This is a genomic window from Xanthomonas sp. WHRI 10207 (assembly GCF_040202975.1).
Taxonomy (GTDB): Bacteria; Pseudomonadota; Gammaproteobacteria; order Xanthomonadales; family Xanthomonadaceae; genus Xanthomonas.
The window spans coordinates 1-55853 of sequence record NZ_JBEGDX010000005.1 but is presented as its reverse complement, the minus strand read 5'-3'; the positions used below and the strand labels follow the sequence as shown (position 1 = coordinate 55853).

Here is a 55853-nt window from a genome sequence, read left to right as displayed (position 1 = left end):
GGCAACGACGGCCGCCGTTGGCAGCTCTCCGATCAGGGCGCCAGCGCCGTGCTGCTCAAGATGGATGAGTTCCAGGGCCGCCTGGGCACCCGCGGCGCCCTGGTCCGCAAGGGCAAGGGCAATGAATCGGCGGTCTTGCCGGCACTGCCGGCTCCACAGGTGCAAGTGGCCAAGCTCGCTGCCGCGCAACCCGGCGACGCCAAGCTGGCGCGTCTGCCTGCGCTGTATGCCGCGCTGAAAACCGCCCTGCCTGCCAACGAGCAATGCCAGGCACTGGAGCCTGGCGGCGCGCAGGAGCCGCTGAACATCGCGCGCCTGAGCAACGACAAGCTGCTGGTGTCGGCTGCCTGCACGCTGGGTGCCTACAACCTCGGCATGGGGTATTGGGTGGTCAACGCGCGCGCGCCGTTTGCACCTGTGCTGGTGACCCTGCAGGGCACCGATCTGAGCGGGTCGACCATCCGCTCGTCGCAGAAGGGACGTGGGCTGGGCGATTGCTCGGTCGATGCCAGCTGGGGCTGGACTGGACAGCGCTTTGTGCAGACCGCCAAGTCCAATTCCGGTCTGTGCCGCGGAATCGCCGGCGGTGCCTGGCAGCTCCCCACGCTGGTGACCGCAGTCAAGAAGTAACAGCGTTGTTGTCTGACAGCTGCGGGCGCCATTGGGCGCCCGCAGTTATTTGCACTCATACCAAGCCAGCGCCGGCAGGCAAGTCGCCACGCGTTCGACTCAGGCCGTGACCACGACCGGTTCGCAATGCTCGACGATCAACTGCACCGCAGTGCCGCCGCGGTAATCGTCGCTGACCAGCCGATACGCCAGCCGCACCTTGCGTGCCGGTTCGCTGCCGCGCCAACCGTTGAAATGGATGGCATTGAGCGGCTCGGCACGACCGGCGCACCGCAAGGTCAGCTTGAGATGGCGTTCCTTGAGCAGACGCCATTGCAATATCTCGAACTCGCCGTCGAATAGCGGCTCCGGAAAGCCCTGCCCCCACGGTCCGGCCACACGCAGCGCCTCGGCATGCACGTGATCGAGTTCGTGCGCGGCCAGCTCGCCATCGCTGTGCAACTCGGCATGCAGCAGCGACGCATCCACCATCGCGTGCACCTGCGCCTGAAACGCCTGCTCGAAGGTGGCCAGCGCGGCATGATCCATGCTCAGACCCGCTGCCATCGCATGGCCGCCGAACTTCTGCAGCAAACCCGGATGACGCGCATCCACCGCCGCCAGCACGTCGCGGATATGCAGGCCGGGAATGGACCGCGCCGAACCGCGCAACTGGCTGCTGCCCGGCTCGGCAGGGGCCAACGCGATCACCGGACGGTGCAACCGGTCTTTCAATTTGGAGGCGACCAAGCCGATCACGCCGGGGTGCCATTCCGCATCGAACAGGCAGGCGGCGATCGGCAAGGCGCCATCGGCATCCAGCACCACCTTGGTCACCGCCTGCTCGGCATCGTCGGTCATCAACTGCTGCAACGCGCGGCGCTCGGCATTGATCTCTTCGAGCGTGGCGGCGATCTCGCGCGCCCGGTTCCAGTCTTCGCTGAGCAACAACTCGATGCCCAACGCCATGTCTTCGAGCCGACCGGCCGCGTTCAAGCGCGGCCCAAGCGCGAAGCCGATATCGCTGGCGCTCAGACGCGCGACATCGCGGCCGCTGGCATCGATCAGCGCGCGCAATCCGATGCAGCCTTTGCCTTCGCGCAGCCGACGCAACCCGGCCGACACCAGCGCGCGGTTATTGGTGTCCAGCGGCACCAGATCGGCCACCGTGCCGACGGCAACCAGATCCAGCAACACCGACAGATCCGGCTCGGCACGGTCGGCAAACGAGCCGCGCGCGCGCAGCGCACTGCGCAGCGCCAGCAATACGTAAAAAATCACGCCCACGCCGGCCAGCGATTTACTGGGAAAGCTGTCGACCGCCAGGTTCGGGTCGACGATCGCATCGGCCGGCGGAAGCACTTCGCCTGGTAGATGGTGGTCGGTGACCAGCACCGTCCAGCCGCGCGTCTTGGCGGCGGCCACGCCGGCATGGCAGGCGATGCCGTGATCGACGGTAACCAGCACCTCCGGTTGCAGCGCGGCCAGCTCGTCCACCAAGGCAGGCGACAGGCCATAGCCGTGCACCATGCGATTGGGCACGGCGTGGTGCACATCCAGCGCGCCGAGCATGCGCAAACCGCGCACGCCAACCGCGCAGGCGGTGGCGCCATCGCAATCGAAATCGCCCACCACCAGGATGCGCCGTTGCTGGGCGATCGCATCGGCCAGCAAGTTGGCGGCCACGTCGCTGTTATGCAGCAACTCCGGCGAGAGCAACTGGCCCAGCCGCGGCTGCGCGCCCTGCGCATCGCGAACACCGCGCGATGCGTAGATGCGGCGCAGTAGCGGCAACATGGCGTCGGGCCAGCTTCCGGCCTGCCCTGGCGGGCGCCGGACGATCCGGGGAGTGGAGGTCATTGCGCCAGTTGCTGCCGTGGCGTGCGCCAGAACCGCCAGCGTTGCGTGCGTGCCAACGTCAGCGTTTCGCCGTCCTGGAAATCCAGCACCAGCCGATCCAGTTCGCTACGTGCCATCGCCGCCAGCAGCGGTGCCACTGCGTCGTCGCCGAACTGGTGCAGCGAGCGCAGATGGCGCAGGTCCACCAGCGCATCCACGCGTTGATCGCCCTGCGCATCGGCACTGGCCGCCAGTGCCAGAGCGCGCAACAACGACTCGCGGCTGCGCACCTGCCGATGCGGCGATGTCACCGCATGCGGCAGTGCGCCGCCGCCCCAGAACCACAGCGAATTGATCGCCGGCTTGCCACTGGCCACGCGGCCTTCGTTCCACGGATGCTGATGCAGCAACACCTGCGCTTCGGTCAGCAAGGCACGCCAGCGCCGGCCAGAATCGCCGGCCGGCAGATGCTCGAACAGGTCGTCGCCGATCGCCACATCCGGCGGCGCGAAGTCCGGCAGCTTGGCATCCGGCGACAGACGCAGATACCAGCGCGATGGCGTCGGCGCATCGAGCACAAATCCGGCATCGCCGAACATCGGTTTGAGGATCGGCAGCAGCACCGCCAGGTCCTCGGCGGTGGCACCGAGCGCCTCGCCGTAGCCCATCAGACGTGCGCCCTGCATGTCCGGCACCACATAAGCCGGGTCGGCACGCACCCAGGTGGCGCCTGCGGCATCGCCGGCATCCAGTTGCCGGGTCAATGCCGCCACCGGCCACTGCGCTGGCGTCAACGTGAAATGCCGCTGCAACTGCGCCACTTCGCCGGCATCGGCGGTGTGCAGATCGGCGCGCGCCAGGGCACTGGCCACCACCGCGTTGTCCAGCGTTCCGGGCAGACGGCGTTTTTCGGGCAGCAGCAGCGTTGCGGTCGTCATCGCTCAGGCGTCAGTGCGTCAATCCAGATACGCGACGGTGACCACTTCGTACTCGCGTTGGCCGGCCGGCGCATCGATGGTGACCGAATCGCCTTCCAGCTTGCCGATCAGGGCGCGCGCCAACGGCGAAGAAATCGCGATCATGCCCATCTTGATGTCCGCCTCCAGATCGCCAACGATCTGGTAGCGCTTCTCTTCGTCGGTCTCGGTATCGGCCAGGGTCACGGTGGCGCCGAACACGATCTTGCTGCCGGCCGACAACTTGGTGATGTCGATGATCTCGGCATGCGAGAGCTCGCCTTCCAGCTGCTTGATGCGGCCTTCGATGAAGCTCTGCTGCTCACGCGCGGCATGGTATTCGGCGTTTTCCTTCAGGTCGCCGTGCGCGCGCGCTTCGGCGATCGCACTGATCACCGCCGGACGCTTGACCGACTTCAACTGATCGAGTTCTTCGCGCAGGCGCAGCGCGCCCTTCGCGGTCATGGGTGCTCTCATGCTTCCAGCTCCTTGTGCAGTTCCTGCAGCGACCAGACAGGGCCGGTGCCGCGGAATTCCAGCGAATGCACCAGCGCCTTGGCGCCAGCGACAGTGGTCGAATAGGTCACGCGATGCTGCAGCGCTTCACGACGGATCGAGAACGAATCCGAGATGGCGGCGCGACCTTCGGTGGTGTTGACGATATAGACGATCTCGCCGTTCTTGATCGAGTCGACGATATGCGGGCGGCCTTCGGCCACCTTGTTGACGATCTCGCAACTCAGCCCGTTCTGTTGCAGCCAGGCACCGGTGCCGCGCGTGGCCACCAGGCTGAAGCCGCGTTCCACCAACGCCTGCGCCACCGGCAGCACGCGCTTTTTGTCCGGGTCGCGCACCGAGACGAAGGCCTTGCCCACCGGCGGCGCCTTGATGCCGCCGGCCTCCTGCGCGCGCGCAAACGCGGCGCTGAAGCTGCGGCCCACGCCCATCACCTCACCGGTGGAGCGCATCTCCGGCCCGAGGATCGGGTCCACACCCTGGAACTTGGCGAACGGGAAGATCGCCTCCTTCACCGAGTAATAGTCCGGCACGATTTCCTTGGTGGCGCCCTGCTCGGCCAGCGTCTTGCCGGCCATGCAGCGTGCGGCGATCTTGGCCAGCGGGATGCCGATGGCCTTGGACACGAACGGCACGGTGCGTGAAGCACGCGGGTTCACTTCCAGCAGGAACACCACATCGTCGCCAGCCTCATCCACCTGCACCGCAAACTGGGTGTTCATCAGGCCAACCACGTTCAAACCTTCGGCCAGCATCACCACCTGGCGACGCAGCTCGGCCTGGGTCTTGGGCGAGAGCGAATACGGCGGCAGCGAGCACGACGAGTCACCCGAGTGCACGCCGGCTTCTTCGATGTGCTCCATCAGCCCGCCGATCAGCACGTTGCCGTCCTTGTCGGCAATGATGTCCACGTCCACTTCCACCGCATTGTCGAGGAAGCGGTCCAGCAGCACCGGCGAATCGTTGGACACCTTCACCGCATCGCGCACATAGCGCGCCAGATCGGATTCGCCATACACGATCTCCATGGCGCGGCCGCCCAGCACGTAGCTCGGGCGCACCACCAGCGGGTAGCCGATCTCGCGCGCCAACACCAGCGCTTCTTCCGGGTTGCGGGCAATGCGGTTCGGCGGCTGCTTCAGGCCCAGCTTGTCGACCAGCTGCTGGAAACGCTCGCGGTCTTCGGCCAGATCGATCGAGTCCGGCGAGGTGCCGATCACCGGCACGCCATTGGCTTCCAGCGCACGCGCCAGCTTCAGCGGGGTCTGGCCGCCGTATTGCACGATCACGCCCTTGGGCTGTTCCAGCTCGACGATTTCCAGCACGTCTTCCAGCGTCAGCGGCTCGAAGTACAGACGGTCGGAGGTGTCGTAATCGGTGGAGACGGTTTCCGGGTTGCAGTTGACCATGATGGTCTCGTACCCGTCGTCGCGCAGCGCCAGCGCCGCATGCACGCAGCAGTAATCGAACTCGATACCCTGGCCGATGCGGTTAGGGCCACCGCCCAGGATCATGATCTTGTCGCGATTGGTCGGCAGCGCTTCGCACTCGTCCTCGTAGGTCGAATACAGGTACGCGGTGCTGGTGGCGAATTCGGCCGCGCACGAGTCGACGCGCTTGTAGACCGGGCGAACCTTCAGCGCGCGACGCAGCGTGCGCACCGATTCTTCATTGCTGCCGATCAGCTCGGCCAGGCGCGCATCGGAGAAACCTGCGCGCTTGAGCTTGCGCAGACGCGGCGCGTCCAGCGCGGCCATGCCATCGTCGGCCAGCTGCTGCTCGTGGCTGACGAGTTCTTCGATCTGATCCAGGAACCAGGGGTCGATGAACGACAGCGCATACACCTCGTCCACGCTCATGCCGGCGCGGAACGCATCGGCCACATAGAACAGACGCTCCGGGCCGGGGGCCTTGAGCTCGCGCTTGAGCGCAGCGATATCGTCTTCGCTGCCCAGATCCAGGCCGGTCGGGTCCAGCCCGATCTTGCCGGTTTCCAGGCCACGCAGCGCTTTTTGCAGCGATTCCTGGAAGGTGCGGCCCATCGCCATCACCTCGCCCACCGACTTCATCTGCGTGGTCAGGCGCGCATCGGCCTGCGGGAATTTTTCGAACGCAAAGCGCGGAATCTTGGTGACCACATAATCGATCGACGGCTCGAACGAGGCCGGGGTCAACCCACCGGTGATCTCGTTGCGCAATTCGTCCAGCGTGTAGCCCACCGCCAGCTTGGCGGCGACCTTGGCGATCGGGAAACCGGTGGCCTTGGACGCCAGCGCCGACGAACGCGACACGCGCGGATTCATCTCGATCACCACCACCCGGCCATTGGTCGGGCTGATGCCGAACTGCACATTGGAGCCGCCGGTATCCACGCCGATCTTGCGCAGCACTGCAATGGACGCATCGCGCAGGCGCTGATATTCCTTGTCGGTGAGCGTCTGTGCCGGCGCCACGGTGATCGAGTCGCCGGTGTGCACGCCCATCGGGTCGAGGTTTTCGATTGCGCAGACGATGATGCAGTTGTCCGCGGTATCGCGCACAACTTCCATCTCGAATTCCTTCCAGCCCAGCACCGATTCTTCCACCAGCACTTCGGTGGTCGGCGACAGTTCCAGGCCGCGGCCGACGATGTCGATCAGTTCTTCGCGGTTGTAGGCGATGCCGCCACCGCTACCGCCCAGGGTGAAGCTGGGGCGGATGATGGTCGGGTAGCCGACGCGGGTCTGGATATCCAGCGCTTCTTCCAGCGTATGCGCCACTTCGGCCTTGGGGCAATCCAGGCCGATTTCGCCCATCGCCACGCGGAACAGCTCGCGGTCTTCGGCCATGCGGATCGCTTCGCGCTTGGCGCCAATCAACTCGACGTTGTACTTCTCCAGCACACCGTGGTCGGCCAGGTCCAGCGCGCAGTTCAGCGCGGTCTGCCCGCCCATGGTCGGCAGCAGCGCATCGGGCTTTTCCTTGGCGATGATCTTTTCGACCGTCTGCCAGTTGATCGGCTCGATATACACCGCATCGGCCATATCCGGGTCGGTCATGATCGTGGCCGGGTTGCTGTTGACCAGCACCACGCGGTAGCCCTCGTCGCGCAGCGCCTTGCACGCCTGCGCGCCGGAGTAATCAAACTCGCAGGCCTGGCCGATGACGATCGGGCCGGCGCCGATGATCAGAATGGTTTTTAGGTCGGTGCGCTTTGGCATGGGGGTCCTCAGTAAAGTCGGTCCTGCCACGCCGCAGGGGCGCGCCAGGTAATCTGGTCGGGCGATCGGGCATCGATCGCACCATGGTCGACCGCGGCGCGAACCTCTCGCTGCATCGCGGCCCAGCTCGGAGCGGCCGCGCCAATGCGCGCGCCGATCGTGTTGTTGTGGGCATCCATCGCCCGACTGGCGTTGCCCTGCCCGCCGCGCTCCATCACCGCCGTCACCAAATCCACGCAGCGCGGGGACAAGGTGTAGGCGACGATGGCGCTTGCAAGGCTGTGCCGATACGCATCGGCCGGGCCGTTGCGTCCACCTGCCAGCCCAGCGCCGAGCCACTGCGAATACACCGCAACCAGCACGAACGCCGGATAGGCCGCCAGCGCCAGCGCCGCCAACACGTACACACGCCAGCGGCGCGGTCGCGACGGCAGAGCCAGCGACGCCATCATCAGGCCCTGGCCGCCATCAACGCGGTAAACCGGTCGAACAACGGCCCCACATCGCGCGGGCCCGGCGAAGCTTCCGGGTGGCCCTGGAACGAGAACGCCGGTGCGTCGGTCAGGGCGATGCCCTGGTTGGTGCCATCGAACAGCGAGCGATGGGTGACCCGCACATTGGCCGGCAGCGTGGTTTCGTCCACCGCAAAGCCATGATTCTGCGAGGTGATCATCACCCGCCCGCCATCCAGATCCTGCACCGGGTGATTGGCGCCGTGGTGGCCGGTGGTCATCTTCACCGTCTTCGCGCCGGCGGCCAGCGCCAGCAGCTGATGGCCCAGGCAGATGCCGAAGGTGGGCATCTTCTGCGCGATCAGTTCCTTGATCGCGGCAATCGCGTAATCGCAGGGCTCCGGGTCGCCTGGGCCGTTGGACAGGAACACGCCATCGGGCTGCATCGCCAGCACTTCCGCCACCGGGGTCTGCGCCGGCACCACGGTAACGTCGCACCCGCGCTCGGCCAGCATGCGCAGGATGTTGATCTTCACACCGTAGTCGTAGGCCACGACCTTGAACGTGCGTCCTTCGACAGAGTCCGCACCTGCATGTGCGGACTTGCCACTATTCAAGGCACCGAGGCCGAGAAAGGTGTCGGAGTTAAGATCGAGCGAGCCTTCCTGCCAGGTGTAACGCGTCTCGGTGGAGACCACCTTGGCCAGATCCATGCCTTTCAGGCCGGGGAACTTGCGCGCGGCTTCCAGTGCCTTTTCGACGTCGATCTCGCCGGCCATCAGCGCGCCGTTCTGGGCGCCCTTCTCGCGCAACAGGCGGGTCAGCTTGCGGGTGTCGATGCCGGAGATGGCGACCACACCGCGGGCCTGCAGCCACTCCGGCAAGGCCACCTGGCTGCGCCAGTTGCTGGGGCGGCGCGGCACATCGCGCACAATCAGGCCGGCGGCCCAGATCTTGCGGGCCTCGTCGTCCTGGTCGGTAAAGCCGGTATTGCCGATGTGCGGATAGGTCAGCGTGACCATCTGGCGGGCGTAGGAGGGATCGGTCAGGACTTCCTGATAGCCGGTCATGGCGGTGTTGAACACCACTTCACCGACGGAAAGCCCGGTGGCGCCTACGGATTCGCCCTCGAACACGGTGCCGTCTTCGAGGACAAGGATTGCGGGTTGGGTCACGTGGGGTCTCGCTCTGGCTGCCTGGGACTCCGATGCGCTTCCGGCCAAATTCCGGTTGCAGCAAAGCGCGGACGCGGTGCTGGGGACCGGTCCGACGCTGGTTCGGGCAAGCGAGAATTGTAAAGGCAAGTGCCCCGGCTTGCCAGCCTGCAGCGCAGTCAATGCGCCGGGCGCATCGCAACGGCGGCATGAATACGCCACATAACCGCGCAGTTGTTCATACGCGGTTGCGCGATGTCTTACAGCACCAGGTCGCGTACCCGATAGCTGCCGGCCGGCCGGCCGATCAGGCGTTTGGCCGCGTGCAGGGCGCCGCGCGCGAAGATGTCGCGATTGGTGGCGCGGTGCACCAGCTCGACGCGCTCGCCCAGCCCGGTGAACTGCACCGTGTGCTCGCCGACGATGTCGCCGGCACGCAGGCTGGCAAACCGCGGCTGCGCCCCGCTGCCGGTGGCCGCTTCGCCCAGCGTCAATGCGGTACCGGATGGCGCGTCCTGCTTGTGGACGTGATGCGCTTCGATGATGTCGCAATCCCACCCTGGCAAGGTGCCGGCGGCGCGCTCGACCAATTCGGTGAGTACCGCGACACCCAGGCTGAAGTTGGAGGCCCATACCAACGGAATCTGTTGCGCGGCATCGCGCAGCGCGGCGCGTTGCACTTCGTCCAGTCCGGTGGTGCCGGACACCAGCGGCTTACCGCGTTGCGCGCACAGCGCCAGGATCGGCGCAAAGCCTTGCGGCAGGCTGAAGTCGATGGCCACATCGAAGGCTGGTGCACCGCCGAGTTCGCTGGCGGCAAAGAACGGCACGCCGTCCACCACGCGCTGCGATGGCGAGCGCCCTACCACCGCGCCGACGACATGCAACGCGTCGTCTTCAGCCGCCAGGCGCAGCAATGCCTTGCCCATCCGCCCGGAGGCACCGTGGATCAACACTTTTACAGGGGACGTTGTCATGCCCGCAGGCTAGCGATGCGGTGGGGGTTGCACAAGGTGCGGGGATTGGTGATTTGGGATTGGGGAGTCGTCAGAGCGGTGTGCGCGGTCTGAGCGATTGTTGGGGATGTCGTGGCTTGGTGGATGTGGAGCTGCTTGTGACTTGTGGCTTGTTGCGTGTTGACGTTTGCAGTGGCGCCGCGGCTGGCTGCGCGCATCTGTGGAGACTGTGCGTGCGCGGCAATGGCTTATGCTTCAGCGCCGCCGCAGCGCGTGACGTTAGTTTTGCGCGGGTTTTTGCGCGGGTGGCCAGCGGCCAATCAATGACCGCAGAGCGCGACGCCTGCTTAGATTGGTCAACAAAACGCGGCCAGCAGTCGTCAGCTGGGTGTGCACGGCGCACAGCAACTGACGCGTACGAGTCGTACAAGAGAATTCCGAGCACCGGCCGCGCCCGCCTGGCGGTGAGCACGGTGGTTTTGTTGGCTGCTTTTATTCGTCGACGCCGGTCAGGCGCCTGCTCCAGCTTTCCACTTCGCTGCGCTGCAGGCGGCGCTCGAACAAGGCCTGCCAAGAAGGCACCAGCGGAAGACGTAGCAGCTCGGTGATGGCCGCGACATCGACTTCGCGTGCATACAGCACCTGCTGTACCCGCGACAGGCTCCACTTCGGATGCGGCCGCTCCTGCAGTGTCAGCGTGTCGCCGGAGGCCACGGCACCGGGCTGCAGTACGCGGTAATACCAGCCGGTGCGGCCGGTTTCCTGCACCCGGCGCGCCATGTCGCGCACACCGAAGCGGTCCGACAGCTTCCAGCACGGTTGACGCAGCTGCGAGACCTCCACCACGGCCGTGCCCAACCTAAAGCGATCGCCAAGGCAGACCGTGGCCTCGGTCAGGCCGGTGCTGCTGAGGTTCTCGCCGAACGCGCCGGCCGCTTCCAGCAGTGCATGCGCGCCAATCTCGTTGCGCCAGGCAGCGTAGTGGTCGCGCGGATAATGATGAATCGCCTTGTCCGGCCCGCCATGCACGCGCCGGTCGCCCTGCTCGTCGCCTTGCAGTCCTTCGACACCCACCTGCAGCGGCCCGTGCACGACGCGCTTGTCGATCGCGCTGCGGCTACCGGGGCGGGTGAAGTCGCGCGCAACACCAATTGCGACACTATCGATGTGCGTGGCAACCGGCGCTTGCGACACCAACGCGGGCGATGTCATGCGTCCTGCCCTGGCAGTTCGGCCAGCGCCTCGCGTAGCACCTCGCCCAGCACCTGGATGCCGGCATCGATCTTCTCGCCCGGCACGGTGACGAACGACAGCCGCAGCGTATTGACTTGCGGCAAGGTCGCAAAGAACGGCGCACCCGGCACGAAGGCGACATTGCGTGCGATCGCACGCGCCAGCAGCACGGTGCCATCCAGACCCGGCGGCAGCGTCACCCACAGAAACATGCCGCCTTCGGGGCGATTCCACTGCACCTGCGCCGGGAAGTGCCGGTCCAACGCGTCCAGCATGAGACTGCACTGCCGCGCATATAGCGCGCGGATCTGCGGGATATGCGTGTCGAGAAAGTCGTCCTGCAGCGTTTGATACACCATGCGCTGGGTGAACGAAGGCGTATGCAGATCGGCCGCCTGCTTGGCCTGGATCAGCTTGCCCAGCACTGCCTCCGGCGCGACGACATACCCCAACCGCAACCCGGGCGCCAACACCTTGGAGAACGAGCCCATGTAGATGACACCTTCCGGGTTCATCGACAACAGGCTCGGCAAGGGTTCGCCGCTGTAGTACAGCTCGCCGTACGGGTCGTCTTCGACGATCGGCACGCCGGCCTCGGCCGCACGCGCGACCAGCGCCTGACGTCGCGCCAAGGGCAGGCGACGACCAGTGGGATTCTGAAAATTGGGCAGGCAATACAGAAAGCGCGCATCGGCCAGCAGCGCCGGATCCAGCGCATCCACCACCACGCCATCGTCGTCCGATGGCATGCCGACAAACGCTGGTTGGAACAGCGAAAACGCCTGCAATGCGCCCAGATAACTCGGCGTCTCCACCAGCACCTTGCTGCCTTCGTCGATGAACACCTTGCCGAGCAGATCCAGGCCTTGCTGCGAGCCGGTGGTGATCAGCACCTGACTGGGCCGGATCGTGGCGCCATCGCGACTCAGGCGCGCAGCCACCCATTCGCGCAGCGGCGCATAGCCCTCGGTGGGGCCGTATTGCAACGCTGCCTGCGGCGCGTCGCGCAACACCTGATCGCTGGCCGCGCGCATGCGCTCGACCGGAAAGGTCGCCGGCGATGGCAGACCGCCGGCGAAGGACGTCACCTCCGGCCGCTCGGTCACCTTGAGGATTTCGCGAATCGCCGAACTGGTCAGCGCCTGCGCACGTCGGGAGATCTGGAAGGAGGTCGTCATGCCGCAAGCATACCCAACGCCCGTAACGCCGGCGCTGTGCACTGCAGCGTGCGTGCTGCGATGTAGAGCGCTGACAGAACGTAGCGAGCCGTCGCCAGGTGGGTGTGGACGGTCGCGCCTAGAACCGGAGCGGACGAGTGGACACTGCCGCACCGAGCATCGACCGCGCCCAACTGACGTTGCGCGCAGTCGCGTCGTTAGACACTCTTGGCGGCAGCAAAGAAGGCGCCGCGCTACGAGCTACCGATACGCCGGACCAACCCAGGCGGTGCCTTCGCTACGCGTGATCAAGGTCTTCCAGCGCTTGCGCACCACCTTGTCGCGCGAACGGAAGGTCATGCGCAGACCCGGCAGGCCGAGGGTGGCACGTGTTTCGACCATCGCCGATTGCTCATCGGGCGCGATCTCGATCTTGGTAATCGAATGCTTGTAGTCCATCAGTTCTTCAGGCTCGGCCACAGAGCGCATCTGTTGCAGCACCTGTGCCCACTCGCCGTTGGACTTGCAGTACTTGGCGCGACTGGTGGTCTCGCGTTTTTGATGGGAGTCCATGCGGTACAGCACCACCATTTCGAACTCCGGCGCGGTCATGGCGCAGAGCGCCTCACCATCCTGACTCACCATCGCCTTGTCGTGCGCCGCGTAGAAATCGCGCACCTGCGTCTCGTCGAGCGCATTGCCACCATAGTTGTACAACCCCGCAACCGCGGCCAAAACCGCCAACAACACCAGCAAACGCATGTACTGCCCCCTGTCACGCCGCGTCCTGCGGCCGTGCAAGTTTAGCCGAGGCGAACGGGATCAGTGCTTGCGCGTTGGCGCTGGGCCGCAACTGTCGCAACCACCGCAGGCCGCACTGCTTTGCGTGGCCGGCGGCGCCACGCGTCGCCCCAGGGTCTGTATCCAGGCCGGTCGCCCATCGCGCAGCAACGCCAGCGCCAGCGCGCCGCGCATGCGTCGCAAGGCGCTCGGGAACTGTTTTTTCATCACCACCCACAGGCTGACCAGCACCGCGATAGCGATGACCACGTATTGCAGGGTGAGCGAAAGATCCATGTCAGCCGGCGCCAAACAACACGGCCAGCTGGTAGGTCACCAGCGAGGCCAGATACGCCAGTGCGAACAGGTAGACCGCACTGATGGTCATCTGCTTCCACGAGTTGGTTTCGCGCTTGATCGTGGCCAGGGTGGAGATGCACATCGGCGCGTAGATGTACCAGACCAGCAGCGACAGCGCGGTGGCCAGCGACCAGCCGTCGCTGATCAGCGGCGACAAGGCCTGCGCCGCTGCGTCGTCATCGGCAGCCGACAACGCATAGACGGTGGCCAGCGATGCCACCGCCACTTCGCGCGCGGCCAGGCCGGGAATCAGTGCGATGCAGATCTGCCAGTTGAAGCCCAGCGGTGCGAAGAACACCGCCATCGCGTGGCCGATGCGGCCGGCAAAGCTGTAGTCGATCGGCGGTAAGGTCGCATTGACCGGCGCGGCCGGGAACGACAGCAGGAACCACAGCAGAATGGTCAACGCCAGGATGATGCCGCCGACGCGCTTGAGAAAGATCACCGCGCGTTCCCACAAGCCCAAGGCCAGGTCGCGCAGCTGCGGCACGCGGTACGACGGCAGTTCCAGCATCAAGGGATGCTCGCTTTTGTCGCGACGCCACTTCTTCATGGTCCACGACACCAACAACGCGCTGACGATGGCGGCGGCATACAGGGCGAACAGGATCAGCCCCTGCTGATTGAAGATGCCCCACACGGTTTTCTGCGGAATGAACGCACCGATCAACAGCGCGTACACCGGCAGGCGCGCCGAGCACGTCATCAATGGCGCGACCATGATGGTGGCGAGCCGGTCACGCGGGTCCTGGATGCTGCGCGTGGACATGATGCCCGGCACCGCGCACGCAAAGCTCGACAGCAACGGAATGAACGAGCGCCCGGACAGGCCGGCTGCCGCCATCATGCGATCGAGCAGGAATGCCGCACGCGGCAGATAACCGGATTCTTCCAGCGCCAGGATGAAGGCGAACAGGATCAGGATCTGCGGCAGGAAGACGATCACCCCGCCCAGACCGGCAATGATGCCATCCTTGAGCAGACTGTTGAGCGGGCCCTCCGGCAGCGTGGTGCCCGCCCATTCGCCCAGCAGTGCAGTGCCGGCATCGATGAGGTCCATCATCGGCGTGGCCCAGGCATACACCGCCTGGAAGATCAGGAACATCACCACCGCCAACGTCACCAGCCCCCAGATCGGGTGCAGCAGCCAGCGGTCCAGCGCATCGTCCACGCGCGAGGTCCGCGTCGGCATGGTCACTGCCGCGCTCAGGATCTGCCGCACCTGCGCATGATAGTTACCGTCGGCAGGCGGCGTGGCGGTCGGTGCCACCAGGCTGGCGGCCTGCGCATCGATGCGCTCGACCAGCGCCTTGGCGCCACCGCGCCGCACCGCGACGGTCTCCACCACCGGCACGCCGAGCGCCTGCTCCAGCGCCGGCAGATCGATCACGATGCCACGCCGTTGCGCAGCATCGACCATGTTCAGCGCCACGATCATTGGCCGTCCCAATTCGCGCAGCTCCAGCGCAAAGCGCAGATGCAGGCGCAGGTTGGTGGCATCCATCACGCACACCAGCACGTCCGGCGCCGGCTCGCCGGGGTAGAAACCACGGCACAGGTCGCGGGTGATCGCTTCGTCCAGGCTGGCCGGTTGCAGGCTGTAGGCGCCGGGCAGATCGAGCACCGCAAAGTCGCGACCGGACGGCGCACGGAAATGCCCTTCCTTACGCTCGACAGTGACGCCGGTGTAATTGGCTACCTTCTGGCGACTGCCGGTCAGCTGGTTGAACAGCGCAGTCTTGCCGCTGTTGGGGTTGCCCACCAGCGCCAGACGCAGCGGCACGGCCGCCGCATTCATGCCGATGCTCCGTCTGTCCGCACCTGCACGCGCGCGGCCTCGCTGCGGCGCAGGGCAAAACGCGTGTAGCCCACCTGCACCAGCAACGGTTCGCGGCCGACCGGCCCGGTGGCCAGCACGGTCACTTCCTCGCCTGCGACAAACCCCAGCTCGCGCAGGCGCCGGGCGATCGTGTCGTTGGGGAGACGATCCTCCACGGAGTCCACGATGGCGGCGCGATGCAAAGGCATGTCGGACAGCGTCACAAAGACGGCCTGATTGTTAGGAATGGTTCTCAATTCTAGCATCGACGCACCGCGTCATGGCTCCGGCGACCCGTGCCGCTATCATGGTTCGCATCCCATTCATGGACGTATGCGCAATGCAGGACACCGGCTTGATCGTTGAGGACCAGGGACCGGTCCGCAGCTTGCGACTGCACCGCCCGACCGTCCACAACGCCTTCGATGCGACCTTGATTGCCGCGTTGACCGACGCACTGCAGCAGGCCGGCGCGGCGGCGCACATTCGCGTGGTGATCCTGACCGGTGACGGCGGCGCCTTCTCTGCCGGCGCCGACCTGCACTGGATGCGCGGCATGGCCACCGCCAGCGAGGCCGAGAATGCCGCCGATGCATTGGCGCTGGCGCGCCTGATGCGCACGCTCGACGAACTGCCGAAACCCACCATCGCGCGCGTCAACGGCGCAGCCTTCGGCGGCGGTGTGGGGCTGGTGGCGTGCTGCGATATCGCCATCGGCTGCACCGAGGCGCGCTTCGGCCTGACCGAGAGCAAGCTGGGGCTCTTGCCAGCGGTGATTTCGCCGTATGTCATCGCCGCCATCGGCGCACGCCAGGCGCGCCGCTGGTTTGCCACCGGCGAAATCTTCGACGCCGGCACCGCGCAGTTGTTGGGGCTGCTGCATCAACTGGTGGCGGCCGATCAACTGGACATTGCGGTGGAGCGGCAGGTGCGCCTGCTGCTGGCGGCCGCGCCGCTGGCCGCCAGTACTGCCAAGTCGCTGGTCCGTTCTGTGCTGCCGGCTGCCGACCGCGATGCCATCGATGCCGCCAACGCCGCGTGGATCGCCCGCTTGCGCGTCTCGCCCGAAGGCCAGGAAGGCCTGGGCGCATTCCTGGAAAAACGCTCGCCGGCCTGGATGCCGGAGAACGCGGCATGAGCGTGATCGATCATGTGGGACTTGCATGCAGCGACCTGGGCGCCAGCGTGGCGTTCTATCAGGCCACATTGGCTCCATTGAACATTGCATTGATCACGGAGCTGAGTGCAGAACAAACAGGCACCCGCGCCCACGCCGGCTTCGGTATCGAGCGGCCAGTTCTCTGGCTGGGCGCCGACCCACAGGCGCCGGGCAATACACATCTGGCGTTGGCCGCCACCCACCGCGCCGAGGTCGATGCGTTTCATCGGGCTGCGCTCGCTGCAGGCGGCCGCAACCATGGTGCACCTGGCCTGCGCACGCAGTATCACCCTGACTATTACAGCGCTTTCGTACTCGACCCCGATGGCAACAACATCGAAGTGGTCTGTCACCGCGCCGCATGAGCACGTTAACGATGTCTTTCACTGATGATGGTCGACGCACCGCAGCGACCGTGCGCGGTGTGGTGTTGGTCGCTGTTCGCACTACTGCAGGCAGCGGGGTTCGGGCATGAGCGACTTCGTCCGCATTGTCGAAGTCGGCCCGCGCGATGGGCTGCAGAACGAGGCGCAACCGATCGCCACTGCCGACAAGATCGCATTGATCGATCGGTTGTCGGCCACCGGCCTGCGCACCATCGAGGCGACCAGCTTCGTGAGCCCGCGCTGGGTACCGCAGCTGGCCGACGCAGCCGAGGTCTTCGCCGGCATCACCCAGGCGCCAGGCATCGCCTATCCGGTGCTGGTGCCGAACCTGCAGGGCTATACGCGGGCGCAGGCGGCCGGCGCGCAGGAAGTGGCGGTCTTCACCGCAGCGTCGGAGGCCTTCAACCGCACCAATACCAATGCCGGTATCGACGAATCGATCGAGCGGTTCCGGCCGATCCTTGCACAGGCTGCCAGCGACGGCGTGCGCGTGCGCGGCTACGTCTCCACGGTGCTGGGTTGCCCGTATCAAGGCGAGGTGCCAGTGGCCGACGTGGTGGACGTCGCGCAGCGGCTGTACGCGCTGGGCTGCTACGAAATTTCGCTGGGCGACACCATCGGCGTCGGCACCCCGCGCAAGGCGCGCCAGATGCTGGCCGCGGTGGCTGAGGTGGTGCCGATGCACGCACTAGCTGTGCATTTCCACGACACCTATGGGCAGGCGCTGGCCAATATCGCCGCCTGCCTGGAACAAGGCGTGCGCGTGGTAGACGCGGCGGTGTCCGGCGCCGGCGGTTGCCCGTACGCCAAGGGCGCCAGCGGCAATGTCGCCAGCGAAGACGTGGTGTATCTGTTGCACGGCTTGGGCATCTCGACCGGGATCGACCTGCCTGCCCTCGCCCACACTGGCCGCTGGCTGGCGCAGCTACTGGGCCGCGACACCGGCAGCAAGGTCGGCAAGGCGCTAGCGGCCGCGTAGCCTGCACACTTCGTCACATCATCTTTACTTTTCGTGATGGATGCCGCATAAAAGCGGCGCCACCCGAATGACCGGGTGCGCTTCTTCGGGGGACATCGATATGTGTCGTAACACTGGACTGCGCGCATTGCGTGCGGCACTGGCATTGCTCTTGTGCGCCTCTTTGAGCGCATGCATCACCGTGAAGTCGTATGTCGACCCCGGCTTGCCGGTTGTCACGCAAAGTCAGTTCACGGCGCCCAGTTCACCGGACCCAGTCCTTGTGCTGTTCGAGTTCCGTACCAAGGGCAACGCTAACGCGCGTGCCACCGAAGAAATGCGCAGCCGAGTGATCGCCGCAATGGCGCAGTCGCATCAGTTTGGGCAGATCGGCGGCAACGCACCCGGTGCCGGGCAATTGCGACTGGTGATCGACAATGTTCCGCTCACCGACAACGCGGCGGCAAAAGGATTTGGCACAGGTCTAACGTTTGGTCTGGCTGGCAGTCTGGTCACCGATGGCTACATCTGCACCGCTGTCTACACGCGCGCAGGCAAGACCACGCAGACCACTGTGAAGCACGCACTCCACACCACGGTCGGCAACAAGGCAGGCCCGGCAGGATTGCCCGCCAAGACACCTGCCGAGGCCGCGAATGTGGTGGTCGATCAGCTCGTGCTCAATGCGCTGAAGCAACTTGCCGCGCAAGGCGCTTTCGTGGATTCCGGCGCTTGAACGGTGTAACGCGATGTCTCCTTCTGGCGGTGCTGTGCATGCTGCTACCAGCATGCGCTTCCCTGCAGGCCCCCAAATATCAGCCCGGTATCGACAACAGCGCAGCGCTGCTTCGCCAACCGATCTCCGTCAGCGTGGGCAAGTTCGAGGCAGCCGCTGGCGTGGAAAACCACTCCCTGAGCTTGCGTGGCAATCCACTCAAAAGTGGCGGCGACGGAACTTATGCGAGCTATCTGCGCGATGCATTGATCGAGGAATTGGGTACAGCCAAGGCGTTATCGGCGAACAGCGCCCTGGAGCTGCGCGGGACGCTGACCAAGAACACCGTCAACGCGGCCGGCGTCAGGATCGGGCGTGCCCAGATCGGCGCCCGCTTCGTGCTCGTGCGTGATGGAATCGTGGTCTACGAGCGGGAGCTCTCCGTCGAACATCAGTGGGAAGCCTCTTTCATTGGCGCTGTGGCAATCGCGGCAGCGGCCGACAACTACGGCACGACAGTGCAGAAGCTGATCGGAGCGCTCGTCAGCGACCCCGCTTTCATCGCTGCCGCACGTGGTAGCTAGCCCACTCGTGCCTCCTGTCACTGCTAAGCGAGACCGCTAAGCGAGAGCGCGTCGCACTCGGCTAGAATGCGCGTTCTCCTGGGAGGGACAATAGCTATGAAGCCAGCTGAAACCTGCGCCATCATCACCGGTGGCGTGTCCGGCCTGGGCCTGGCAGTGGCGCAGCGCATCGTGGCCGACGGCGGCAAGGTCGCGTTGTTCGACGTCAATGCCGACAAGGCCGATACGGCGCTGGCCTTGCTGGGTGCCGGCAACGCGCATTACTTCGCCACCGATGTCACCGACGAAGCGCAGGTTGCCGCCAATATCGCGCAGGCCGCGCAAGCGCTGGGCGGGCTGAATCTCGCGGTGAATTGCGCCGGCATCCTCGGTGCCGGCCGTGTGCTGGGCAAGGAGGCGCCGATGCCGCTGGCGACCTTCCGCACCACCGTGCTGGTCAACCTGGTCGGCAGCTTCAATGTCGCCAAGGCCGCGGCCGATGTGATGCAGCACAACGCTGCCGGCGACGATGGCGAGCGCGGGGTGATCATCAACACCGCCTCGGTGGCCGCCTATGAAGGTCAGATCGGCCAGGCGGCCTATGCCGCCAGCAAGGGCGGCGTGGTCAGCATGACCCTGCCGATGGCGCGCGAACTGGCGCGCTTCGGCATCCGCGTGATGACGATTGCACCGGGCGTGTTCTGGACCCCGATGGTCGACGGCATGCCCGAGGCCGTGCAGCAATCGCTGTCCGCCTCCATCCCGTTCCCGTCGCGCCTGGGCCAGCCCGACGAATACGCCGACACCGTCGCCTTCATCCTGCGCAACCGCTACCTCAACGGCGAAACGATTCGCCTGGACGGCGGCGTGCGGTTGGCGCCCAAGTAGGCCGGGAATGGGGAATCGAGAATGGGGAATCGCAATGGCGCCCTACTCTCAGCACCCCGCTACCGGCTTTTCCAATTCCCCATTCCCTACTCACGATTCCCATGAAAGCTAACGACATCAAGAAAGGCAACGTCGTCGAATACAACGGCGGCATTTACCAGATTCGCGACATCGAGCGCAGCTCGCCGCAGGGGCGCGGCGGCAACGTGCGCTTCCGCTTCATCATGTACAGCGTGCCGGGCGGCGTAAAAACCGATGCCAGTTTCGATGCCGACGACAATCTGCCCGAAGTGGAACTGCTGCGTCGCCTGTCCACGTTTTCGTACAAGGATGGCGAAGCGTTCGTGTTTATGGACGACGAAGACTTCACGCCCTACACCCTGGACGCCGATGTGATCGGCACCGACGCCGGCTACATCACCGATGGTCTGACTGGCATCTATGTGCAGGTGATCGACGACCAGCCGGTGGCGGTGCAGCTGCCGCAGACGGTGACGCTGGAAGTGATCGAGACGCCGCCGGAGCTCAAGGGCGGCACCGCCACCAAGCGTCCCAAACCGGCCAAGCTCAACACCGGCATGGAAATCATGGTGCCCGAGTACATCACCAACGGTGAGCGCGTGCTGGTCAACACCACCACCGGCGAATTTGCCGGACGCGCCGACTGATGCGTCGTCTGGCCGTTGCCCTGACGTTGGGGCTGCTGGCTGCCTGCACCACGGAACCGGCTCCTGCGCCGGCCTCCGCTGCGGTCGCCTGCACCGATCCCAAGGTGGAAGACGAATGGCTGCAACATCCGGCAGGCCTGTGCGGCATGCCGGAGGATGTGCGCAAGCTGGTGGAGGACTACGACACCTGCGAACACTTCGCCGGCGAAGAGCCCTACGATGCCGACCGTCGCCACGAAATCGAAGTGGCGATTGCGCAATTCTGCACACCCGCACCGGCACGCCTTGCCAAGCTGATGCAGCGGTACCGCAACGATGCGCAGGTGAGCCAGTGGTTGCGGCAATACGCCACCCAGGCGGAGTTGCAGCCGGCAACTTGAGCAGTGCGTGCGAGAGATGTACCGGTTTGCTGCGCACTCGATGGCATCAAGCCGTTCTTCCGCGATGAAACATGCTGAATAGCGCGTATTTTTCGCTGTTTTTTGCGCGGGAACGCTACGCGCGCGGTCGTCGGCAACGAATCGCTCGCACCGTCTAGAAGCGCCATCTAGTCGCAAGCCTGTTCGGTTCTCGGCAGCACTTGCACAACGTCTGCAGCGCCATCACCAACCGACGCAGACGCCAACGTTACTGCTCGCCAAGCGCCTGCTGCGCCGGCACCGGCACCGACGCAGCTGCCTGCACCGGCTGTGCAAGCACCCGCAGTCGTGCACGCAGTCTTTCCACGTTCGCCTCGCCCTGCTCCAGACCGTCGCGCAACTCGGCCGGCAACTGCTGTCGGCCCAGGGCCTGCAATTGCCTCCACCCATCGGCCAGGCCGCTGCTCGCCTGGGCGACCTGCGCGCTCACACGTTGCTGCTCGTCGGCCTGCGGCAGTCCGTAGCCGGGGCCATCGAGATCGGAGTCATCGAGAAGCGCCGCCGGGTGACTGAGCTGCGCCTGCCGGGCGAATAGGCTCTGCAGCTGCTCCTGCACTGCTGCACGCTCGGCAATGCCGGGCCGCAACAGGCGCTTGAGCGCATCGCGCGCCACCAGTTCCTGACGCCGTAACGCGGCTTGTTCCAGCAGCAATGCCGCTGCGGTTTCGCGTAAGCCGCCGCGGTCGAACCACTGCGCGCGTGCACCAGGCGCGGCATCCAGCCATTGCGCCACACTCGTCTGTGGCACCGGGATACCGCGTCGAAGCACGTCGAACATGGCCTGATAATGCGCGGCCGCCGATTCGAAGTAATAGCCCTGACGTGTGGCCTGCGCGCGGTCGTCCAGCACACGCAGATCGGCAACGCCGGCACGCTGCAGGCGCTGGCGCACGCCACGCGGAGTGATCGACGACAGGCCGGCTGCGGCCAGACGCGGCACGCCGTCGTGCAACAACTTGTAGGTTTCCACCGCGCAGTTGTTGCTGATGAAGTAATAGCGCCCGTCGTAGCTCCAGTGCACCTGCGCGGCGCGCGTCAGCAAAGCGGCGATCTCATCCGGGCTCAGCGCCAGCGGCACCGACGACAGGGAACGCAGTTCCACTTTGGTGTATTCGTCGATGACCTGGTTTAACGGCAGCACGAACAGCCGCGACGGATAAGAGCCTGTCAGCCCGCGCCAGCTGGAGATCTGCACATCGCCAACGAATGCCCGAAACGACAGCACGCGGTGATACTGCAGATCCAGCCGGCACGCCGGCCCCGGCACGCGACCAGGCGCGCAGATCACCAGCCGCAACATGCTATGGCCCCAGCGACTCATCGGCTGCTCGTTGCCTTCGGCAAGCAGATAGTCCACCGCATAAACCCGCGATGGATCCAGCGTCAGCAGCGACATCGCACCGGCATCGTTGTCGGCCTGCAGATACGGCAAGGTCGGCGCGCATGCTGCCGCATTCTGCGACGGCCCTAGCCGCTCGGAAAACCATGCCGCCAGCGCGGGACGGCGGCAGGCATAGTCCGCATCCAGCACGTAGTGCTCGAGATTGACCGCAACGAATTCGGCCGGGCTATGTCGCTCGTACGCATCGGGACTACGGTCGCTGAAGCGGTTTGCGCCGCGTCCGATCCGCCAGGGACGCACCTGCCAGCCGGCAAGATCGCGCAGGCGTGGGTCGCGCGACAAGCTGCTGCCGGTGCCACGGTCGCGCACATGTGCCAATTCGTGCACCACCGCTGCCATCGCCGCCCGCGTAGCGGGTGCGCCGATGTCGGAGCGTGCGCCGGCAGACTGCATGCTCCAGGCATCCAACAGCGTCTGATCGAGCAGGATGCGATTGCCAATCGCGCGGCCGTGCACCTGCGCCGGCAGATCGCGGCGCCACTGCAATTGAATGGGCGCCGCGTCGCGCGCTACCCAGCCCTGCGGCAAGCGCTGTAAGACTTGCTGCACCAGCGCCTGGCTGGCAGCGCGCTCTGACGGAGTCAACTCCGATGCGACAACCGTCACCTGCAGCTGAGGCGAAAGCTGCGATTGCGCTTGCGCCGCCGGTGCGATCGCTGCGGCCAGCCACAGCCATGCGCACCGGCGACGACGATTCACTGCGCCAGGATGGACTGAGCCAATTCCAGATCGCTGGACACACGCGCCGCATCGCTGCGACTGCGCAATTGCAGCAACGCCGCTTCCAGACGCGCGCCGCGAATGGCGCCATCGCTGGCGACAAAGCCGGCCGCATCTTCGCGTGCGTCGGCAACCACCTTGTCGTCGCCGGAACTACTGCTGTTGGACGAACCGGCAGACGATGCACCGGCCGAAGTACCCGCAAGACTGGATGCGGCGGCTGCCAGCGGCAGCAGGGTCAAAGCACAAAACACCAGAGAGCGCATCATCAGCGTGTCGATTCCATGTGAGGTGATGAAGAGACTACCCGGCAGGCGCCGCGCCGGGCACGTTGTCCATGTCGAACAGCTTGCCGGGATTCAGCAAAAGCTGAGGATCCAGCACATGTTTGACGCCGCGCATCAGCGCGATTTCTGCGGCAGAGCGCGTGCTCCCCAGGTACGGCTTCTTGACCAGGCCAATGCCGTGTTCGGCGGAAATGCTGCCGCCAAAGCGCTGCAACGCGTGCGCCAGCACCTTGGTGACCTGATCGCAGGCCGTCACAAAATCAGCCTGGCTGGTGTCGTCGGGCTTGAGCACGTTGATATGCAGGTTGCCGTCGCCGATATGACCGAACCACACCACGTCGAAGTGCGGATACGCCTCGCCAAGCAGTGCCTGGGTTTCGGCCAAAAACGCCGGCATTGCCGAGATGCGCACCGACACGTCGTTCTTGTACGGGGTATACCGCGCCACCGCTTCGGTGATGCCCTCGCGCAGCCGCCACAGTTGCGCGGCCTGCGCATCACTCTGGCTGATCACCCCGTCACTGACCCAGCCCTGCTCCATGCAGGTTTCAAACGCAGCCATCGCGGCAGCTTCCTGCGCTGCATCGCCGGCCGCGAACTCGGTGACCACGTAATACGGGTGGACCTCGGCAAACGGTGCCTGCGCGCCGTGCGCGAGCACGTGCTCCAGCGCGCGGTCGGTGAAGAACTCGAACGCTTCCAGACGCAGCTGCGCGCGAAACGCGGCAAACACCTGCATCAATACCTCGAACGAGGGCAGTGCCAGCAGCATCACATTGCTCGGCGGCGGCGGGTCGGTCAGCCGCAGCGTCGCTTCGACCACGATGCCGAGCGTGCCTTCGGAACCGATCATCAGATGACGGAAATCGTAGCCGCTGGAATTTTTCACCAACGCATTGTTGAGCTCGAGCAACTCGCCGCCACCGGTGACCACTTTCAAACCGGCCACCCATTCGCGCGTGTTGCCATAGCGGATCACGCGAATGCCACCGGCATTGGTGGCGATGTTGCCGCCGATCGAGCAGGACCCGCGTGCGGCGAAATCCACCGGGTACACCAGACCATGATCGCGCGCGGCGTTGTGCACTGCTTCCAGCGGCATGCCGGCCTGCACGGTGAGCGTGCGATCCACCGCGTTGAAGTCCAGCGGCTTGTTCAAGCGTTCCAGGCTGAGCACCAGCTCGCCGTTGGCGGCCACCGCGCCACCGGACAACCCGGTACGGCCGCCCGATGGCACCACCGCCACGCCTTGCGCATTCGCCCATTGCACCACGGCCTGCACTTCTTCGACCGAGCCTGGCAGTGCAATGGCCAGCGGGTTGGGCGTCCAGCGCCGGGTCCAGTCGCGGCCGTAATGCTCCAGGTCGGCCGGCTCGGTCTTCAAACGCAATGCCGGCACGGCCTGTTGCAACGAAAGAATGCGGGGATCGGTCATGGGGCACGGCGCGGCAGTAGGAACCGCACAGCGTGCCAGTGCGCGCCGGCCTCGTCCAGTTGCGCCGTGGTGCGCTTGCGCTGCGTTGGATTCAGCTGAAACCGTTGCAGCGCAAGGGATTGCCGCGTGCAACCCATGCATGGCGAGCGCCCAATTCGGCACCTCATCTGGCATAGTTGCCGACCCGATTGCTGCAATGCGCTCCCCCATGTCGCCGAAGAGAACCTCGTTTCCCAAGCAGGACATCCGCGTCCTGTTGCTGGAAGGCATCAGCCCGACCGCCGTGGATGTGTTCCGCGCCGCCGGTTATTCGCAGATCGAATTGCACGCCAAGTCGTTGCCCGAAGACGAGCTCATCGCGCGCATTGCCGACGCGCACATCGTGGGCATCCGCTCGCGTACGCAGTTGAGCGCCGAGGTGCTGGCGCATGCCAAGCGGCTGATGGCGGTGGGCTGCTTCTGTATAGGCACCAATCAGGTCGACCTGGATGCGGCCGAGCTGGCCGGCATTCCGGTGTTCAACGCGCCCTACTCCAACACCCGCAGCGTGGCCGAGCTGGTGATCGCCGAGGCGATCCTGCTGCTGCGCGGCATCCCGCAGAAAAATGCCGAATGCCATCGCGGCGGCTGGTCCAAATCGGCCGCTGGCAGCCACGAAACGCGCGGCAAGGTGCTGGGCATCGTCGGCTACGGGCACATCGGCACCCAGGTTGGCGTGCTGGCCGAATCCTTAGGGATGCAGGTGATCTTCCACGACATCGAAACCAAGCTGTCGCTGGGCAACGCCCGTGCGGCGATCGATCTGGACGACCTGCTGGCGCGCTCGGACGTGGTGACGCTGCACGTGCCGGAGACGCCATCCACCAAGGACATGATCGGCGCGGCAGAAATCGCCCGCATGAAGCCTGGCGCGCATCTGATCAACGCCTCGCGCGGCACCGTGATCGACATCGACGCGCTGGATGCGGCACTTACCTCGGGCCAGATCGGCGGCGCGGCGGTGGACGTGTTCCCGGTCGAGCCCAAGGGCAATGGCGATGCATTCGAATCGCCGTTGATCGCGCACGACAACGTGATCCTGACCCCGCATGTGGGCGGCAGCACGCTGGAAGCGCAGGACAATATCGGCATCGAAGTGGCCGCCAAGCTGGTGCGCTACAGCGATAACGGCAGCACCTTGTCGGCGGTGAATTTCCCGGAAGTGACGCTGCCCGAGCACCCCGACAGCCTGCGATTGCTGCATATCCACCGCAACGTGCCGGGCGTGCTGTCCAAGATCAACGAGTTGTTCTCGCGCCACAACGTCAACATCGACGGCCAGTTCCTGCGTACCGATGCCAAGGTCGGCTACGTGGTGATCGACGTCAGCGCCAGCGAAGCGCAGGCCACCGCGCTGAAGGAAGGCCTGGCCTTGATCGAAGGGACATTGCGGACGCGGATTTTGTATTGAGGTGTTGGTGCAGGAGCCTCCCTCATCCGGCGCTTTGCGCCACCTTCTCCCGCAGGCGGGAGAAGGGAGTGCAGGTCATCCTTCTCCACCTGTCCCCTTCTCCACCTGCCCCTTCTCCCGCTTGCTGCCTTCTGCAACTTGCTGCCTTCTCGCGCGTTTGCTCCCTTCTCCCACCTGATCCCTTCTCCCGCGCTTGATTCCTTCTCCCGCCTGCGGGAGAAGGTGCCCGCAGGGCGGATGAGGGCGCACTCCTTGAGCACCCATCACACGCCTCGGGCCACCCACTTCTCGGCCATACGCCGCATCGACGGATCTAGCTCTGGCTCGGCCAGCAGCTCGGCAAGCGGGCGCCACGCCAGCGCCAGCGACTCTTCGCTGACTTCGAACGCTTCGTCCGCGCCTGCGACCACCACGTAACGCGCGTCGAAATGCCAGTGCCCCGCCACCTCGCCGCGCGCGGGGATCCAGTGGCGGTCCAGGTCGAACAGCTCGACATCTGCCAGCCGCAAACCGGTCAGCCCGGATTCTTCTTCGGCTTCGCGCAACGCCACCTGCGCCAGATCGCGGTCGCCGTCGGCGTGGCCGCCCAGCTGCAGCCAGCGCTGCAACTTACGGTGGTGGGTCAGCAGCGTGCGGCTGCCGTCGGCGCTGACCACCCAGGCCGAGCCGGTGAAATGACCTTCGACACGCTCGCGCACGAACGGATCGGTGGCATCGTCCAGCAGCTGCACGAACTGGTCGGCCACCTCGGCCTCGTCCGGCCAACGTGCGCGGTAGGCAGCCAGTTGCTGCCGCAGGGATGCATCCACCATCTGTCGTTCTCGGTTGCGCATGGATCAGCAACCATTATCGCCATTCATGCTGCGTACGCGCTTGTCGTGAGCGTGTAGCTTTGGCAAGGTAGGCCGCTTGCCTGTCCCATTGGGATGCGGCGCACACCTTTGCCCAGGCGCGCGCGCCTTCGTTCTGCCACTTAGGGATGTACCGAATGCTGAAGTCTCTGTTGAGGGTCAAACCGATCGAGCCCGCTGGACATGTGGATGCGGGCGAACCGGCCGACGGCAGCCTGCAGGGCGAAGCGACGCTACAACGGACCCTCACCGCCAAGCATCTGATCATGCTCGGCATCGGCGCAGTGATCGGCGCCGGTATCTTCGTGTTGACCGGCCAGGCCGCGGCCAATCACGCCGGCCCCGCAGTGATGTTGTCGTTCGTCTTCGCCGGTATCGCCTGCGCCTTCGCCGGCCTGTGCTACGCCGAGTTCGCGGCGATGATGCCGGTCTCGGGAAGCGCGTACTCCTACTCGTACGCCACCCTCGGCGAAGGCATCGCCTGGTTCATCGGCTGGTGCCTGGTGCTGGAATACCTGTTTGCCGGTTCCAGCGTCGCGGTCGGTTGGTCCGCCTACCTCATCAGCTTCCTGACCGGCACGCTCGGATTGCCGTTCCCGGCAGAACTTGCGGGTGCGCCATTGGCCTGGGACGGTCATGGCTTTGTCAGCTCCGGCAACATCGTCAACCTGCCGGCGGTGTTGATCGTCGCCGCGGTGAGCATGCTGTGCTACGTGGGCGTCACCCAATCAGCGTTCGCCAACGCGATCGTGGTGGCGATCAAGGTCGTGGTGATCTGCCTGTTCGTCGGCTTCGGCATCGCCTACATCGACCCGGCGAACTGGCACCCCTTCATCCCGGAAAACACCGGTCCGGGCCAGTTCGGCTGGGATGGGGTGTTCCGCGCGGCGTCCATCGTGTTCTTCTCCTACATCGGTTTCGACGCGGTCTCCACCTCCGCCGGCGAGACCAAGGACCCGCAGAAAAACATGCCGATCGGCATCCTGGTGTCGCTGGCGGTCTGCACGGTTATTTACATCATCGTCTGTGCGGTATTGACCGGATTGCTGCCCTATACCCAGCTTGGCACCGCCAAGCCGGTGGCGACCGCGCTGGAAGCGCACCCGCAATTGAGCTGGCTCAAGACCGCGGTTGAGATCGGCGCGATCGCCGGCCTGTCCTCGGTGGTATTGGTGATGCTGATGGCGCAGCCGCGCATCTTCTACACCATGGCCAAGGATGGATTGATGCCCAAGCTGTTCGGCAAGGTGCACCCGAAATTCCACACGCCCTACGTCGGCACCATCTTCGTCGGCGTGGTCGCGGCGCTGCTGGCCGGGGTGATTCCGTTGAATGTGCTGGGCGAACTGGTGTCGATGGGCACCCTGCTCGCCTTCGCCACCGTGTGCGCCGGGGTGATGGTACTGCGCTTCACCAAGCCCGAGCTGGAGCGCCCGTTCCGGGTGCCGCTGGCGATGGTGATCTGCCCGCTGGGCGCATTGGCCTGCCTGTTCCTGTTCTTCCAGGCCTTCCAGGAACACTGGAAGGTGTTCGTGGGCTGGACCGTGATTGGCCTGTTCATCTATTTCGGCTATGGCATCCACCATAGCCGTCTGGCCCGCAAGGCTTGATTGCGAGTCCCTCGCAACAGCCCGCACATCCGTGTGCGGGGATTTGACAACGCGAGTCCCTCGCAACAGCCCGCACATCCCGCACAAGCACGCACCGTCACGCGCAGGGATTCAACAGGAACCGCTCCATGTTCAAACAACTTTGGGCCACCAAACACCCGCACGCCAGCCATGAGGCGGCCGACGGGCTGGGCCTTCAACGCGCGCTCGGTCCTTGGGGGCTGACCGCCCTGGGCATCGGCGCGGTGATCGGCGGCGGCATCTTCGTGATCACCGGCCAGGCCGCGGCCGACCATGCCGGCCCGGCGATCGTGCTGTCGTTCGTGCTCGCAGCGATCTGCTGCGCGTTCTGCGCCATGGCCTACGCCGAATTTGCGGCCATGGTGCCGGTGTCCGGCAGCGCCTACACCTATACCTACGCCACCTTCGGCGAGCTGGCGGCCTGGTTCATCGGCTGGATGCTGGTGCTGGAATACGGCGTCTCCGCCTCGGCGGTGGCGGTCAGCTGGACCGGCTACTTCCTCAGCCTGCTGGAACACTTCGGCATCCATTTACCCGCCTCCCTGGTCAGCGCACCGCTAGACGGCAAGCTGCAACGCACCGGCGCAATCGCCAATCTGCCGGCCGCTGGCATTGTCTTGTTGCTGACCTGGCTGTGCTATGTCGGCATCCGCAAGTCGTCGGCGATGAACATGGCGATGGTGATCCTCAAGACCGGGCTGATCATTTTGGTCATCGCGGCGGGCTGGAAATACGTGGACCCGGCCAACTGGCATCCCTTCATCCCCGCCAACGAAGCACCGGGCAAGTACGGCATGGAGGGCGTGCTGCGCGGTGCGGCGATGGTGTTCTTCGCCTATATCGGCTTCGAGGCGGTGTCGGTGGCCGCGCAGGAATCGCACCGTCCGCAGCGCGACCTGCCGATCGGCATGATGCTGTCGCTGGTGATCTGCACCGTGCTCTACATCGCCATGGCCGCGGTGATGACTGGCCTGGTGCCGTTCACCCAGCTGGGCACCGACGAGCCGGTAGTGACGGCGGTGGCCGCGCATCCGCAGCTGGCCTGGTTGCGGGTGGTGGTGGAAGTGGGCGCGCTGATCGGGTTGTCGTCGGTGGTGCTGGTGATGATCATCGGGCAGCCACGCATCTTCATGATCATCGCGCGCGACGGCCTGCTGCCGGCGATCTTTACCCGCATCCATCCCAAGTACCGCACGCCGCATATCAATACCGTCATCACCGGTGTGGGCATCGCACTACTGGCTGCCATCTTCCCGCTGGATGTACTGGGCGAGCTGACCTCGATGGGCACGCTGATCGCCTTCGCTGCCGTGTGCGCCGGTGTATTGATCCTGCGCCGCACGCATCCGGAACTGCCGCGTCCGTTCCGCATGCCGGCCGCGTGGCTGATCTGCAGCGCCGGTGTGCTGAGCTGCCTGGCCTTGCTGTCGGCAATGACCTTGCACAACTGGATGCTGATGGGTCTATGGACCTTGGTGGGGTTGGTGGTCTATTTCGGCTACGGCTATCGCCACAGCCGTCTGCGCGACAGCCGCTGACCCTGCGCGTGTGCGGAATCCGGGCGTGGCAGGTCGAACACCCTGCTGCGCTGCACCTGACCGTAATCTGGTGGGGCAGTAGAATAGCCGTATGAATGCGACCACTGCCCCCCTGCCCTATAGCGCCGCACGTTTGCACGAGCTGGCGCAGTTGCTGATCGGCAACATCCGCGAGCTGGCCCAGGCCGGCTGGACGCCCGCCACCAGCAGCAATTTTTCTCATCGTCTGGACGAACAGCACGCCGCGATCACTGTCTCCGGCCGCGACAAGGGCCGCCTGGTCGAAGAAGACATCATGGTGGTGGACTTCGATGGCCAGGCCGTTGGCCGTCCGCTGCGTCCATCCGCCGAAACCTTGCTGCATACGCAGCTGTATCGCCGCTTCCCGGAGATCGGCTGCGTGCTGCATACGCATTCGCCAGTGCAGACGATTGCGTCCCGCCTGTATGCCGGGAGCGGCGCGATCCGTCTGGAAGGCTACGAATTGCTCAAGGCGTTCGAAGGCAATACCACCCACGACACCGCGATGGACGTGCCGGTGTTTGCCAACACTCAGGACATGCAGGTGCTGGCCGCGCAGGTCGAGGCCTTGCTGGACAAACAGAGCATGTGGGGGTATCTCATCGAAGGACACGGTCTGTATGCCTGGGGCCGCAACATGGCCGAGGCACGCCGCCATCTGGAAGCGTTCGAATTCCTGCTGCATTGCGAACTCGAACTGCTGAAACTGCGCGGCCCGCGCTGAGTGTTGTCCGTCCCCCATTCGTGAGCCAGACCGCCATGAGCCGACTGCGTATCTTTGCCGACACCAACCCGACCACTCCGGAATTCGACAGCCGCGACGGCGATGCGATCGCTGCCGAGCTGGTCAAGATCGGCGTCACCTTCGAGCGCTGGGCTGCCAGCCAGGCGGTCGAACCGGGCGCCACGCCCGAACAGGTGATGGCCGCCTACCGCGCCGACATCGACCGCATCAGCAGCGAGCGCGGCTTCAAGACCGTGGACGTGGTGAGCATCGCGCCGGATAACCCCAAGCGCGAAGAAATGCGCGCCAAGTTCCTGGACGAACACTTTCACAAGGAAGACGAGGTGCGTTTCTTCGTCGCCGGCTCGGGCTTGTTCACGCTGCACGTGGATGCCAAGGTCTACGAGATCGAGTGCGTCAAGGACGACCTGATCGCGGTGCCCGATGGCACCTTGCACTGGTTCGACATGGGGCCGGAGCCGCATTTTGTGGCGATCCGCTTCTTCACCGAGCCGGACGGCTGGGTCGGACATTTCACCGGCACCGAAATCGCCAAACAATTCCCCCGCTACGCCCCCGAGACACCTCACAAGGCCAGCTGACGATGACACGACCGCAAGCGATCCTCACCGATATCGAAGGTACGACCAGCAGCATTTCGTTCGTCAAGGACGTACTGTTTCCGTATGCACGCCGTGCCATGCCCGCCTACGTACGCGAGCACGGCAATCACCCGCAGGTGCGTCACTGGCTCAACCAGGTGGCCGACGAGATCGGAGAAGACGTGCCGGACGAGGTGTTGATCACCACGCTGCAGACCTGGATCGACGAGGACCGCAAGCACACCGCGCTCAAGGCCTTGCAAGGCCTGATCTGGGGCGACGGCTACAAGACCGCCGACTTCACCGCGCACATCTATGCGGATGCGGCGATCCAGCTGCAGGCCTGGCACGCGCAGGGCATTCCGCTGTACGTGTATTCGTCCGGCTCGGTACCGGCGCAGAAGCTGTTCTTCGCGCATAGCGATGCTGGCGACCTGAGTGGTTTGATCACCGACTGGTTCGATACCGAGCTTGGCCCCAAGCGTGAAAGTGCCAGTTATCGCCGCATTATCGAGCGCATCGGCAAGCCTGCAACGGAGATCCTGTTCTTGTCGGACGTGATCGAAGAACTCGACGCCGCCAAGCGAACCGGCATGCGCACCGCGCTGCTGGACCGCCGCGAAGACTATCCAACGCCACGCTCGGCCGAGGATGTGGGCAGCCACCTGCGCGTGGAAAGTTTTTCGCAGCTGGTGTTTTGAGCCGGCAGGTTCGCGGAGACATCGGCTGTCGCGGTGCGGCGGCCGGTGAGGTTGCAAGAACGCCGTATGTGATGCGTTGCACGTAGGACCTACAGGCACCTGGACCGAAGCGTCATGTGACGAATTGGCCCTTGTACGACGACTGATTGCGGTCGCAGGAGGGCACATCTTGCAAGCGGCACAGTCGTGTTGAAGCCACATAAGCAGGCTGGCTTGGCGCAACCGCTTGCCAACTAGTGTATGCGTCAGTGGAGTAACTGGTTCGCCAGCTGATGCATGCGCCAACAACGGGTCGGAAGACGATGCGCAGCGGCTTGCAAGGCTGGGTGATGCGTTCTGATCTACGCCGCGCTCCTGCCGGCTTGAGCAGTCGCCGCATCTGTCTGAGGGCAGTCGCAGTCGCCAGATGCAACGTTCGATCGACCGCTCCACACATCCCATTCCACGCATCATCGAGGCATCGGCGTTGCTCCCATCGCTCCAATCACGCTTGGTGTCGCACGCGTTGATGCGCCGGATGCTGGTGCTGCTCGCCGTGGTCTTGCTGGTTGCCGGCTGTCATCCCGATGCGGGCGCGGCGTTGCCGGCACAGACCGCGGACGACGCGGCGCAGGTGGACCCGGTCGACCAGGCCGCGCTGAAAAAAGCGCTGGCCGCCGTGCAGCCGCAACGCCCCGGCGTCACCGATCTGTATGTCGTCGGCTTTGCCGGCGATGCCAGCGACGACGTGTTTCGTAACGAAACGCTGTACCTCAAGCAATTGTTCGAACAACGCTTCGACGCGCGCGGCCGCGTGGTCACGCTGGTCAACAACCCGGACAATCTGGGCGAGCAGCCGTACGCACCGTTGGCGACCTACGACAATCTCTACGACACGCTCGCTGCGATCGGCAAGCGCATGGATCGCAAGGAAGATGCGCTGCTGCTGTTCGTCACCACCCACGGTACCGAAGACCACACGCTGTATGTGCAGGTGGATCAGAACGAAGAAGACTTCATCAGCCCGCAGGATCTGCGCAAGGCGCTGGACGATGCCGGTATCGACAATCGCATCATCGTGCTGTCGGCCTGCTATTCGGGCGGCTTCATTCCGGCGCTGCGCTCGCCGGACACGCTAGTCCTGACCGCGGCACGTGCCGATCGGCCATCGTTCGGCTGTGGCAACACGTCCAATGCCACCTACTTCGGCCAAGCCTGGCTGATCGATGCGATGAACCGCAGCGACGATCCGCTGGCCGCCTTCGAGATCGCCAAGACCGCGATCACCACGCGCGAGAAACAGGACGGCGAGTTGCCGTCATTGCCGCAACAATCGTTGGGCCGGCGCATTGCGCCGGTACTGGCGCGCTGGCGCGCCGGGCTGCACCTCGGCCCAGCTGTTGCCTATCCGTATCCGCCGCTGGAGGACGAGCCCAACGCCGATATGGACGCCGAAGCGCAGAGCGAGGCTGACGCCGAACCGGCAGCCGATACGGCGGGAGCGGCGACGCCAGCATCGCCTGCGTCGCGACGCAACGCACCGACTCGCCCGACACCCGCATCATCGCGATAAAGCCGACGCGCTGAGACTAATTCTCATTTCGCCAGCAATGTCTGCGCATCGCTACACTCGCGCAGCCAGCCAGCACTCCGCCAGCCAGCACCGATCTTCGCCAGCGCGCTTTCGCCTGCCAGCCCGGATCTCAAGACGCCTCCTTTGTGGAGGCGTTTGCGTTTGTGGGGCTCGATACCGAGTCCCCCAGCGATGCCGCAGGAGCGTCCTTGGGCGCGACGGGCGTTACCGCACCGCCTCTCGCCGCCTTGCACGCGCGCATCTGCTCAAGGATCGGCGTGCTGCAAGCGATACACCGTGCGTGCGCTGTATTGCCCGGTCGGCAAAGTAGCGCGCACCTCGACGACATGTTCGCCAACGCCAAGCGTGGTCGGCAACGCGCTGCGCCACAGATGCGTCGATGGCGTGGCTTCGGGCGAGCGGTCGTACCCACGCAGTTCCGTCGCTGCATCGTCGCGCGCATTTTCCGCAAGCAGCACTGGGTCCGCACGCTCGACGCGCTTCATCGTCTGCCACGGCCCAGCATCGATGCGCGACTCCACCACGGTGCTGTCCTGCCCCATGAACACATTGGCGTACACGCCCCAGGCCGCATACGCACCCTGCCGTAGCACCTTGGGCGCAGACAGCGACAGCTGCGCATCGTCGGCCACGCGCGCGGCGTGATAGGCCAGGGTGTAGTCGCCGCTGGGAGCGACCTTCAGCACCGCATAACCGTTGGGCGTGCCGTCGCTCATCGTCGCAGCGGGAATGCCGTCGGCATCCTTGACGCCGGACCAGAACGCACCGCAGGCCGCGCCAACGTTGTATTCGTGCAACGGACGCGCGCCCTGCCAGCCTTCGTCCGCGCCATGCTCCACCTGCCGCTGCGTGTGGCTATGCCCGCTGAGCACCAGCACATGCGGGAAATCCTTTAGTAGCGCGAACAGGCGGCTACGGTCAGCATGCCGGAAGGTCTCCTGCCCCGGGGCTGCATCGAACAATGGGATATGCATGCCCAGCACCAGCAGGCGCTCACGCGGCAGCTGCGCCAGATAGTTCTGCAGAAACACGAACTGGTCTTCGCGCAGACCGCCCACATACGCCGGCTTGCCGCCGGGCGTATAGATCACATCATCCAGAAACACGAAGCTGGCGTTGGCTTCTTCTACCGCGTAGGTGTCTGGCCCGTACACCGCACGCCAGCTGTCGAGCGACTGCAGATCATCGCCGGCATCAAAATTCAGATCGTGATTGCCGGGCACATGGAACCACGGCACGCCGAGCTGCGTGGTGACCTTGTTCAAAGCCGGATACAGGCTCAGATCGTCGCTGACGATGTCGCCCAAGGTGGTGCCGAGCCGGGCGGCGGTCTTGCCGACCAGCGGCGCCACGATATCGCGCTGGTAATAGCCCACATCAGTGAGGCTGGCGGTCTGGGTGTCGGCAAACACCAGCATGTCGAACCCGCTGCCCGCCGCCTGCGTGCGTGGCGTCAGCGCGAAATTCCAGTCATGCATCTTGCGACCGGTCGCGGCGATGCCTAGATACTTGCGCTTGATCGAACCGCGCGGCGCGTAGTGCCGCCAGAACCCGGGCAAGCCATCAGCGGCGGGCACAAAATTACGATCGCCTGGTTTGATCACGAACACCGTCTGCCCCTCGCGCACCGGCAGACGATAGCGACCTTGTGCATCGGTACGCACGATCTGCGTGCCGTTGGACACCGCCACATCGGCAACACCGGACTCATCGGCACTGCGACCGGCACGCCCGTCGCGCTCTTCGTACACGATGCCATCGACCACCACATCGCGTGCATACGCGCTGCCGGCGAGCACACCCAAGGCTAGAAGAGCGAAGCGAAGCTGCATGCGTGTTCCCGCCAAAAGACCAGCGGAAATTGTACCCGCCGAGGCAACGTGGACGGCGTAGGCGTGCAAACCACATCGCACCGCATCGCATCGTAGGAGCGCACCTGGGCGCGACGGGGCTTTACCGGTAACGCCCCCATTGCGCCCAGGTGCGCTCCTACGCAAAGACCGGCGGGACGTGTACCTGTTCTGCGGCCACGTGAACGAGATGGGCACACCACACCACGTCGTAGGAGCGCACCCGGGCGCAATGGGGGCCTTATCGGTAACGCGTCGCGCCCGGGTGCGCTCCTACCAATCGCTTTATTTGTGCCGCGACTCCAACAATGCCACTGCATCGCCCAGACCCAGGCCGCGTGCGCGCAGCAGCACGATCAGGTGGTACAGCAGGTCGGCCGATTCACCGAGCAACTCCGCATCGCCCTGCACCACGCCGGCCAGGGCGGTTTCCACGCCCTCCTCGCCCACCTTCTGCGCGATGCGGCGGATGCCTTGCTCGAACAGCTGGGTGGTGTAACTGCCATGCGGCCGCTCGCGCTCGCGCGTGGCGATCAATGCATCCAGGCTACCGAGGAATTGACCCGGCGCGCTCGGAAAACAACTGGTGCGACCCAGATGGCAGGTGGGACCGTGCGGACGCGCCAACACCAGCAACGTATCGGCGTCGCAGTCGGCTTTGATCGAGACCACGCGTAACACGTTGCCCGAGCTCTCGCCCTTGGTCCACAAACGCTGCTTGCTGCGGCTGAAGAAGGTGACTTCGCCGCGCTGCTGCGTCACTGCCAACGCCTCGGCATTCATGTAGCCCAGCATCAGCACGCGCAGGTTGTCGGCGTCCTGCACGACGACCGGCAACAAACCATCGCCCTTGCTCCAGTCCAGCGCCTGCAGCGCGTCGTAGGTTGCCACGGTGTCACTGCCCATCACGTACCTCGATCTGTTGCGCGCGCAAAAATTGCTTGAGTTCCGGAATCGGAATCGCGCCGCTATGAAACACACTGGCAGCCAGGGCGCCGTCCACATCGGCCTGGTCGAACACGTCGGCAAAGTGCTGCAGTTCGCCGGCACCACCGGACGCGATCAACGGCACCCGACACAGCGCACGCACCTGGCGCAACTGCGCGATATCGTAGCCGCGCCGCACGCCGTCGTTGTCCATGCAATTGAGCACGATCTCACCGGCGCCCAGACGCTGCGCTTCGGCCACCCAATCCAGCGTGCGCATCGGCAGCGCCTGGGTCTTGCTCGGATCGCCGGTGTAGCGACGTACCCGCCACTGGCCGTCTTCTTCACGAATGGAATCGATACCGACCACAACGCATTGCACGCCAAAGGCATCGGCCAGTTCGGAAATCAGCTGCGGGCGGCCGAGTGCAGGCGAGTTGATCGAAATCTTGTCGGCACCGGCGTGCAACACCGCACGCGCAGTCTCGACATCGCGGATGCCGCCGGCAACGCAAAACGGAATGTCGATCAGCCGCGCCACACGCTCGACCCAGGTGTAATCGACCGAGCGCCCTTCCGGGCTGGCGCCGATGTCGTAGAACACCAGCTCATCGGCGCCCTGCGCGCGATAACGCAATGCGAGTTCAACGATATCGCCCATGTCGATGTGGTCGCGAAACTTGACGCCCTTGACCACGCGTCCGTCGCGCACGTCCAGGCAGGGAATGATGCGACGGCTCAACATGCCAATGCGTCCTTGAGATCCAGGTGACCTTCGAGCAAGGCCTTGCCCAGCACGATGCCGGCGCAGCCTGAGGCCTTGGCCGCGGCGACGTCGGCAAGATTGCGCGCGCCGCCGGAGACCTGCACCTGCAGCTGCGGCGTGAGTGCCCGCAAATGCGCGTACAGATCCATGTTCGGCCCGGACAACATGCCATCGCGTGCGATGTCGGTGCACAGCAGGTGCTTCAAGCCGGCCTGCGCATAGCGCACCGCCAATTGGTCCAGCGTGGCCTCGGCCGCTTCGGTCCAGCCATGCACCGGCAGCTGCCACACGCCCGCCGCATCCTGGCGCGTGTCCAGTGCGATGGTCAGACGATCCGCACCAAATTCCTGCAACCACGCAATCACGGTGTCGCTCTCGCGCACCGCCAGCGAGCCGATCACCACGCGCGCCGCACCGGCGTCGAGGATGCGCGCCACATCGTCGCGCGAACGCACGCCGCCGCCGGTCTGCACCTGCAAGCCGGTGACGCGCGCGATCTCGCCCAGCGTGCTGGCCAATGTGTAGCCACCGGCCTTGGCCGCATCCAGATCCACCAGATGCATCCACTGTGCGCCGGCATCGGCAAACGCCTGCGCGCGCGGCAGCACATCGTCGCCATACTGGGTTTCGCGCGCGTAATCGCCCTGCAACAAGCGCACCACGCGGCCGTTGCGGATATCCAGCGCCGGGTAAACGGTAAAACTCATGGGAAGCTCATCTCAAGAAAATTGCGCAGGATGCGGGCACCGGTCTCGGCCGAGCGCTCCGGGTGAAACTGCGCGCCACAGCGCAGGCCTTGCTGCACCACTGCAGTGAACAAGCCGCCGTGATCGCAGGCGGCCACCGTGTCCGGGGTGACTGGCGCTGCGTACCCATGCACGAAATAGGCGCTGGCGCGTTCGGGCAGGCCGGCCAGCAAAGCCGACTCGCGCATCGGCACCAATTGGTTCCAGCCCATGTGCGGCACGCGGATGCCGAGCGCGGGCGTCATGTGGCGCACCACACCCGACAGCAGGCCCAAACATTCCACATCGCCTTCTTCGGAACGCTCGAACAGCAGCTGCATGCCCAGACAGATGCCGATCAATGGCACCTGCAACTGGCGCAGCGGCTCGATCAACCCTTGCGCGTGCAGCCGTTTCATCGCTTCCGGTGCCGCGCCCACGCCGGGCAGGATCACCCGATCGGCGCCCTGCAAACCGGCCGCATCGCGCACCAGACGTGCTTCCACGCCGAGCCGCTCCAATGCGTAGCGCACCGAGCCCAGATTGGCGCCACCGGCGTCGATCAGCGCAAGGTCGGTCATAGCGCGCCCTTGGTCGAGGGCAGCGCCGTGCCTTCGCGACGGATCGCCTGGCGCAAGGCGCGTGCAAGCGCCTTGAAGCACGCCTCGACCTTGTGGTGATCGTTCTCTCCCCGCACGCTCAGGTGCAGGTTCAAGCCGGACGCATCGCAGATGGAACGGAAGAAATGCGGGACCAGCTCGGTGGGCATATCGCCCACGCGTTCGCGCTTGAAGTCGCCATCGAACACGAAGTACGGCCGGCCGCTGAAATCCAGCGCCGCGCTGGCGATGGTTTCGTCCATCGGCAAGGTAAACCCGTGTTGCGCGCCCTCGCCTGCCGCAAGCCAGGGGCTTTCAACCGGATCGAACCCATACCGGCCAATTCCGCGCTTGTTGCCCAGGGCTTCGCGCAGTGCTTGACCCAGCGCCAGGCCGGTGTCTTCGATGGTGTGGTGCTCATCGATATGCAGGTCGCCGTCGGCGCGGATATCCAGCGCAAAGCCGCCGTGCTTGCCGATCTGCTCCAGCATGTGATCGAAGAACGGCAGGCCGGTGGCGGTATGCGGCTCGGCGACGCGATCCAGGTTCAGCTCGACACGGATCTTGGTTTCTTTGGTATTACGCTGAACCACCGCACGCCGTGGCGCATCTGCCAGTTCGTGCGCGATGCCCGGCCAATCCCAGTCGCCGCCGAATTCGTCGGTGCGTAGCTGGAAGCCGCGGATGTTGAGGTTCTGCGCAAACTGGATATCGGTGAGGCGGTCGCCCACCATTGCCGAGCGCGCCCAGTCGATGTTGCGGTCTTGCAGGTAAGGCACCATCAGCCCAACGCCAGGCTTGCGCGTGGGCGCGTTATCGGCCGGCCAGCTGCAGTCGATCAGCACTTCGCGGAACTCGATGCCTTGGCTGGAGAAGATCTGCAGCATCAAGTTGTTGGGGCCATCGAATGCGGCGCGCGGATAGCTGTCGCTGCCCAGACCGTCCTGATTGGTGACGATGACGAACTGATAGCCGGCATCGCGCAGCTTGAGCATGGCCGGAATTACGTTATCAACAAAGCGCAGCTTCTCGTAGGCGTCGATCTGGTAGTCGGCCGGCTCGGTGATCAGCGTGCCATCGCGGTCGACAAAAAGAATCGGGGTCATGCGGCCTCCTGCTTGCGCTGCAGCGCGCCAAGCACGCGTTGGTTCTGTTCGACCGTGCCCAGCGTGATACGCAATGCATCGGACAGGCGCGGCACCGCGCGTTGATCGCGTACCACCACGCCGGCTTCCAACAGCGCCTGGAAGGCAGCCTCGGCGTCTTCGAAACGCACCAGCAAAAAGTTACCTTGCGACGCATACACCTGGCGGACGCCGGCAAGCTGCGTCAATGCCACGCGCACGCGCTCACGCTCGCTGCGCACCTCGGCAATGCGCCGGCGTGTGACCTCCAGTGCCGGCGCAGACAACGCTTGCTCGGCCATCACCGCGCACGGCGTGGGCACTGGATACGGGGCCTGGCAGCGTCGCAACAAGGCAATCAACTCGGCATTGGCGATCAGGCAGCCAATGCGTGCAGCGGCAAGCGCATGCGCTTTGGACAAGGTGCGCAGCACGGCAAGATTCTCGTAGCGGCTCAGCAGCGTCACCGCAGATGGCACGTCCGAAAATTCGCCGTAGGCCTCGTCCACAACCACCAGTGCTTTGCCCTGCAGCGCCTGCAATGCGACTTCGATGTCCTGCAACGCAATCGCCGAGCCCGCCGGGTTGGAGGGCGAGCACAAAAACACCAGCTTCGCCTTCGAGGCCAGTGCCGCTTCGACGATGGCGGCGATGTCTGCATGGAATCCATCGCTGCCATCGACCAATGGCACCTCGACCAGCGGCGCATTCTGCAAGCGCGCGCAGACCGCATACATGCCAAATACCGGTGGCGTCACCACCACTGCATCGCGCTCGGGCACGCACAGACCGCGCACCAGCAGGTCGATCGCTTCGTCGCTGCCGCGGCCAATCAGCAGTTGCTCGGGCGCGCAGGCATACAACTCTGCCAACGCTGCGCGCAGGCCCTTGGGTTGCGGGTCGGGATAGCGTCGCGTGCTGCCGTGGGGATCGGCCGGGTTGCCCCAGGCCGATTCGTTGGCGTTGAGCCAGACATCGCCCTGCAATGCGCTGGTGCGCGCCGACGAATAACCGGCAAACGCACGCAGGTCTTCGCGCACCAACTCAAGAATCGATGACGTGCTCATGCCGCCACTCCCATGCGCAGCGCCACCGCATTGGCATGCGCATCCAGGCCTTCGGCGCGCGCAAGAATCAACGCGCACTCGCCGATGCCATCGATGCCAGCCTTGCTCGCCGCCTGCACGCTGACCATGTTCTGGAAGCTGGCCACGCTCACGCCGCTATACGCGCGCGCCGCACCGCTGGTCGGCAACACGTGGTTGGTGCCGCTGCAGTAATCGCCCAAGGCTTCGGGCGTGTAGTCGCCGAGAAATACCGAGCCGGCCGCTTCCACCTGGTTCAACCATGCGCGCGGTTCGCGCAGCGCCAGAATCAAGTGCTCCGGCGCATAGCGGTTGCTAATCGCAAATGCCTCGTCCAGCGATTGCACCTTGACCAGCCGCGACTGCGCCAGCGCCTGACGGGCAATAGCTGCACGCGACAGCTGCGCCAATTGCGCATCCAACTCTACTTGCACGGCGGCAATCAACGCATCGCTGTCGGACAACAACAAGACCTGCGAATCCGGGCCATGTTCGGCCTGCGACAGCAGGTCGGCAGCCACAAAGGCGGGTTGCGCGCCGGCATCGGCAATCACCAGCACTTCTGACGGACCGGCCGGCATGTCGATCGCTGCCGCGCCGGATTGCGCCACCTGCTGCTTGGCCTCAGTGACGTAGCTATTGCCCGGCCCGAACAACTTGTCGCAACTCGGTACCGATTCGGTGCCATAGGCCATCGCGGCAATCGCCTGCGCGCCGCCGAGCTTGAATACGCGGCGCACGCCGGTGAGCTGCGCGGCCACCAGCACCGCCGGATCCACGCTGCCATCCTTGCGCGGCGGCGTGCACAGCACGACCTCGCGACAGCCGGCCAGACGCGCGGGAACGCCGAGCATCAACGCGGTCGACGGCAACGGCGCGCTGCCGGCCGGCACGTACAACCCCACCCGCCCGATCGGCCGCACGATCTTTTCGCAGACCACCCCTGGTGCGGTTTCCACTGCATAACCTTCGCTCATGCCGGCGCGGTGGAAGGTGTCGATGCGCGCGACGGCGTCCTGCATTGCCTGACGCAGCTCCGGCGCCACGGCGGCCTCGGCGGCGGCGAATTCGGCCGCGCTCACTGCAAAACTGTCCAGCGACACGCCATCGAAACGCGCGGTGATTTCGCGCAATGCTGCATCGCCACGGGCACGCACATCGCTGATCAAGCTGGCGACCGCGTCGCGGGTCTGTGTGGCCACGGTCTGCACCGGGCGCGTCAAGGCGTCGGTACGCGACGCGCTATCGAGTTGGGACCAATCGAGAATGTTCATGCCAGCGAGCGCTCCACTGTCAGCACCATCAAGCCTTGCGCACCTGCGCGTTCGAGTTCTTCCAACCGTTGCCAGGTCACCGCGCCGTGGCACATGGTCTGCAGCCGCAGTGCGCCGTTGCCATCGTCTGGCAGCTGTACCAGCGGGTCGGCATCGGGCAGCAGGCGACGCAGCGCATCCACGTTTCCGTGTTCGGCACGGAACATCAGCAGTTTGCTGTCGCGCAACTTGAGCACACCATCCATGCGTCGCAGCAGCATCGCCAGCAACGCGGCGCGCGCATCGGCCGGCTCGCGTACGGCGCCGGCCAGCACGGCCTCGCTTTCCATCACCAGCTCCACCGGCTTGAGCTGGTTGGCCGCCAACGTCGCGCCGCTGGACACCAGGTCGCAGATCAGGTCGGCAGTGCCCAGGCGCGGGGCGATCTCCACCGAACCCGACAATTCCACCACCGACGCATCGATGCCCTGCCGCTCCAGCCAGTCGGCCAGGATCGCCGGGTAGCTGGTGGCGATGCGCTTGCCTGCCAGTTGCTGGATGCCCTGCCAGTCCCATTCTTCCGGCACTGCCAGCATCAGCCGGCATTGGCCGAAACCGACCCCGCGAACAGCGTGGTACGCAGCCGGCAAGCCAGCGCGACGACGCGACGACGCCTGCTCGTCCAGTTCGTTCTGGCCCACGATGCCCAGGTCGCAGACGCCATCAGCAATCAGGCCCGGGATGTCGTCATCGCGCACCAGCAGCAAGTCCACCGGCAACGATTCGCCATAGCAGAACAATTTGTCGCGGCTCTGCCGCCAGCTCAGCCCGCAGGCGGCCAGCAGGCTGCGCGCCGGCTCGGCCAGACGGCCGTTTTTCTGGATGGCAATACGCAGCCGGTCACGTGCCGGCGCTGCCGTGGAAGCACTCATCTTGTTCTCTCAGTGGGAATCGACAGGGCGCGACGACTGCTCGCGCAAGGCCTCGGCATAGCCGCCGGCGCCATGATCCAGGGTGCGCGCAACGCGCCCGATGGTGGTGACGCTGACCTGGGTCAGCTCGTGGATTTCGCGGTACGGCACGCCCTTGATCAGCAGCGGCACCACCCGCCAGCGGTCGGCCATGGCCTCCAGCTCGGCGGGCGTGCACAGATCGCGCAGAAATGCCTCGACCGAACCGGGATCGGTCAGGCATGCCAGTGCATCGGCCAGCATCTTGAGGGAGGCGGCGACGTCGGTGGTTTCGCGGGGAGCGGGTCGTTGTTTCATTGCGTTAATGTAATAGCGTGTTAGTACATTAACGCAAATCGTGCGCTAGCGACAAGGCCTGGGACGCGAACTGTTCAGACCGAAATCCGAATCAGCTACATGCAGGCAATGAAAAACCCACTGATGCCTGGCATCAGTGGGTTCGTCTTCGCAGCGATCAATCGGTTGGGCCTAGCCAAACGCATCGGCCGAACCATCCGCTCAACCGGCCTTGTCGCCCCCGGCCACCAACATTGCCTTGGCCTGCTCCAGCTCCACCTGCAGCGTGCTCGCCAACTCTTCGCGCGCCACATCGAACTGCTGCTCGCGGACCAGGTCCTTGACCGCCACTACGCCGCGCGCGAGTTCGTCGTCGCCGGCCAGCACCACAAAGCGGATGCCGGCGCGGGCGGCGTACTGGAATTGCTTGCCGACCTTCTTCGGCTCCATCTGCACTTCGGTGTTGATGCCGCCAATGCGCAGGCGGCGCGCGATATCCAGCGCGTCGTCCAGGCGGGTTTCGTCCATCAGCGCCACCATGGCCTGCACGCTGCTTTCGGCGATGCCCTGGATCAGGCCGGCCTCGCGCAGCTGCCAGAACAGGCGGGTCAGGCCGATCGAGATGCCAACGCCGGGCAGCTTGGACTTGGTGTAGTGACTGGCCAGGCTTTCGTAGCGGCCGCCCGAGCAGATCGAGCCGATCTGCGGGTGGTCGGTGAGCGTGGTTTCGTAGACGGTGCCGGTGTAGTAATCCAGCCCGCGCGCGATCGAGAAATTCAGGCAGTACGCGCTTTCCGGCACGCCCAGCGCCTTGACCAGCTCCAGCACCTCGCGCAATTCGGCAATGCCCTCACCCAGCGTCGCACTCGCGCCGACCGAGGCTTCCAGCGCCTGCAACTGCGCCAGCGCATCGGCATGGCCGCTTGAGCGCACCGCCACGAAGGCCAGGATCTTGGCGACCTGCTCGGCAGCAATGCCGAAGCCCTCGCCCACCAGCGTGTCGCGCACATAATCGGCGCCGCGCTTGTCGATTTTGTCGACCTCGCGCAACACAGCCAGCTGCAACTCGCCTTCGGCCACACCCAGACTTTCGAAGAACCCACGCAGCAACTTGCGGTTGTTCAACTGCACCTTGAAATCGCCGATGCCCAGCTCGGCAAACACCGCGTGGATCACCGCCAGCACTTCGGCGTCGTAGCGGATGCTCAGCGCATCCTTGCCGATCACATCGATATCGCACTGGTAAAACTCGCGGAAACGCCCGCGCTGCGCACGCTCGCCGCGGTACACGCGCTGCATCTGATAACGACGGAACGGGAAGCTGAGATCGTGCTCGTGCTCGGCGACATAGCGCGCCAGCGGCACGGTGAGGTCGAAGCGCAGCGCCAGCTCCGGCAAGCCGCCGTTTTCGGCACCGTCGTCGGCTGCGGCAGCCGCATTGGCCAGCGCGCCGGTGGACTGCACGAAGTAGACCTGACGCTCGGTTTCGCCGCCGGATTTGGTCAACAGCACATCGGAAAGCTCGAACACCGGGGTCTCGACCGGCAGGAACCCGAACCGCTCGTAGTTGCGGCGGATGACGTCCAGCATGCGCTGGAACGCGATCTGCTCGCGTGGCAGCAATTCCATGATGCCGGGCGGCGTACGGGGCTTGATCACGAGCGAAACTCCTGCAGAACGACTGGGGCGAGCCGGCAATTCTACCGGCTGGGCGGCCGCGCTGAGCGCATGGCGTATCATCGATCTGCGTCCCAGGCAGTGCGTGACCCATGTATCGGCAGCTTTCAGACCCCAGCGTGACCTGCCCGGCGCCTAGCGCGGCATCCGGCAGAGACGCGCGCAGCTCCGATTGCGCGCTATGCGCGGTCCGCGGCCGTGCGATCTGCGCGGCGTTGTCGCCGCAGGAAATGGACGCACTCGATGAGGCAACCACAGCGTCCAGCTATGCACCCGGCAGTACCTTGGTGCGTGCCGGCGATGCGCGCCAGCACGTCTACACCGTCACCTCCGGTGCCTTGCGCCTGGTTCGCACGCTGGCCGATGGACGCCGCCAGATCACCGGTTTCGTGCTGCCCGGCGACTATGTGGGGCTGACCGAAACCGCGCAGCACCGCCACGACATCGAAGCCATGATCGACAGCCGCGTGTGTCGTACGCCGATGGCGCAGATGCGCCAGTTGCGCGATCGCTATCCGCATCTGGAGCGCAAGCTGCTGCAACGCGCCAGCATGGAACTGGCCGCCGCGCAGGACACCGGCCTGCTGTTGGCGCGGCTGCAGCCCAGCGAACGGTTGGCGCACTTTCTGCTGCGCCTGGCCGCCCGCTCCACCCAGCCCGGTGCAAGCGGCGACACCGTGGCGCTGCCGATGAGCCGCGGCGACATCGCCGACCATCTCGGGCTGACCATTGAAACGGTGAGCCGCACCTTCACCAAACTCAGGCAGCAGCAGCTGATCGCGCTGCCGCAACTGCAGCTGGTGCAGATCCTGGACTACGCCGCCCTGCGCAGCCTGGCCGGAGACACGGTCTGAGCGCTATCTGGTCGATGGTGGTTGAACAATTGGTTTGATTGCATGGTCGCGCCACTGCGCGTTAGCGAAGACGCGGCGCCAGTGCTCGCGGCGGTGACGAAGACAGCTGTGTGCTGGCCGGATGGCCGCACGCAATGCGACAGCGCAGATGCGCTCAACTCACGCCGGCTGTGTTCTCAACTGCGTTCTCGAATCAGCACGCAGCGCACGACGCTTCAACGCCCACCCGCACTCGCCACCGATGCACCGCAGCCGCTGCTGAGGAGTTGCGACTGCCGCAACCAGGCGCGGTCGGGGTAATAGGCGAACACGAACGCGCCCTCGCGCAAGGTGTCGATCAGTTGCCTGGCCACTGCCGGTCGCACTGCCGGGCAGCCGAGGCTGCGGCCCAGCCGCCCCTGGCTGCGGATGATGGCCTCGCTGACGTAGGGCGCACCGTGGATCACGATGGCGCGGTCGCGCGCGTGATCGTTGAAGCCCGGCTCCAGCCCTTTGAGCCGTAACGAATAACCGTTGTGGCCGGTGTAGGACTCCTGCGCGGTAAACGCCCCCAGGCTGGACTGGAAGCTGCCGTCGGCGTTGGAGAACTTCGCGGCCAGGTTCTCGCCGGTATTGCGCCCGTGCGCCACCCATTCCTGGAACAACAATCGCTGCCGCGCCAGATCGAACACCCACAGCCGGCGTTCGGTCGACGGCCGGCTGTAATCGATGACGCTGAGCACACGCTCATCGCCCACCTGCTGGCGTTGACGCGCGCATTGCAACGCTTCGGTGGCCAGCGCCAGAACCTGGCGATCCAGCGACGGCGCCTGACGCGCCAAGGCATCGATCAGCCCCGCACGCGGCGCGCCCAACGGCGACACCGGGGACGCAGCCATGGTATCGGCCGCCACGGCCGCACCCGCCGCTGCCCATCCGCACAACGCGGCGGCAACGACAATCACTCGATAAGACATGCAGCAACCCACATCGAACGCGGCGCCACGCCGGGGCCGCACCTCGATAGAGATAGCCCCATGCGCGGCACTTTCCAACCCCGGCTGGCTGAACGCGTTTGGCTCAGGCCGCATCCGCAAGCAGGCGCTGCCGGAACGCTGCGTACTCCGGCGCCAGCGCTTCGGCATGTGCGGGACGTTGCAGCAGCGCCGCCAATGCCGGCGGAACATCGACCGCGCGGCCGATCAAAGGCTCCACCACCCCTTCGAACTTGGCCGGATGCGCGGTGGCGGCCACGGCCCAGTCGCCGGTGACGCCCTCGGCACCTTCGGCACGCAGTTGCTCCAGCACATGCACTGCGGTGGCGGTGTGCGGGCAATGCACTTCGCCGTAGCGCGCATAGCGCTGCTGGATGGTGTGGCTGATGGCCGCATCGTCTACCGACAGGGCGCGGAAAGCCTCGCGCAACGCCGCATCGTCACCTTGGTACAACCAGCGCAGCCGCTCGAAATTGCTTGGTGCACCCACGTCCATCGCATTGGCCAGGGTCGCCACGCTGGGCTGCGGGGCGTAGTCGTCGCCGGCAAAGTAATCCGGCAACACGTGGTTGGCATTGGAGGCCAGCGCGATCGTGCCCAACGGCACCCCGAGCGCGCGCGCCAGGATCGCGGCCAGCCCGTTGCCTAGATTGCCGGTGGGCACCACCAGATTCAGCATACTGCCCGCCGTCGCCTGGTGCTGCAGGGCGGCATGCGCGTAGTAGCTCATCTGCGGCAGCAAGCGGCCCAGGCTGATGCTGTTGGCAGAGCTCAGCGGCACCTGCGTCTGCAGCGCTGTGTCGCTCAAGGCCTGCTTGACCATCGCCTGGCAATCGTCGAACGAGCCGGCCACCCGCAATGCCTGGATGTTGTCGCCAAAACAGCCCAGCTGATGCGCCTGACGCGGCGACACCCGCCCGTCCGGATACAGCACCACCACGCGCAAGCCCGGCTGGCGATGGAATGCCGCCGCCACCGCAGCGCCGGTATCGCCGGACGTGGCCACCAGGATGGTGAGCGGGCGGTCTTCAGCACGGCGCAGACGGGTCAGGCAGGCAGCCAGGAAGCGCGCACCGAAATCCTTGAATGCAGCGGTCGGGCCATGAAACAGCTCCAGCGCGTAGTCGCCGGGCGTGGCCAGCGCCACCAGCGGCGCCGGGAAATCGAACGCCTCGGCGCAGATGGCGGGCAACTCGGGCGCCAACGCATCGCCTTCGAAAAACGGCTGCAGCAAGGTGGTGGCTGTCGCGGCCAGGTCGACACCGGCGGCCAGCGTGCGCGCCGGCGGCAAGGTCTGCGGCACATACAGCCCGCCATCGGGGGCCAGGCCGGCGGCAATCGCCTGGCTCAGGCTTGCGGCGGGTGCGCCGCCACGGGTGGAGATGAACATCAGCGTGACTCCAGGCAAGAACAGGACCGGGCGTGACCCGGCAATGAAATGATCGAGGCAATGGGCATGGCTGGCGCGGTTGCTGCGTTCCGCCGAATGGTCGCCTGCGCGCGCCGGCACGGCGCTATGCTGCGCGCACCTTTCCGTGGAGTCGGCAGATGATCAAGGTCAGTGTGATGTACCCCTACCGCGAAGGCGCCCGTTTCGACCACACCTATTACCGTGACCAGCACATGCCGCTGGTGGCCGCGCGCATGGGTGCGGCCTGCCTGCGTTACACGGTGGACAAGGGACTCAGTGGCGGCGAGCCCGGCAGCACGCCGGCCTTCATCGGCATGTGCCATATCTTTTGCGACTCGGTGGAAGCCTTCAACGGCAGCTTCGGCCCGCACGCGACGGAGATCCTGGGCGACATCGCCAACTACACCGACCTCAGCCCGGTGATGCAGATCAGCGAGGTCGTGGTGGAATGAGCTGCTTGCAGCGTGTTGCGTGCTCCACACGCCGCACGCTGCATCCTTCCGAGCCGGGACATGCAGATGCCGGCTCATTCGATCAGCCGTGCAGCCGGGCTGGCGATCGGCGATACCCAGCACTGACTATCGAACCCGGCAGCGGCGAAGGCAGCCTGCACCGCAGGCGCCGCGGCTTGCGCGGCGGCGCGCGTTTCGAACCAGGCAAACACGCTGGGGCCGGCACCGGAAATGCTCGCGCCCATCGCGTCATGCTCCAGCGCAGCCTGCTTGGCAGGGGCAAAGCCGGTGATCAATGGCGCACGGCGTGGCTCGACCAGCACATCGCGCAAGCCGGCACGCACCAACCCGGCATCGCCGGCATGGCAACCCGCCAGCACCAACGCAAGATTGGTGCTCTGCGCGACAAACTCGCGCAATTGATAATCGCCGGCCAGAGCCTCGCGCGCACGACGGGTTTCCAGCACGGCGTCCGGGTGCACCAATAGGCTATGCCACGCGGCTGGCACCGCGATCGGCACCAGCCGCTCCAGCGTGCACAACACCAAGCCCCCTAAAAACAGCGGCCCTAGATTGTCGCCATGCCGGCTACCGCTGGCGACGGCTTCGCCATCGAGCGCATGCTGATACAACTGCGTCGTGCTCAACGGCGTGTCCAGCAGTGCGTTTGCCGCCACCAACGCGGCCACGCACGAGGCTGCCGAGCCGCCCATCCCCGAGCTCAGCGCAATGCCCTTGTCGATCTCCACTTCAAAGCCGTAAAGCAGCTTCAATGCAGCGCGCAGTGACATCAAGGCGGCGCCGGCGGTATTGCGCTCGGCATCCAGCGGCAACGCGACGGTAGTGCCGCGAATGGCGGCGATGCGTACCACCGGCGTATCGATGCGACGCACCGTCACCGTATCGCCCACGCCATCGACCGGATACCCCAACAGGTCGAAGCCCACGGCAACATTGGCAACCGATGCCGGAGCGAAGGCGCGCGCTTCGTGCAGAGCGCCCATGCCGAACGACACACCGCTTGCTTGCGCATGCGCGACTGCGGATTGAGCGATCACCACCTGATTCACAACCGCGCCCCCTCGCCTGCTGCAACGCGCAGCAGATCGGCAAAGACACCGGCCGCGGTGACTTCCGGCCCGGCGCCCGGGCCCTGCACCACCAGCGGGTTTTCGCAGTAACGCCGCGTGGTGAACTGCACCACGTTGTCGGTCAGGCGCAGATTGGCGAACGCATGATCGGCCGGCAATTCCACCAGGCCCACGCTGGGCGCACGATCGGGCGGCAGCTGCGCGACATAGCGCAACACATTGCCGCGTGCGCGCGCATCGGCCAGCCGTTGCGCGAATCCCGCGTCCACGTCCTGCAGATGCGCCATGAAGTCATCCACACTGGCCTGGCGCAAGGTTTCGGGCACCAGGCTTTCCACGTTGACGTCCTCCAGGCTGATCGCACGCCCCGCTTCGCGCGCCAAAATCACCAGTTTGCGGGCCACATCCACGCCCGACAGATCGTCGCGCGGGTCCGGCTCGGTATAGCCCATGCCCCGCGCCTGGGTGACCAGTTCGGAGAACGCCACGCTGCCGTCGTATTTGTTGAACAGCCACGCCAGCGTGCCGGAGAAGATGCCTTCGATCGAGGTCACCGCATCGCCGGTATCGACCAGATCGCGCAGCGTGGTGATCACCGGCAGGCCTGCACCCACGGTGGCCTCGTAACGGAAGCGCGCACCGCTGGCATCGGCTGCCGCACGGATCGCCTCGTAGCGCGCCAATGGGCCGGAGCCGGCTTGCTTGTTCGGCGTCACCACGTGGATACCGGCCGCCAGCCAACCCGCATAGCGGTCGGCCACTTCGGCACTGCCGCTGCAATCGATGATCACCGTATGCGGCAGATGCGCAGACAGCAGATGCGTGGTGAACCGCTCCAGATCGGTCTTGGTGGCGGCGGATGCAAACGCATCGCGCCAATCGCCGACCAGGCCGCGTTCTTCCAGCAGCATGCGTCCGCGCGAGACCACTGCACGCAGACGTAGATCCAGATTCGCCTTGCCCAGCAATTGCGGTTGCGCGCTGCGCAGCTGATCCAGCAACGCCGCGCCCACATTACCCGGCCCGATCACGCCCACCGAGAACGTCTGCGGCGACAGCCAGAAGCCGGCATGCGCCGCGCGCAAAGCCTTGGTCGCATGCGCCGCATCGATGGCCACCGAGATATTGCGCTCCGACGAACCCTGCGCGATGGCCAGAATATTGACCTGTGCGCGCCCCAGCGATTCGAACAAGCGCGCCGCCACACCCGGCTGGCCGGCCATGCCATCGCCTACTGCCGCCAGCACACTGATGCCGGTGGTCAACTGCACACGCTGCACTTGTCCAACGGTGAGTTCGTGCGCAAACGCCTGCAACAACGCATTGCGTGCACGCTCGGATTCGTGCTGTTTGACCACGCAGCAGATCGAATGCTCGGACGAGCCCTGCGAGATCATCACTACCGACACCTGCGCCGTCCGCAGCGCCGCGAACACGCGCTCGGCAGTGCCTGGCACGCCGATCAAGCCGGTGCCTTCCAGATTCAGCACCGCCAGGTCGGGACTGAGCGTCAACCCCTTGATCGGCCCGCTCACCGCGCTGCTGGCGGTGATGCGCGTGCCCGGATGTTCCGGCTGGAAGGTGTTGCGGATGATGATCGGCAGGCCGCGCTCGATCGCCGGCGACATGGTCTGCGGGTGCACCACCTTCGCACCGAAATAAGCCAGCTCGCAGGCCTCGTCGTAGCTCAACGTTTCTAGCTGCACCGCCTCCGGCACCACGCGCGGATCGGCCGACAGCACGCCATCCACGTCGGTCCAGATATGCAGCTCCTCGGCATCGAACAAGGCCGCGAAGATCGCGCCGGAATAATCGCTGCCGTTGCGCCCCAGCGTGGTGATCCGGTCGGCGCGGTCGCGCGCCACAAATCCGGTCACCACGACCCGCGCCTGCGGATGCGCCTGGCGCCAGGTCGCAAGCCGCTGCGCGCTGACATCCCAGTCCACATCCACGCCGAGCTCACCACGGTTGACCACCAGCACATCGCGCGCATCCAGTACCGCGCAGTCTTCGCCGATGGCGCGGAAGTGATCGCCCAGCAGCTGCGCCGAATACACCTCCCCCAGGCCCTGCACGCGGTCGAGCACCTCGCGCGGCAACTCGCCGATCACCGCCAAGGCACCCAGGATCTGCGCCAGATGCTCGAAGCGTTCGTCCAGCCATTCCACCGTGGGACCCGAATGTTCGCCGAGCAAGGCCACCGCCGCACCGCGATGGCGCGCGCGCGTGTCATGCCAGCGCTCGCGCCACTCCGGGCGGTCCTGCGAAGCCAGCTCGGCCAGCTCGATCAAGGCATCGGTGACACCTTTCATCGCCGAAACCACGGTGACCTGCACGGTCTCCTCTCGCGCCAGCAACAGGCGCGCAACATGCCGATAGCGCTCGGCATCGGCCACCGACGTGCCGCCGAATTTGTGCACAACGGTGCGTGCGGAAGAGGCGGCAACAGCAGCGGGTTCGAGCGAAACAACAGGCGATGACATCGACAGACCTCGTTAGGGAGGCCCCGTCCGCATCAGATGAGGGAGGAAAGCCCCCGCATCCTGATCCGGGTGCGGGGCCGTTGTTTTCGGAAGTTACGCGAAGACGACGGGCCGCACCGGGCGAATGGTGACGGTGGTAATGGTGGTGGTAATGCCGGCCACGCCCGCACCCGGCCGCAGCAGCGGCTGACAGATAAGCGAAGCGGTGGCGCAGGCGTTAGGCATGTACGCAAAAGACATCACCGGGCCGAGGCCTGTCAAGCATTGCGTGAATGCGCGCTTGCGCCGCGATGATCGCTTGATCAGAAAACCTTGCTGGACAGTGCTTTAAGCAAACCTTCGGCAAGCGATTGATTGCTATAGAAACTTTTTAGGCAGTGGCAAGGCCGTTGCTTGCGCAGCCCACGTACTCGCGGCGAGGGCGTCGCCGCAAGCAAATCTTCGCGCGCAGCTGTGTTCGTGCGCTTAGCCCATCCCGCCTGGAACTCGGCCAAAGCGCCTTGAGCTTGCTTGCTCACAGCACGCCAGGATTGAGCTGCCACACCGCGTAATTCAATGCTGCTGCAAAGCTGACCCATAACAGGTACGGCACCAACAGCCACCCGGCCAACCGTTGCCGCTTGCCGAAGGCGGCAATCGTGCAGGCCAATGACAGCCACAGCGCCACGATGTCCGCGAATGCCCACGCCCCCTGATGCCACGCAAAGAACAACCAGCTCCACAGCCCGTTCAAGCCCAACTGCAGAACAAATAGACCAAGCGCTCCCTGGCACGCACGCCATCCCCCGCGTCGCCACACCAGCCAGGCCGCCACCGCCATCATCCCGTACAACGCCGTCCAAACCGGACCGAACAACCAACCGGGCGGCGCCCACGCCGGCCGCGCCAGTCCCGCATAGAAGGTGGCCGCCTGGATGGACGCCATCGCCCCAAGCCCGGCCACGGCGTAACACAGTGCCAGCCACCCGATCAGCCCGAACCACTGCCCTTTCTTCGACATCATCACGGCATATCCCAGAGTGAAAAACGAGGCGCTGATGCCGCACTCGCAGAAGCCGCTAAGCTGCCATAACGGCTGTCCAGACGGTGCAAATGCTGCGTTCGAGAGTTTCAACGGAGGCTACCGGCACGGCATACTGGACATGCACATCTTCCGCACACCGAACGAGTTGAGCGAGCAGACCGAGCATTGGCTACCCGACTAAAACGAACAGATACCGCACGACAGCATAGGCGGACTAACGCCCGCCGAGTTTCGTGGTCAACATCAACCGCGGACCTCTAAATTTCATGTGGTACTGAATTGCGGGGAGTCGACAGCTGCTGATGAAGTTGTCGTAATTGACGAAGCGCGGGTCGGTCTCGATCAGGTAACGACGGCCCGGCCCATTGCTGCGCCAAGCGTTGATGCCGCCAAGACCGACTACCGCGCGCCCCATGGCAGTGCGATCGGTGGCGTTGCCATTGGACAAGCGATACAACCCGCCGATGGGCAGATCGATCTGCGTCAGCGAGGTCTGGCCGCCGCCAACGATGTTGGCGAAGGGGATGGTGGCGGGGTCGAACACGTGTGCGGGTTTCGTTCGCACCTGCGGTGACACCGGTACCGGCAGCGGTGGTCTGAACATTCGTCTGACTCGACGGTGCTACGCACCAGGCCGCTGTCATCGGAGATCATCCGTGCGACCGACATCTTGACGATGCCGCTTGATGTGGCGAGCGTGGCGTCCTGCGTATTGGCGCCGACTTGCGTGCCGGTGCTGCCGCTGGTGCCTGTCGCAACGCGGATGCTGCCGGCGCTACCGCTGGCACGACCGTTCACCACAAGGCTGCCAACAGTTGCTGCGGTCTGGCGGGTACGGCCGCTCAGGCCGCCTTGTGCACCGATGCCGTTGAGCGCACTGCCGCTGATGCTGCGCCTTGCTGCAGGTCATGCTGGCGGTCAGGGCCGCCGCTTAATTACCTCCGTCCCTAATGTTCGTGCCTTGCCTTTCGCGGGCTCACGCGCATGGGGATCTATTTATGCCACCAAATCACTTGACGCCGTTCCGATGGGGGTGATAAAGCAGTCTGGCTCCGGTTTTCGTGGATGGCGCTCAACCCAAGGACGTCCTCCCGATGTCCAAGCAAGAATCGAAGCAGCATGGTACGACCGGGTCTTTCCGCCTGCTGAGCCGTAACCTGGCACGCGAACTGACCGATGCAGAGCTCAATTCCGTCTCTGGTGGCACCACATCGCGGACCCGCCTTGCGGCCGCGGAGGCAAGCTTAAGCAACATCATTGACGATGAGGATGCCTGACGCAGTACGCCCTCGCTTACGGTTTGTGACATGAATGATGGAGCGTCGTTATTGTTTCGCATGGGTGTGGTCGTGATGCTGACCGGCAGCAGTTTGCCGGTCAGCGCTACCGCCGCTGCGCCCGTGCTGCTGGAGCAGGTCCCGTCGGATGCGGTGGTTGATCTTGCATCGCTGCAGTGGGTTGCTCCTCGGTTCTCCGCCGACGCGGCCGAGCGTGCGCGATGGGATTCGCTGCTCGCGTGGGCGCGAGGTCCGGCAAGCGAGGCGGAGACACAACGTCTGCGAGAAGCGTTTGCGGACCGTGGCGTGGATGCGTCGGCGCTGCCGCGCGGATGCTATGGCAACCATCGATGCGCGCTGGTAGTCAGCGCCGAGGCCACGGCAGCTGATGCTGCTTCATTGGACGCGTTTGCTACTGCCGCGCGGCAGGCGCAGCCCTATGTGGCTACGTATCGGCAAGTCGCAACCTCGGTCGATGCCGTTCACAAAGTCCGTGACGATGTGGATTCCGCCACCAAGGAAGCCAAGGAGCTGGGGCGTCGATTCGCACAGGATCAAGTGTTGAGATACGCCTTTGATTCGCTACCGGGTCATGGTGAGGAAGCGATCGGCACTCCCACGTTTGCCTTATATGCATTTGCGCTCGAGGCGGACCTGCGCTTGCTGGACGACAGCAATATCCTGTACGCCCAGGAGCAGATTGCCCGCTACGGAGGTTGGCCTGCGCCGCCGAGGATCAGCGAGGACATGCAGCAGCAACTGTGGGCGCTCGTGCAGCACGGCGACCATCGCCCTGAGCTGCAGTACGACGCGCTGCAGGCCCTGCAGCGGAGTTACGAGGGTCGTGTCCTGCCCCGTCAGTATGCTTTCCTACATGACCGGGTGATGCTTAAGTTGACCGGCATGCAGCGTTACGGCACGCAGGTGACGTGCGTCGACGGAAAGCGTGTGGCGCAGCCGCTTGATGGCAGCGGTGATGTGGACGCGCTGCGCACGAGCGTGGGGATGGCTTCGCTCGCAGATTATCTCAAGGACTTTCCGAGTTGCACTGCGGCACCATGATGCGGGAGCTTGGGATGCCCTGAGGCTGTAGCCCGGATGGAGCAAAGCGCAATCCGAGGCTGTTGGTGCATGACATCAGCAAGTGCGTTGCATCGTTCGCGCGCACAGAGCCACGGAATGCGCTTCGCTCCATCCGGCCAAGGATTGTCGAGTGTTACGGTGAGTAACCCGACTCTGAAGCGTCCTCGATTCTTCGAGTCACTCAGAAGTAGAGGTGGTTGTTGATTGTGCCATTGCGAAGCGGATGGGT

The 55853-nt window shown here is 65.1% G+C and carries 53 protein-coding genes, 2 other RNA genes and 2 pseudogenes (1 of these 57 running past the window's edge); 21 read left to right on the top strand and 36 right to left on the bottom strand.

Annotated elements, in window-relative coordinates:
* Positions 1-630: the 3' portion of a DUF1176 domain-containing protein gene (locus ABQU90_RS16475; protein WP_323523042.1), read on the top strand. The gene continues 402 nt to the left of window position 1, outside the view; the window shows 630 of its 1032 coding nt (coding positions 403-1032); the start codon falls outside the window, past its left edge; the stop codon is at positions 628-630.
* A gap of 99 nt (positions 631-729) precedes the next feature.
* Here ABQU90_RS16475 and recJ read toward each other — a convergent pair whose 3' ends face one another.
* The 15 genes from recJ to ABQU90_RS16400 all read right to left on the bottom strand — a co-directional run bounded on the left by recJ (position 730) and on the right by ABQU90_RS16400 (position 15255).
* On the bottom strand, positions 730-2469 hold the full coding sequence (recJ, locus tag ABQU90_RS16470; protein WP_323523043.1) for a single-stranded-DNA-specific exonuclease RecJ: 1740 nt from the start codon (positions 2467-2469) through the stop codon (positions 730-732).
* Positions 2466-3386, bottom strand: coding sequence for a phosphoglycerate mutase (locus ABQU90_RS16465; protein ID WP_323523044.1), 921 nt, complete (start codon positions 3384-3386; stop codon positions 2466-2468). The genes recJ and ABQU90_RS16465 overlap by 4 nt, the downstream gene beginning before the upstream one ends.
* A gap of 18 nt (positions 3387-3404) precedes the next feature.
* A complete protein-coding gene (gene greA / locus ABQU90_RS16460; protein WP_193552439.1) occupies positions 3405-3869 on the bottom strand; it encodes a transcription elongation factor GreA in 465 nt (154 codons plus the stop codon).
* Positions 3870-3877: 8 nt separating this feature from the next.
* Positions 3878-7120, bottom strand: a complete 3243-nt coding sequence (gene carB / locus ABQU90_RS16455; RefSeq protein ID WP_323523045.1) for a carbamoyl-phosphate synthase large subunit — start codon at positions 7118-7120, stop codon at positions 3878-3880.
* A gap of 8 nt (positions 7121-7128) precedes the next feature.
* Positions 7129-7572 (bottom strand): DUF6973 domain-containing protein, encoded by a 444-nt coding sequence (locus tag ABQU90_RS16450; RefSeq protein WP_115561927.1) that lies wholly within the window; start codon positions 7570-7572, stop codon positions 7129-7131.
* Positions 7572-8747, bottom strand: a complete 1176-nt coding sequence (gene carA / locus ABQU90_RS16445; protein ID WP_323523046.1) for a glutamine-hydrolyzing carbamoyl-phosphate synthase small subunit — start codon at positions 8745-8747, stop codon at positions 7572-7574. Before carA ends, ABQU90_RS16450 begins: the two co-directional genes overlap by 1 nt.
* 239 nt (positions 8748-8986) lie before the next feature.
* Positions 8987-9703 carry a 4-hydroxy-tetrahydrodipicolinate reductase gene (gene dapB, locus ABQU90_RS16440; protein WP_323523047.1) on the bottom strand — a complete coding sequence of 239 codons (717 nt, stop codon included), beginning with the start codon at positions 9701-9703 and terminating at the stop codon, positions 8987-8989.
* Between the two features lie 333 nt (positions 9704-10036).
* Positions 10037-10112: non-coding RNA, sX9 sRNA (locus tag ABQU90_RS16435), on the bottom strand.
* A gap of 62 nt (positions 10113-10174) precedes the next feature.
* Positions 10175-10894: an MOSC domain-containing protein gene (locus ABQU90_RS16430; protein ID WP_323523048.1), complete on the bottom strand. Its 720-nt coding sequence runs from the start codon at positions 10892-10894 to the stop codon at positions 10175-10177.
* Entirely contained in the window at positions 10891-12093 is a 1203-nt protein-coding gene (locus tag ABQU90_RS16425) for an aminotransferase-like domain-containing protein (RefSeq protein ID WP_323523049.1), read from the bottom strand. Before ABQU90_RS16425 ends, ABQU90_RS16430 begins: the two co-directional genes overlap by 4 nt.
* 68 nt (positions 12094-12161) lie before the next feature.
* Positions 12162-12239, bottom strand: a non-coding RNA gene (locus ABQU90_RS16420) — sX9 sRNA.
* A gap of 94 nt (positions 12240-12333) precedes the next feature.
* Entirely contained in the window at positions 12334-12834 is a 501-nt protein-coding gene (locus ABQU90_RS16415) for a nuclear transport factor 2 family protein (protein ID WP_323523050.1), read from the bottom strand.
* A 60-nt stretch (positions 12835-12894) separates the two neighbouring features.
* Positions 12895-13149: a DUF6587 family protein gene (locus tag ABQU90_RS16410; RefSeq protein WP_323523051.1), complete on the bottom strand. Its 255-nt coding sequence runs from the start codon at positions 13147-13149 to the stop codon at positions 12895-12897.
* Between the two features lies 1 nt (position 13150).
* Positions 13151-15010 (bottom strand): ferrous iron transporter B, encoded by a 1860-nt coding sequence (gene feoB, locus ABQU90_RS16405; protein ID WP_323523052.1) that lies wholly within the window; start codon positions 15008-15010, stop codon positions 13151-13153.
* Complete coding sequence (locus tag ABQU90_RS16400; RefSeq protein ID WP_055846464.1) at positions 15007-15255, bottom strand: FeoA family protein; 249 nt, start codon at positions 15253-15255, stop codon at positions 15007-15009. Before ABQU90_RS16400 ends, feoB begins: the two co-directional genes overlap by 4 nt.
* A gap of 116 nt (positions 15256-15371) precedes the next feature.
* Between ABQU90_RS16400 and ABQU90_RS16395 the strand changes: the two genes are divergently transcribed.
* The 8 genes from ABQU90_RS16395 (at position 15372) to ABQU90_RS16360 (ending at position 20748) form a co-directional block, all read left to right on the top strand.
* The gene (locus ABQU90_RS16395) at positions 15372-16169 is read left to right on the top strand and encodes an enoyl-CoA hydratase-related protein (RefSeq protein ID WP_323523080.1); all 798 of its coding nucleotides are present in this window, start codon (positions 15372-15374) and stop codon (positions 16167-16169) included.
* On the top strand, positions 16166-16555 hold the full coding sequence (locus tag ABQU90_RS16390; RefSeq protein WP_323523053.1) for a VOC family protein: 390 nt from the start codon (positions 16166-16168) through the stop codon (positions 16553-16555). Before ABQU90_RS16395 ends, ABQU90_RS16390 begins: the two co-directional genes overlap by 4 nt.
* Before the next feature lie 106 nt (positions 16556-16661).
* Positions 16662-17555: a hydroxymethylglutaryl-CoA lyase gene (locus ABQU90_RS16385; protein ID WP_323523054.1), complete on the top strand. Its 894-nt coding sequence runs from the start codon at positions 16662-16664 to the stop codon at positions 17553-17555.
* A gap of 127 nt (positions 17556-17682) precedes the next feature.
* Positions 17683-18270 carry a hypothetical protein gene (locus tag ABQU90_RS16380; protein ID WP_323523055.1) on the top strand — a complete coding sequence of 196 codons (588 nt, stop codon included), beginning with the start codon at positions 17683-17685 and terminating at the stop codon, positions 18268-18270.
* 38 nt (positions 18271-18308) lie between these two features.
* A complete protein-coding gene (locus ABQU90_RS16375; RefSeq protein WP_323523056.1) occupies positions 18309-18833 on the top strand; it encodes a hypothetical protein in 525 nt (174 codons plus the stop codon).
* Between the two features lie 96 nt (positions 18834-18929).
* A complete protein-coding gene (locus ABQU90_RS16370) occupies positions 18930-19700 on the top strand; it encodes an SDR family oxidoreductase (protein WP_323523057.1) in 771 nt (256 codons plus the stop codon).
* 101 nt (positions 19701-19801) lie between these two features.
* On the top strand, positions 19802-20368 hold the full coding sequence (gene yeiP, locus ABQU90_RS16365; protein WP_104615458.1) for an elongation factor P-like protein YeiP: 567 nt from the start codon (positions 19802-19804) through the stop codon (positions 20366-20368).
* A complete protein-coding gene (locus ABQU90_RS16360) occupies positions 20368-20748 on the top strand; it encodes a hypothetical protein (protein ID WP_323523058.1) in 381 nt (126 codons plus the stop codon). The genes yeiP and ABQU90_RS16360 overlap by 1 nt, the downstream gene beginning before the upstream one ends.
* Positions 20749-20995: 247 nt before the next feature.
* Here ABQU90_RS16360 and ABQU90_RS16355 read toward each other — a convergent pair whose 3' ends face one another.
* The 3 genes from ABQU90_RS16355 to ABQU90_RS16345 are packed head-to-tail and all read right to left on the bottom strand — an operon-like array spanning position 20996 to position 24631.
* Positions 20996-22888 (bottom strand): DUF7844 domain-containing protein, encoded by a 1893-nt coding sequence (locus tag ABQU90_RS16355; RefSeq protein WP_323523059.1) that lies wholly within the window; start codon positions 22886-22888, stop codon positions 20996-20998.
* On the bottom strand, positions 22885-23178 hold the full coding sequence (locus tag ABQU90_RS16350; protein WP_011036997.1) for a DUF2388 domain-containing protein: 294 nt from the start codon (positions 23176-23178) through the stop codon (positions 22885-22887). Before ABQU90_RS16350 ends, ABQU90_RS16355 begins: the two co-directional genes overlap by 4 nt.
* Before the next feature lie 34 nt (positions 23179-23212).
* On the bottom strand, positions 23213-24631 hold the full coding sequence (locus ABQU90_RS16345) for a D-2-hydroxyglutarate dehydrogenase (RefSeq protein ID WP_115561918.1): 1419 nt from the start codon (positions 24629-24631) through the stop codon (positions 23213-23215).
* Positions 24632-24839: 208 nt separating this feature from the next.
* Here ABQU90_RS16345 and serA point away from each other — a divergent pair, with 208 nt between their 5' ends.
* Positions 24840-26081, top strand: a complete 1242-nt coding sequence (serA, locus tag ABQU90_RS16340) for a phosphoglycerate dehydrogenase (protein WP_055846438.1) — start codon at positions 24840-24842, stop codon at positions 26079-26081.
* Positions 26082-26344: 263 nt separating this feature from the next.
* On the opposite strand, the gene ABQU90_RS16335 is transcribed toward serA, so the two are convergent.
* Positions 26345-26893, bottom strand: a complete 549-nt coding sequence (locus ABQU90_RS16335) for an NUDIX hydrolase (protein ID WP_323523081.1) — start codon at positions 26891-26893, stop codon at positions 26345-26347.
* 176 nt (positions 26894-27069) lie between these two features.
* On the opposite strand from ABQU90_RS16335, the gene ABQU90_RS16330 reads away from it, so the two are divergent.
* The 6 genes from ABQU90_RS16330 (at position 27070) to ABQU90_RS16305 (ending at position 33701) form a co-directional block, all read left to right on the top strand.
* Positions 27070-28542, top strand: coding sequence for an amino acid permease (locus ABQU90_RS16330; protein ID WP_323523060.1), 1473 nt, complete (start codon positions 27070-27072; stop codon positions 28540-28542).
* A 128-nt stretch (positions 28543-28670) separates the two neighbouring features.
* On the top strand, positions 28671-30101 hold the full coding sequence (locus tag ABQU90_RS16325; RefSeq protein WP_055846430.1) for an amino acid permease: 1431 nt from the start codon (positions 28671-28673) through the stop codon (positions 30099-30101).
* A gap of 91 nt (positions 30102-30192) precedes the next feature.
* Positions 30193-30846 (top strand): methylthioribulose 1-phosphate dehydratase, encoded by a 654-nt coding sequence (locus tag ABQU90_RS16320; protein WP_055846428.1) that lies wholly within the window; start codon positions 30193-30195, stop codon positions 30844-30846.
* A 35-nt stretch (positions 30847-30881) separates the two neighbouring features.
* The gene (locus ABQU90_RS16315) at positions 30882-31448 is read left to right on the top strand and encodes a 1,2-dihydroxy-3-keto-5-methylthiopentene dioxygenase (protein WP_323523061.1); all 567 of its coding nucleotides are present in this window, start codon (positions 30882-30884) and stop codon (positions 31446-31448) included.
* Between the two features lie 2 nt (positions 31449-31450).
* A complete protein-coding gene (gene mtnC / locus ABQU90_RS16310) occupies positions 31451-32149 on the top strand; it encodes an acireductone synthase (RefSeq protein ID WP_055846422.1) in 699 nt (232 codons plus the stop codon).
* Positions 32150-32657: 508 nt separating this feature from the next.
* Entirely contained in the window at positions 32658-33701 is a 1044-nt protein-coding gene (locus ABQU90_RS16305) for a C13 family peptidase (protein ID WP_323523062.1), read from the top strand.
* A gap of 266 nt (positions 33702-33967) precedes the next feature.
* Here the strand turns inward: ABQU90_RS16305 and ABQU90_RS16300 are convergent, their stop codons facing one another.
* From ABQU90_RS16300 to hisS, 11 genes are all read right to left on the bottom strand, one after another.
* Complete coding sequence (locus ABQU90_RS16300; protein WP_323523063.1) at positions 33968-35554, bottom strand: calcineurin-like phosphoesterase C-terminal domain-containing protein; 1587 nt, start codon at positions 35552-35554, stop codon at positions 33968-33970.
* Between the two features lie 303 nt (positions 35555-35857).
* A complete protein-coding gene (gene hisIE, locus ABQU90_RS16295) occupies positions 35858-36478 on the bottom strand; it encodes a bifunctional phosphoribosyl-AMP cyclohydrolase/phosphoribosyl-ATP diphosphatase HisIE (RefSeq protein ID WP_323523064.1) in 621 nt (206 codons plus the stop codon).
* Positions 36468-37244, bottom strand: coding sequence for an imidazole glycerol phosphate synthase subunit HisF (gene hisF / locus ABQU90_RS16290; RefSeq protein ID WP_055846413.1), 777 nt, complete (start codon positions 37242-37244; stop codon positions 36468-36470). Before hisF ends, hisIE begins: the two co-directional genes overlap by 11 nt.
* Positions 37238-37972, bottom strand: coding sequence for a 1-(5-phosphoribosyl)-5-[(5-phosphoribosylamino)methylideneamino]imidazole-4-carboxamide isomerase (gene hisA / locus ABQU90_RS16285; protein ID WP_323523065.1), 735 nt, complete (start codon positions 37970-37972; stop codon positions 37238-37240). The genes hisF and hisA overlap by 7 nt, the downstream gene beginning before the upstream one ends.
* Complete coding sequence (hisH, locus tag ABQU90_RS16280) at positions 37969-38571, bottom strand: imidazole glycerol phosphate synthase subunit HisH (protein WP_323523066.1); 603 nt, start codon at positions 38569-38571, stop codon at positions 37969-37971. The genes hisA and hisH overlap by 4 nt, the downstream gene beginning before the upstream one ends.
* Positions 38568-39695 carry a bifunctional histidinol-phosphatase/imidazoleglycerol-phosphate dehydratase HisB gene (hisB, locus tag ABQU90_RS16275; protein ID WP_323523067.1) on the bottom strand — a complete coding sequence of 376 codons (1128 nt, stop codon included), beginning with the start codon at positions 39693-39695 and terminating at the stop codon, positions 38568-38570. The genes hisH and hisB overlap by 4 nt, the downstream gene beginning before the upstream one ends.
* Positions 39692-40780 carry a histidinol-phosphate transaminase gene (gene hisC, locus ABQU90_RS16270; RefSeq protein ID WP_323523068.1) on the bottom strand — a complete coding sequence of 363 codons (1089 nt, stop codon included), beginning with the start codon at positions 40778-40780 and terminating at the stop codon, positions 39692-39694. The genes hisB and hisC overlap by 4 nt, the downstream gene beginning before the upstream one ends.
* Positions 40777-42072, bottom strand: a complete 1296-nt coding sequence (gene hisD, locus ABQU90_RS16265; protein ID WP_323523069.1) for a histidinol dehydrogenase — start codon at positions 42070-42072, stop codon at positions 40777-40779. Before hisD ends, hisC begins: the two co-directional genes overlap by 4 nt.
* A complete protein-coding gene (gene hisG, locus ABQU90_RS16260) occupies positions 42069-42983 on the bottom strand; it encodes an ATP phosphoribosyltransferase (protein ID WP_323523070.1) in 915 nt (304 codons plus the stop codon). Before hisG ends, hisD begins: the two co-directional genes overlap by 4 nt.
* A gap of 9 nt (positions 42984-42992) precedes the next feature.
* Positions 42993-43319: a YerC/YecD family TrpR-related protein gene (locus ABQU90_RS16255; protein ID WP_323523071.1), complete on the bottom strand. Its 327-nt coding sequence runs from the start codon at positions 43317-43319 to the stop codon at positions 42993-42995.
* A gap of 201 nt (positions 43320-43520) precedes the next feature.
* A complete protein-coding gene (hisS, locus tag ABQU90_RS16250) occupies positions 43521-44957 on the bottom strand; it encodes a histidine--tRNA ligase (RefSeq protein WP_115558953.1) in 1437 nt (478 codons plus the stop codon).
* 248 nt (positions 44958-45205) lie between these two features.
* Here hisS and ABQU90_RS16245 point away from each other — a divergent pair, with 248 nt between their 5' ends.
* Positions 45206-45829, top strand: coding sequence for a Crp/Fnr family transcriptional regulator (locus ABQU90_RS16245; RefSeq protein ID WP_323523072.1), 624 nt, complete (start codon positions 45206-45208; stop codon positions 45827-45829).
* Positions 45830-46044: 215 nt separating this feature from the next.
* Here ABQU90_RS16245 and ABQU90_RS16240 read toward each other — a convergent pair whose 3' ends face one another.
* Both ABQU90_RS16240 and thrC read right to left on the bottom strand, forming a co-directional pair.
* Positions 46045-46785 (bottom strand): murein L,D-transpeptidase catalytic domain family protein, encoded by a 741-nt coding sequence (locus ABQU90_RS16240; RefSeq protein WP_323519092.1) that lies wholly within the window; start codon positions 46783-46785, stop codon positions 46045-46047.
* Between the two features lie 103 nt (positions 46786-46888).
* A complete protein-coding gene (thrC, locus tag ABQU90_RS16235) occupies positions 46889-48193 on the bottom strand; it encodes a threonine synthase (RefSeq protein ID WP_323523073.1) in 1305 nt (434 codons plus the stop codon).
* Positions 48194-48351: 158 nt separating this feature from the next.
* Between thrC and ABQU90_RS16230 the strand changes: the two genes are divergently transcribed.
* A complete protein-coding gene (locus ABQU90_RS16230; protein ID WP_055846374.1) occupies positions 48352-48666 on the top strand; it encodes an EthD family reductase in 315 nt (104 codons plus the stop codon).
* A 74-nt stretch (positions 48667-48740) separates the two neighbouring features.
* On the opposite strand, the gene ABQU90_RS16225 is transcribed toward ABQU90_RS16230, so the two are convergent.
* The 3 genes from ABQU90_RS16225 to ABQU90_RS16215 all read right to left on the bottom strand — a co-directional run bounded on the left by ABQU90_RS16225 (position 48741) and on the right by ABQU90_RS16215 (position 53240).
* The gene (locus ABQU90_RS16225) at positions 48741-49736 is read right to left on the bottom strand and encodes a homoserine kinase (protein ID WP_407078785.1); all 996 of its coding nucleotides are present in this window, start codon (positions 49734-49736) and stop codon (positions 48741-48743) included.
* Entirely contained in the window at positions 49733-52240 is a 2508-nt protein-coding gene (thrA, locus tag ABQU90_RS16220) for a bifunctional aspartate kinase/homoserine dehydrogenase I (RefSeq protein WP_323523074.1), read from the bottom strand. The genes ABQU90_RS16225 and thrA overlap by 4 nt, the downstream gene beginning before the upstream one ends.
* Before the next feature lie 514 nt (positions 52241-52754).
* Positions 52755-53240, bottom strand: coding sequence for a TspO/MBR family protein (locus ABQU90_RS16215; RefSeq protein ID WP_323523076.1), 486 nt, complete (start codon positions 53238-53240; stop codon positions 52755-52757).
* 91 nt (positions 53241-53331) lie between these two features.
* On the opposite strand from ABQU90_RS16215, the pseudogene ABQU90_RS16210 reads away from it, so the two are divergent.
* A pseudogene (locus ABQU90_RS16210) lies at positions 53332-53529 on the top strand (integrase core domain-containing protein); the annotation flags it as partial.
* Positions 53530-53559: 30 nt separating this feature from the next.
* On the opposite strand, the pseudogene ABQU90_RS16205 reads toward ABQU90_RS16210, so the two are convergent.
* Positions 53560-54158: pseudogene (locus ABQU90_RS16205) on the bottom strand (hypothetical protein); the annotation flags it as partial.
* 200 nt (positions 54159-54358) lie between these two features.
* Here ABQU90_RS16205 and ABQU90_RS16200 point away from each other — a divergent pair.
* Positions 54359-54541, top strand: coding sequence for a bacteriocin (locus tag ABQU90_RS16200; RefSeq protein WP_115527660.1), 183 nt, complete (start codon positions 54359-54361; stop codon positions 54539-54541).
* Positions 54542-54571: 30 nt separating this feature from the next.
* Positions 54572-55603: a DUF6624 domain-containing protein gene (locus ABQU90_RS16195; RefSeq protein WP_153066232.1), complete on the top strand. Its 1032-nt coding sequence runs from the start codon at positions 54572-54574 to the stop codon at positions 55601-55603.
* The last annotated feature ends 250 nt before the right edge of the window (positions 55604-55853 follow it).

What these genes read in the sequence shown, in the direction of transcription:
- recJ (WP_323523043.1), bottom strand. Translation starts at nt 2,469, where the DNA reads ATGACCTCCACTCCCCGGATCGTCCGGCGCCCGCCAGGGCAGGCCGGA.
- ABQU90_RS16465 (WP_323523044.1), bottom strand. Translation starts at nt 3,386, where the DNA reads ATGACGACCGCAACGCTGCTGCTGCCCGAAAAACGCCGTCTGCCCGGA.
- greA (WP_193552439.1), bottom strand. Translation starts at nt 3,869, where the DNA reads ATGACCGCGAAGGGCGCGCTGCGCCTGCGCGAAGAACTCGATCAGTTG.
- carB (WP_323523045.1), bottom strand. Translation starts at nt 7,120, where the DNA reads ATGCCAAAGCGCACCGACCTAAAAACCATTCTGATCATCGGCGCCGGC.
- ABQU90_RS16450 (WP_115561927.1), bottom strand. Translation starts at nt 7,572, where the DNA reads ATGATGGCGTCGCTGGCTCTGCCGTCGCGACCGCGCCGCTGGCGTGTG.
- dapB (WP_323523047.1), bottom strand. Translation starts at nt 9,703, where the DNA reads ATGACAACGTCCCCTGTAAAAGTGTTGATCCACGGTGCCTCCGGGCGG.
- ABQU90_RS16430 (WP_323523048.1), bottom strand. Translation starts at nt 10,894, where the DNA reads ATGACATCGCCCGCGTTGGTGTCGCAAGCGCCGGTTGCCACGCACATC.
- ABQU90_RS16425 (WP_323523049.1), bottom strand. Translation starts at nt 12,093, where the DNA reads ATGACGACCTCCTTCCAGATCTCCCGACGTGCGCAGGCGCTGACCAGT.
- ABQU90_RS16415 (WP_323523050.1), bottom strand. Translation starts at nt 12,834, where the DNA reads ATGCGTTTGCTGGTGTTGTTGGCGGTTTTGGCCGCGGTTGCGGGGTTG.
- ABQU90_RS16410 (WP_323523051.1), bottom strand. Translation starts at nt 13,149, where the DNA reads ATGGATCTTTCGCTCACCCTGCAATACGTGGTCATCGCTATCGCGGTG.
- feoB (WP_323523052.1), bottom strand. Translation starts at nt 15,010, where the DNA reads ATGAATGCGGCGGCCGTGCCGCTGCGTCTGGCGCTGGTGGGCAACCCC.
- ABQU90_RS16395 (WP_323523080.1), top strand. Translation starts at nt 15,372, where the DNA reads ATGCAGGACACCGGCTTGATCGTTGAGGACCAGGGACCGGTCCGCAGC.
- ABQU90_RS16390 (WP_323523053.1), top strand. Translation starts at nt 16,166, where the DNA reads ATGAGCGTGATCGATCATGTGGGACTTGCATGCAGCGACCTGGGCGCC.
- ABQU90_RS16385 (WP_323523054.1), top strand. Translation starts at nt 16,662, where the DNA reads ATGAGCGACTTCGTCCGCATTGTCGAAGTCGGCCCGCGCGATGGGCTG.
- ABQU90_RS16375 (WP_323523056.1), top strand. Translation starts at nt 18,309, where the DNA reads ATGCTGCTACCAGCATGCGCTTCCCTGCAGGCCCCCAAATATCAGCCC.
- ABQU90_RS16370 (WP_323523057.1), top strand. Translation starts at nt 18,930, where the DNA reads ATGAAGCCAGCTGAAACCTGCGCCATCATCACCGGTGGCGTGTCCGGC.
- yeiP (WP_104615458.1), top strand. Translation starts at nt 19,802, where the DNA reads ATGAAAGCTAACGACATCAAGAAAGGCAACGTCGTCGAATACAACGGC.
- ABQU90_RS16360 (WP_323523058.1), top strand. Translation starts at nt 20,368, where the DNA reads ATGCGTCGTCTGGCCGTTGCCCTGACGTTGGGGCTGCTGGCTGCCTGC.
- ABQU90_RS16350 (WP_011036997.1), bottom strand. Translation starts at nt 23,178, where the DNA reads ATGATGCGCTCTCTGGTGTTTTGTGCTTTGACCCTGCTGCCGCTGGCA.
- ABQU90_RS16345 (WP_115561918.1), bottom strand. Translation starts at nt 24,631, where the DNA reads ATGACCGATCCCCGCATTCTTTCGTTGCAACAGGCCGTGCCGGCATTG.
- serA (WP_055846438.1), top strand. Translation starts at nt 24,840, where the DNA reads ATGTCGCCGAAGAGAACCTCGTTTCCCAAGCAGGACATCCGCGTCCTG.
- ABQU90_RS16335 (WP_323523081.1), bottom strand. Translation starts at nt 26,893, where the DNA reads ATGGTGGATGCATCCCTGCGGCAGCAACTGGCTGCCTACCGCGCACGT.
- ABQU90_RS16330 (WP_323523060.1), top strand. Translation starts at nt 27,070, where the DNA reads ATGCTGAAGTCTCTGTTGAGGGTCAAACCGATCGAGCCCGCTGGACAT.
- ABQU90_RS16325 (WP_055846430.1), top strand. Translation starts at nt 28,671, where the DNA reads ATGTTCAAACAACTTTGGGCCACCAAACACCCGCACGCCAGCCATGAG.
- ABQU90_RS16320 (WP_055846428.1), top strand. Translation starts at nt 30,193, where the DNA reads ATGAATGCGACCACTGCCCCCCTGCCCTATAGCGCCGCACGTTTGCAC.
- ABQU90_RS16315 (WP_323523061.1), top strand. Translation starts at nt 30,882, where the DNA reads ATGAGCCGACTGCGTATCTTTGCCGACACCAACCCGACCACTCCGGAA.
- mtnC (WP_055846422.1), top strand. Translation starts at nt 31,451, where the DNA reads ATGACACGACCGCAAGCGATCCTCACCGATATCGAAGGTACGACCAGC.
- ABQU90_RS16305 (WP_323523062.1), top strand. Translation starts at nt 32,658, where the DNA reads ATGCGCCGGATGCTGGTGCTGCTCGCCGTGGTCTTGCTGGTTGCCGGC.
- ABQU90_RS16300 (WP_323523063.1), bottom strand. Translation starts at nt 35,554, where the DNA reads ATGCAGCTTCGCTTCGCTCTTCTAGCCTTGGGTGTGCTCGCCGGCAGC.
- hisIE (WP_323523064.1), bottom strand. Translation starts at nt 36,478, where the DNA reads ATGGGCAGTGACACCGTGGCAACCTACGACGCGCTGCAGGCGCTGGAC.
- hisF (WP_055846413.1), bottom strand. Translation starts at nt 37,244, where the DNA reads ATGTTGAGCCGTCGCATCATTCCCTGCCTGGACGTGCGCGACGGACGC.
- hisA (WP_323523065.1), bottom strand. Translation starts at nt 37,972, where the DNA reads ATGAGTTTTACCGTTTACCCGGCGCTGGATATCCGCAACGGCCGCGTG.
- hisH (WP_323523066.1), bottom strand. Translation starts at nt 38,571, where the DNA reads ATGACCGACCTTGCGCTGATCGACGCCGGTGGCGCCAATCTGGGCTCG.
- hisB (WP_323523067.1), bottom strand. Translation starts at nt 39,695, where the DNA reads ATGACCCCGATTCTTTTTGTCGACCGCGATGGCACGCTGATCACCGAG.
- hisC (WP_323523068.1), bottom strand. Translation starts at nt 40,780, where the DNA reads ATGAGCACGTCATCGATTCTTGAGTTGGTGCGCGAAGACCTGCGTGCG.
- hisD (WP_323523069.1), bottom strand. Translation starts at nt 42,072, where the DNA reads ATGAACATTCTCGATTGGTCCCAACTCGATAGCGCGTCGCGTACCGAC.
- hisG (WP_323523070.1), bottom strand. Translation starts at nt 42,983, where the DNA reads ATGAGTGCTTCCACGGCAGCGCCGGCACGTGACCGGCTGCGTATTGCC.
- ABQU90_RS16255 (WP_323523071.1), bottom strand. Translation starts at nt 43,319, where the DNA reads ATGAAACAACGACCCGCTCCCCGCGAAACCACCGACGTCGCCGCCTCC.
- ABQU90_RS16245 (WP_323523072.1), top strand. Translation starts at nt 45,206, where the DNA reads ATGGACGCACTCGATGAGGCAACCACAGCGTCCAGCTATGCACCCGGC.
- ABQU90_RS16240 (WP_323519092.1), bottom strand. Translation starts at nt 46,785, where the DNA reads ATGTCTTATCGAGTGATTGTCGTTGCCGCCGCGTTGTGCGGATGGGCA.
- thrC (WP_323523073.1), bottom strand. Translation starts at nt 48,193, where the DNA reads ATGTTCATCTCCACCCGTGGCGGCGCACCCGCCGCAAGCCTGAGCCAG.
- ABQU90_RS16230 (WP_055846374.1), top strand. Translation starts at nt 48,352, where the DNA reads ATGATCAAGGTCAGTGTGATGTACCCCTACCGCGAAGGCGCCCGTTTC.
- thrA (WP_323523074.1), bottom strand. Translation starts at nt 52,240, where the DNA reads ATGTCATCGCCTGTTGTTTCGCTCGAACCCGCTGCTGTTGCCGCCTCT.
- ABQU90_RS16215 (WP_323523076.1), bottom strand. Translation starts at nt 53,240, where the DNA reads ATGTCGAAGAAAGGGCAGTGGTTCGGGCTGATCGGGTGGCTGGCACTG.
- ABQU90_RS16200 (WP_115527660.1), top strand. Translation starts at nt 54,359, where the DNA reads ATGTCCAAGCAAGAATCGAAGCAGCATGGTACGACCGGGTCTTTCCGC.
- ABQU90_RS16195 (WP_153066232.1), top strand. Translation starts at nt 54,572, where the DNA reads ATGAATGATGGAGCGTCGTTATTGTTTCGCATGGGTGTGGTCGTGATG.